Source organism: Marinobacterium sp. MBR-109 (assembly GCF_040547565.1).
Classification (GTDB): domain Bacteria; phylum Pseudomonadota; class Gammaproteobacteria; order Pseudomonadales; family Balneatricaceae; genus Marinobacterium.
In genome coordinates this window covers 1-55,427 of the sequence record NZ_JBEPPZ010000002.1, presented here as the reverse complement: position 1 = coordinate 55,427, position 55,427 = coordinate 1, and the positions used below count along the sequence as shown (strand labels likewise).

The 55,427-nt window shown below is 57.8% G+C and carries 55 protein-coding genes and 1 pseudogene (1 of these 56 running past the window's edge); 29 read left to right on the top strand and 27 right to left on the bottom strand.

The annotated features are described in order from the left end of the window. From ABIE60_RS03225 to paaN, 3 genes are all read right to left on the bottom strand, one after another. Positions 1-733, bottom strand: the 5' portion of a protein-coding gene (locus tag ABIE60_RS03225) for an SDR family oxidoreductase (RefSeq protein ID WP_354467730.1). The gene continues 14 nt to the left of window position 1, outside the view; 733 of the gene's 747 nt are visible here — the first part of the coding sequence; its start codon is at positions 731-733; its stop codon lies off the left edge, out of view. Between the two features lie 146 nt (positions 734-879). Continuing rightward, positions 880-1,665: an enoyl-CoA hydratase-related protein gene (locus ABIE60_RS03220; RefSeq protein WP_354467729.1), complete on the bottom strand. Its 786-nt coding sequence runs from the start codon at positions 1,663-1,665 to the stop codon at positions 880-882. 11 nt (positions 1,666-1,676) lie between these two features. After that, positions 1,677-3,347 (bottom strand): phenylacetic acid degradation protein PaaN, encoded by a 1,671-nt coding sequence (gene paaN, locus ABIE60_RS03215; protein WP_354467728.1) that lies wholly within the window; start codon positions 3,345-3,347, stop codon positions 1,677-1,679. Between the two features lie 404 nt (positions 3,348-3,751). Between paaN and paaF the strand changes: the two genes are divergently transcribed. From paaF to paaK, 6 genes are read left to right on the top strand one after another with little or no spacing between them, the layout of a single operon-like run. Next, positions 3,752-4,534 (top strand): 2,3-dehydroadipyl-CoA hydratase PaaF, encoded by a 783-nt coding sequence (gene paaF, locus ABIE60_RS03210; RefSeq protein WP_354467726.1) that lies wholly within the window; start codon positions 3,752-3,754, stop codon positions 4,532-4,534. Between the two features lie 5 nt (positions 4,535-4,539). Beyond that, positions 4,540-5,331 (top strand): 2-(1,2-epoxy-1,2-dihydrophenyl)acetyl-CoA isomerase PaaG, encoded by a 792-nt coding sequence (gene paaG / locus ABIE60_RS03205; protein ID WP_354467725.1) that lies wholly within the window; start codon positions 4,540-4,542, stop codon positions 5,329-5,331. Positions 5,332-5,334: 3 nt separating this feature from the next. After that, complete coding sequence (gene paaH, locus ABIE60_RS03200) at positions 5,335-6,840, top strand: 3-hydroxyacyl-CoA dehydrogenase PaaH (RefSeq protein ID WP_354467724.1); 1,506 nt, start codon at positions 5,335-5,337, stop codon at positions 6,838-6,840. Beyond that, a complete protein-coding gene (paaI, locus tag ABIE60_RS03195) occupies positions 6,837-7,292 on the top strand; it encodes a hydroxyphenylacetyl-CoA thioesterase PaaI (protein ID WP_354467722.1) in 456 nt (151 codons plus the stop codon). The genes paaH and paaI overlap by 4 nt, the downstream gene beginning before the upstream one ends. Positions 7,293-7,303: 11 nt before the next feature. After that, complete coding sequence (gene pcaF / locus ABIE60_RS03190; protein WP_354467720.1) at positions 7,304-8,512, top strand: 3-oxoadipyl-CoA thiolase; 1,209 nt, start codon at positions 7,304-7,306, stop codon at positions 8,510-8,512. A 58-nt stretch (positions 8,513-8,570) separates the two neighbouring features. After that, complete coding sequence (gene paaK, locus ABIE60_RS03185; RefSeq protein WP_354467718.1) at positions 8,571-9,881, top strand: phenylacetate--CoA ligase PaaK; 1,311 nt, start codon at positions 8,571-8,573, stop codon at positions 9,879-9,881. A gap of 98 nt (positions 9,882-9,979) precedes the next feature. On the opposite strand, the gene rnk is transcribed toward paaK, so the two are convergent. Next, positions 9,980-10,366, bottom strand: a complete 387-nt coding sequence (rnk, locus tag ABIE60_RS03180; RefSeq protein ID WP_354467716.1) for a nucleoside diphosphate kinase regulator — start codon at positions 10,364-10,366, stop codon at positions 9,980-9,982. A gap of 384 nt (positions 10,367-10,750) precedes the next feature. Between rnk and ABIE60_RS03175 the strand changes: the two genes are divergently transcribed. Then, positions 10,751-11,182: an RrF2 family transcriptional regulator gene (locus ABIE60_RS03175; RefSeq protein ID WP_354467714.1), complete on the top strand. Its 432-nt coding sequence runs from the start codon at positions 10,751-10,753 to the stop codon at positions 11,180-11,182. A gap of 98 nt (positions 11,183-11,280) precedes the next feature. After that, positions 11,281-12,183, top strand: coding sequence for a DMT family transporter (locus ABIE60_RS03170; protein WP_354467713.1), 903 nt, complete (start codon positions 11,281-11,283; stop codon positions 12,181-12,183). Here ABIE60_RS03170 and ABIE60_RS03165 read toward each other — a convergent pair. Then, positions 12,158-12,769, bottom strand: a complete 612-nt coding sequence (locus ABIE60_RS03165; protein WP_354467711.1) for a hypothetical protein — start codon at positions 12,767-12,769, stop codon at positions 12,158-12,160. The two genes, ABIE60_RS03170 and ABIE60_RS03165, sit on opposite strands and share 26 nt — an antisense overlap. 61 nt (positions 12,770-12,830) lie before the next feature. Here ABIE60_RS03165 and ABIE60_RS03160 point away from each other — a divergent pair, with 61 nt between their 5' ends. Next, positions 12,831-14,570, top strand: coding sequence for an ABC transporter transmembrane domain-containing protein (locus ABIE60_RS03160; RefSeq protein WP_354467710.1), 1,740 nt, complete (start codon positions 12,831-12,833; stop codon positions 14,568-14,570). Then, complete coding sequence (locus tag ABIE60_RS03155; protein WP_354467708.1) at positions 14,557-16,380, top strand: ABC transporter ATP-binding protein; 1,824 nt, start codon at positions 14,557-14,559, stop codon at positions 16,378-16,380. Before ABIE60_RS03160 ends, ABIE60_RS03155 begins: the two co-directional genes overlap by 14 nt. On the opposite strand, the gene ABIE60_RS03150 is transcribed toward ABIE60_RS03155, so the two are convergent. Beyond that, positions 16,336-16,683: a PilZ domain-containing protein gene (locus ABIE60_RS03150; RefSeq protein ID WP_354467706.1), complete on the bottom strand. Its 348-nt coding sequence runs from the start codon at positions 16,681-16,683 to the stop codon at positions 16,336-16,338. The genes ABIE60_RS03155 and ABIE60_RS03150 overlap by 45 nt on opposite strands. A 183-nt stretch (positions 16,684-16,866) precedes the next feature. Between ABIE60_RS03150 and ABIE60_RS03145 the strand changes: the two genes are divergently transcribed. Together ABIE60_RS03145 and ABIE60_RS03140 are read left to right on the top strand one after the other, a co-directional pair. Then, the gene (locus ABIE60_RS03145; protein ID WP_354467704.1) at positions 16,867-17,436 is read left to right on the top strand and encodes a rhodanese-like domain-containing protein; all 570 of its coding nucleotides are present in this window, start codon (positions 16,867-16,869) and stop codon (positions 17,434-17,436) included. A 61-nt stretch (positions 17,437-17,497) separates the two neighbouring features. Then, positions 17,498-18,169, top strand: a complete 672-nt coding sequence (locus tag ABIE60_RS03140) for a response regulator (protein WP_091823919.1) — start codon at positions 17,498-17,500, stop codon at positions 18,167-18,169. 17 nt (positions 18,170-18,186) lie between these two features. Here the strand turns inward: ABIE60_RS03140 and ABIE60_RS03135 are convergent, their stop codons facing one another. The 8 genes from ABIE60_RS03135 to pedF form a co-directional block, all read right to left on the bottom strand. Beyond that, a complete protein-coding gene (locus ABIE60_RS03135; protein ID WP_354467702.1) occupies positions 18,187-20,787 on the bottom strand; it encodes a NahK/ErcS family hybrid sensor histidine kinase/response regulator in 2,601 nt (866 codons plus the stop codon). Continuing rightward, on the bottom strand, positions 20,777-21,898 hold the full coding sequence (gene nosP, locus ABIE60_RS03130) for a nitric oxide-sensing protein NosP (RefSeq protein ID WP_354467701.1): 1,122 nt from the start codon (positions 21,896-21,898) through the stop codon (positions 20,777-20,779). The genes ABIE60_RS03135 and nosP overlap by 11 nt, the downstream gene beginning before the upstream one ends. 293 nt (positions 21,899-22,191) lie before the next feature. After that, positions 22,192-23,331 carry a porin gene (locus tag ABIE60_RS03125; RefSeq protein ID WP_354467700.1) on the bottom strand — a complete coding sequence of 380 codons (1,140 nt, stop codon included), beginning with the start codon at positions 23,329-23,331 and terminating at the stop codon, positions 22,192-22,194. Positions 23,332-23,643: 312 nt separating this feature from the next. Then, positions 23,644-25,416, bottom strand: a complete 1,773-nt coding sequence (locus ABIE60_RS03120) for a PQQ-dependent methanol/ethanol family dehydrogenase (RefSeq protein ID WP_354467698.1) — start codon at positions 25,414-25,416, stop codon at positions 23,644-23,646. A 179-nt stretch (positions 25,417-25,595) separates the two neighbouring features. Next, positions 25,596-26,519, bottom strand: a complete 924-nt coding sequence (locus tag ABIE60_RS03115; protein WP_354467697.1) for a quinoprotein relay system zinc metallohydrolase 1 — start codon at positions 26,517-26,519, stop codon at positions 25,596-25,598. 10 nt (positions 26,520-26,529) lie between these two features. Then, complete coding sequence (locus tag ABIE60_RS03110) at positions 26,530-27,297, bottom strand: quinoprotein dehydrogenase-associated SoxYZ-like carrier (RefSeq protein ID WP_354467695.1); 768 nt, start codon at positions 27,295-27,297, stop codon at positions 26,530-26,532. Between the two features lie 41 nt (positions 27,298-27,338). After that, positions 27,339-28,277 carry a substrate-binding periplasmic protein gene (locus ABIE60_RS03105; RefSeq protein ID WP_354467693.1) on the bottom strand — a complete coding sequence of 313 codons (939 nt, stop codon included), beginning with the start codon at positions 28,275-28,277 and terminating at the stop codon, positions 27,339-27,341. Next, a complete protein-coding gene (gene pedF / locus ABIE60_RS03100) occupies positions 28,264-28,707 on the bottom strand; it encodes a cytochrome c-550 PedF (RefSeq protein WP_354467691.1) in 444 nt (147 codons plus the stop codon). The genes ABIE60_RS03105 and pedF overlap by 14 nt, the downstream gene beginning before the upstream one ends. Positions 28,708-29,250: 543 nt before the next feature. Here pedF and ABIE60_RS03095 point away from each other — a divergent pair. Then, positions 29,251-30,315: pseudogene (locus ABIE60_RS03095) on the top strand (outer membrane protein assembly factor BamB family protein); the annotation flags it as partial. Positions 30,316-30,362: 47 nt separating this feature from the next. Next, positions 30,363-30,998, top strand: a complete 636-nt coding sequence (locus ABIE60_RS03090; RefSeq protein ID WP_354467690.1) for a pentapeptide repeat-containing protein — start codon at positions 30,363-30,365, stop codon at positions 30,996-30,998. 78 nt (positions 30,999-31,076) lie between these two features. Here the strand turns inward: ABIE60_RS03090 and ABIE60_RS03085 are convergent, their stop codons facing one another. Genes ABIE60_RS03085 through ABIE60_RS03075 form a run of 3 tightly spaced genes read right to left on the bottom strand, consistent with a single transcriptional unit; the run spans position 31,077 to position 33,445 of the window. Next, positions 31,077-31,724, bottom strand: coding sequence for a response regulator transcription factor (locus ABIE60_RS03085; RefSeq protein ID WP_354467688.1), 648 nt, complete (start codon positions 31,722-31,724; stop codon positions 31,077-31,079). Then, positions 31,721-33,001, bottom strand: a complete 1,281-nt coding sequence (locus ABIE60_RS03080) for an ATP-binding protein (protein ID WP_354467686.1) — start codon at positions 32,999-33,001, stop codon at positions 31,721-31,723. The genes ABIE60_RS03085 and ABIE60_RS03080 overlap by 4 nt, the downstream gene beginning before the upstream one ends. 15 nt (positions 33,002-33,016) lie before the next feature. Further along, complete coding sequence (locus ABIE60_RS03075; protein ID WP_354467684.1) at positions 33,017-33,445, bottom strand: cupredoxin domain-containing protein; 429 nt, start codon at positions 33,443-33,445, stop codon at positions 33,017-33,019. A gap of 142 nt (positions 33,446-33,587) precedes the next feature. On the opposite strand from ABIE60_RS03075, the gene ABIE60_RS03070 reads away from it, so the two are divergent. Genes ABIE60_RS03070 through ABIE60_RS03055 form a run of 4 tightly spaced genes read left to right on the top strand, consistent with a single transcriptional unit; the run spans position 33,588 to position 37,316 of the window. Then, complete coding sequence (locus tag ABIE60_RS03070; protein ID WP_354467683.1) at positions 33,588-34,784, top strand: lanthanide ABC transporter ABC transporter substrate-binding protein PedA1; 1,197 nt, start codon at positions 33,588-33,590, stop codon at positions 34,782-34,784. Between the two features lie 21 nt (positions 34,785-34,805). Then, the gene (locus tag ABIE60_RS03065; RefSeq protein ID WP_354467682.1) at positions 34,806-35,774 is read left to right on the top strand and encodes a YVTN family beta-propeller repeat protein; all 969 of its coding nucleotides are present in this window, start codon (positions 34,806-34,808) and stop codon (positions 35,772-35,774) included. A 7-nt stretch (positions 35,775-35,781) separates the two neighbouring features. Further along, the gene (locus ABIE60_RS03060) at positions 35,782-36,522 is read left to right on the top strand and encodes a lanthanide ABC transporter ATP-binding protein PedB/LutE (RefSeq protein ID WP_354467681.1); all 741 of its coding nucleotides are present in this window, start codon (positions 35,782-35,784) and stop codon (positions 36,520-36,522) included. Next, positions 36,513-37,316, top strand: a complete 804-nt coding sequence (locus ABIE60_RS03055) for a lanthanide ABC transporter permease protein PedC (protein ID WP_354467679.1) — start codon at positions 36,513-36,515, stop codon at positions 37,314-37,316. Before ABIE60_RS03060 ends, ABIE60_RS03055 begins: the two co-directional genes overlap by 10 nt. A 3-nt stretch (positions 37,317-37,319) precedes the next feature. Here the strand turns inward: ABIE60_RS03055 and ABIE60_RS03050 are convergent, their stop codons facing one another. Further along, a complete protein-coding gene (locus ABIE60_RS03050) occupies positions 37,320-39,056 on the bottom strand; it encodes a PAS domain-containing hybrid sensor histidine kinase/response regulator (protein ID WP_354467678.1) in 1,737 nt (578 codons plus the stop codon). After that, positions 39,040-40,200 carry an alcohol dehydrogenase-like regulatory protein ErcA gene (gene ercA / locus ABIE60_RS03045; RefSeq protein ID WP_206834285.1) on the bottom strand — a complete coding sequence of 387 codons (1,161 nt, stop codon included), beginning with the start codon at positions 40,198-40,200 and terminating at the stop codon, positions 39,040-39,042. Before ercA ends, ABIE60_RS03050 begins: the two co-directional genes overlap by 17 nt. Positions 40,201-40,430: 230 nt before the next feature. Between ercA and ABIE60_RS03040 the strand changes: the two genes are divergently transcribed. From ABIE60_RS03040 to ABIE60_RS03030, 3 genes are all read left to right on the top strand, one after another. Further along, on the top strand, positions 40,431-41,738 hold the full coding sequence (locus tag ABIE60_RS03040) for an NAD(P)/FAD-dependent oxidoreductase (protein ID WP_354467677.1): 1,308 nt from the start codon (positions 40,431-40,433) through the stop codon (positions 41,736-41,738). Between the two features lie 119 nt (positions 41,739-41,857). Continuing rightward, complete coding sequence (locus ABIE60_RS03035) at positions 41,858-42,724, top strand: ADP-ribosylglycohydrolase family protein (protein ID WP_354467675.1); 867 nt, start codon at positions 41,858-41,860, stop codon at positions 42,722-42,724. A 292-nt stretch (positions 42,725-43,016) separates the two neighbouring features. Further along, a complete protein-coding gene (locus ABIE60_RS03030; RefSeq protein ID WP_354467673.1) occupies positions 43,017-44,567 on the top strand; it encodes a methyl-accepting chemotaxis protein in 1,551 nt (516 codons plus the stop codon). Here ABIE60_RS03030 and ABIE60_RS03025 read toward each other — a convergent pair. Beyond that, the gene (locus tag ABIE60_RS03025) at positions 44,564-45,181 is read right to left on the bottom strand and encodes a LysE family translocator (RefSeq protein ID WP_354467672.1); all 618 of its coding nucleotides are present in this window, start codon (positions 45,179-45,181) and stop codon (positions 44,564-44,566) included. The genes ABIE60_RS03030 and ABIE60_RS03025 overlap by 4 nt on opposite strands. Before the next feature lie 156 nt (positions 45,182-45,337). Between ABIE60_RS03025 and ABIE60_RS03020 the strand changes: the two genes are divergently transcribed. From ABIE60_RS03020 to mnmH, 4 genes are all read left to right on the top strand, one after another. After that, the gene (locus tag ABIE60_RS03020; protein WP_354467670.1) at positions 45,338-46,759 is read left to right on the top strand and encodes an aminotransferase-like domain-containing protein; all 1,422 of its coding nucleotides are present in this window, start codon (positions 45,338-45,340) and stop codon (positions 46,757-46,759) included. 59 nt (positions 46,760-46,818) lie between these two features. After that, positions 46,819-46,998 carry a PLDc N-terminal domain-containing protein gene (locus ABIE60_RS03015; protein WP_354467668.1) on the top strand — a complete coding sequence of 60 codons (180 nt, stop codon included), beginning with the start codon at positions 46,819-46,821 and terminating at the stop codon, positions 46,996-46,998. Between the two features lie 119 nt (positions 46,999-47,117). Next, positions 47,118-48,152: a selenide, water dikinase SelD gene (gene selD / locus ABIE60_RS03010; RefSeq protein WP_354467666.1), complete on the top strand. Its 1,035-nt coding sequence runs from the start codon at positions 47,118-47,120 to the stop codon at positions 48,150-48,152. Further along, a complete protein-coding gene (gene mnmH / locus ABIE60_RS03005) occupies positions 48,152-49,255 on the top strand; it encodes a tRNA 2-selenouridine(34) synthase MnmH (RefSeq protein WP_354467664.1) in 1,104 nt (367 codons plus the stop codon). Before selD ends, mnmH begins: the two co-directional genes overlap by 1 nt. On the opposite strand, the gene ABIE60_RS03000 is transcribed toward mnmH, so the two are convergent. The 3 genes from ABIE60_RS03000 to leuE all read right to left on the bottom strand — a co-directional run bounded on the left by ABIE60_RS03000 (position 49,236) and on the right by leuE (position 51,667). Next, a complete protein-coding gene (locus tag ABIE60_RS03000; RefSeq protein ID WP_354467663.1) occupies positions 49,236-49,880 on the bottom strand; it encodes a DUF47 domain-containing protein in 645 nt (214 codons plus the stop codon). The two genes, mnmH and ABIE60_RS03000, sit on opposite strands and share 20 nt — an antisense overlap. A 24-nt stretch (positions 49,881-49,904) precedes the next feature. After that, on the bottom strand, positions 49,905-50,945 hold the full coding sequence (locus tag ABIE60_RS02995; protein ID WP_354467661.1) for an inorganic phosphate transporter: 1,041 nt from the start codon (positions 50,943-50,945) through the stop codon (positions 49,905-49,907). An 83-nt stretch (positions 50,946-51,028) separates the two neighbouring features. Then, positions 51,029-51,667 carry a leucine efflux protein LeuE gene (gene leuE, locus ABIE60_RS02990; protein ID WP_354467659.1) on the bottom strand — a complete coding sequence of 213 codons (639 nt, stop codon included), beginning with the start codon at positions 51,665-51,667 and terminating at the stop codon, positions 51,029-51,031. Between the two features lie 147 nt (positions 51,668-51,814). Between leuE and ABIE60_RS02985 the strand changes: the two genes are divergently transcribed. Next, positions 51,815-52,819 carry an MsnO8 family LLM class oxidoreductase gene (locus ABIE60_RS02985; RefSeq protein ID WP_354467658.1) on the top strand — a complete coding sequence of 335 codons (1,005 nt, stop codon included), beginning with the start codon at positions 51,815-51,817 and terminating at the stop codon, positions 52,817-52,819. A gap of 51 nt (positions 52,820-52,870) precedes the next feature. Here ABIE60_RS02985 and ABIE60_RS02980 read toward each other — a convergent pair whose 3' ends face one another. After that, positions 52,871-53,212, bottom strand: coding sequence for a gamma-glutamylcyclotransferase family protein (locus ABIE60_RS02980; protein WP_354467656.1), 342 nt, complete (start codon positions 53,210-53,212; stop codon positions 52,871-52,873). A gap of 102 nt (positions 53,213-53,314) precedes the next feature. On the opposite strand from ABIE60_RS02980, the gene ABIE60_RS02975 reads away from it, so the two are divergent. Together ABIE60_RS02975 and ABIE60_RS02970 are read left to right on the top strand one after the other, a co-directional pair. Beyond that, the gene (locus ABIE60_RS02975; RefSeq protein ID WP_354467654.1) at positions 53,315-53,566 is read left to right on the top strand and encodes a type II toxin-antitoxin system CcdA family antitoxin; all 252 of its coding nucleotides are present in this window, start codon (positions 53,315-53,317) and stop codon (positions 53,564-53,566) included. A 17-nt stretch (positions 53,567-53,583) separates the two neighbouring features. After that, positions 53,584-53,679, top strand: a complete 96-nt coding sequence (locus tag ABIE60_RS02970; RefSeq protein ID WP_206834325.1) for a putative type II toxin-antitoxin system PemK/MazF family toxin — start codon at positions 53,584-53,586, stop codon at positions 53,677-53,679. Between the two features lie 30 nt (positions 53,680-53,709). Here ABIE60_RS02970 and ABIE60_RS02965 read toward each other — a convergent pair whose 3' ends face one another. Both ABIE60_RS02965 and ABIE60_RS02960 read right to left on the bottom strand, forming a co-directional pair. Next, entirely contained in the window at positions 53,710-54,219 is a 510-nt protein-coding gene (locus ABIE60_RS02965; RefSeq protein WP_354467652.1) for a GNAT family N-acetyltransferase, read from the bottom strand. After that, positions 54,210-54,653 carry a hypothetical protein gene (locus ABIE60_RS02960; protein WP_354467650.1) on the bottom strand — a complete coding sequence of 148 codons (444 nt, stop codon included), beginning with the start codon at positions 54,651-54,653 and terminating at the stop codon, positions 54,210-54,212. The genes ABIE60_RS02965 and ABIE60_RS02960 overlap by 10 nt, the downstream gene beginning before the upstream one ends. A 97-nt stretch (positions 54,654-54,750) precedes the next feature. Here ABIE60_RS02960 and ABIE60_RS02955 point away from each other — a divergent pair, with 97 nt between their 5' ends. Then, positions 54,751-55,194, top strand: a complete 444-nt coding sequence (locus ABIE60_RS02955) for a MarR family winged helix-turn-helix transcriptional regulator (protein WP_354467648.1) — start codon at positions 54,751-54,753, stop codon at positions 55,192-55,194. A gap of 9 nt (positions 55,195-55,203) precedes the next feature. Here ABIE60_RS02955 and ABIE60_RS02950 read toward each other — a convergent pair. Beyond that, a partial coding sequence (locus ABIE60_RS02950) for an integrase core domain-containing protein (RefSeq protein ID WP_502914936.1) occupies positions 55,204-55,427 on the bottom strand: 224 nt, incomplete at its 5' end.

Genomic DNA, 55,427 nt, shown 5'->3' with positions numbered 1-55,427 from the left:
GCGTTGGCCAGATCAGCAGCTCACCCACATCAACATGCTCGGGCTGCGACAGCGCATACATTATGCCGTTGGCGATATCCTCGGGCCTGAGCATGGCCGAGTCATTACCGTACATGTTGCTTTTGACGATGCCGCGAATCTTGTCATGGCCGATGCTGTCCGGCAGCTCGGTATCAACCGAGCCCGGCTGTATATCGGTCACACGCACACCAAATCGGATCGACTCCTTGCGCAGGGTTTCGGAAATCGCCCTGACCGCATGCTTGGTGCCGGCATAGACACCTGCACTGGGGTAGGTAGTACGTGCCGCTATTGAGCTGACATTGACAATATGGCCCTGCTTGCGTTCCGCCATGCCTGAATAGACAGCGTTGATGGCATAGAGTACGCCCTTGATGTTCACATCGATCATCTGCTCCCACTCATCAACACGACCGTTAATGATCGGACTGATCGGCATGGTGCCGGCGTTATTGATCAGGATATCGACACCACCCAACGCCACCAGACGCTCACCCAGCGCCTCCATACCGGCACGATCAGATACGTCGACCGGCTCGACATGTACCACTGCCCCCTTCTCTCTCAGCTCCTGCGCCAGTGACTGCAATCGATCGGCACGACGGGCCGATAGCACAACCTCGGCCCCTTCGGCAGCCATCGAGCGAGCAACAGCCTGACCAATCCCCGAGCTTGCACCGGTCACCCAGGCGCGTTTTCCTTTTAACTTCATCAAGATACCCAATTAATTCAAACAGAGTTGCAACATCCAGGCAGGCCTATTCTGACCCATGGCCCAAACAGCGTCCACCGTCAGCCCTGAACAAAAAAACCGCTGGCGCAGGCGACAGCGGTTTTTTGACAAGCTTCGATCAGGAGTCAGCGATGCTTGAACTCAGGTTTGCGCTTCTCGGCGAAAGCATTCATACCCTCGGCGCAGTCCTCAAAAGCAAAGGTCGACTGGAAGGCATGACGCTCATGGCGCAGGCCATCCGCCAGGTGCGCATCTACTGCCATATTCACTGCCTGCTTGATCATGCTGACAGCTGGAGCCGAGTTGGATGCAACCTTGCGCGCAGTCTTGAATGCCGTTTCGAGCAGCTCTTCAGCCGGTACGATGCGCGATACCAGACCACTGCGCTCCGCCTCTTCCGCATCCATCATGCGGCCAGTCAGACACATCTCCATCGCCTTGGCCTTGCCCACCGCCTTGGTCAGACGCTGAGTACCGCCGGCACCCGGCATGGTGCCGATACCGATCTCCGGCTGACCAAATCGGGCTGTTTCAGCGGCAATGATGAAGTCGCATGCCATCGCCATTTCACACCCGCCACCGAGTGCAAAACCCGCCACGGCAGCGATGATCGGCTTGCGCGCCTCATCGATGGCACGCCAGCAGTCACGCGTCACGTAGGGGAAGTTCAACGCATACAGGGAGGCGAAGTTGTGCTCCTTCATCTCCTTGATGTCGGCACCGGCCGCAAACACCTGCTCACCACCGGTCAGCATGATGCAACGAACACGTTCATCCGCCTCAAGCGCATCAACCGCCTGACCCAGCTCGGAAGTCAGCTGCAGATTCAGGGCATTCATCGCCTTGGGGCGATTCAGCGTGACGATACCCACACCGTCACGCACCTCCACCAGAACAGTTTCAAATTCCATGATCACTCCTTTCACTTCGGGTGACGACGGCTCTGCACGAAGCGGAAACGGTTGGAGACGAATGCATAGTCGGTCAGACTGGCATTGGCCGCCGGGTTGCCACCGGTAGCGTGGAAATCACTAAACGCCGCGCTCTGGTTAACGAATACACCGCCGGTCAGATTGACGCTCAACGCCACACAGGCATCCAGCGCCGCCTCTTCGATCTTCTCCAGCTGAGCATCGTCGCTGCTGTAGCAGCCCATGGTGATGGCACCGTGCTTTTTAACGATATTGCGCGCCAGCTCAATGCTGTGGTCACGACTGTCACTGCGCACGATAAAGCTGATCGGACCAAACAGCTCCTGACCCCATACATCCTCTTTTGCAGCATCGATGGTCATGATCAACGGGCTGCGTACACGCGCATTCTCGAACTGCGGATGCGTCAGACGCTCGGAATCACGCACGACGGTACCCAGCGCCTTGCTGTCATCGATACGCTTGTCGGTGGCTTCGGACTGGATCGCACCCAGCACCATGGCGGCACGGTCAGGATCAGACAGGAACTTGGTGACACCCGTTGAGATCGCTTCAGCGACCTCATCAAAGCTCTTATGGCCCAGGTCGGTCTCGATACCGTCTTTCGGTACGAAGATATCCTGAGTCGTGGTGCACATCTGACCGGAATACAGGCTCAGGGTGAACGCCAGGTTGCGCACCATGCCCTTGAAGTCATCGGTGGAGTCGATGACGATGGTGTTGGCACCCGCCTTTTCGGTATACACCAGTGCCTGAGGGCAGTTCTGCTCCAGCCAGTCACCGAACGCGGTGTTGCCGGTAAAGTCGATCAGCTTCACTTCCGGACGCTGAGCCAGCGTCATGGTTTCCGGCTTGGCGGCATCGGCATCCACGAACAGGGAGACAATATGCGGCGGCAGACCCTGCTCTTTCAGCACTTCCTGCGCAACCTTGACGCTGATCGCCGCCGGCAGCACGGCAGCCGGATGAGCCTTGACCACAACAGGGTTACCCGTCACGAGAGACGCAAACAGGCCCGGGTAGGTGTTCCAGGTCGGGAAGGTAGAGCAGCCGATTACAAGTGCAACACCACGACCGCACACCGTGAATTTCTTCTCCATGACCAGCGGGTCATGTTTGCCCTGCGGCTTGGTCCAGGTTGCCTGAGACGGCACGCTGGCCATGGTTTCATAGCCGTAGGCAACGGCTTCAAGACCACGATCCTGCGCATGCGGACCACCGGCCTGAAACGCCATCATGAAACCCTGACCTGAGGTATGCATCACGGCATGGGCAATTTCAAAGCTGCGCTTGTTCAGACGATCCAGAATTTCCATGCAGATGCCGGTACGACCTTCCACGCCGGCATCGCGCCAGGCCTTGCGGGCCTCTTCCATCGCCGGCAGCAGCTTGTCCATATCCACGGTCGGGTACTGAATATTCATCTCGATACCGTAGGGAGACACCTCGGCACCGGTGCGACCACTGACACCCGGCATGTCGAGTTCAAATGGCTGATTCAGATGAGCCTTGAATGCGGCCTCGCCATCTGCGGCAGCCGTTTCGCCATAGGCACGGGGGCTCGGGTTCTCAGACCAGGGGCTGAAGTAATCACGGCTGTGGATCGCTTTCAGTGCGCCATCCAGAGTCGCTTTATGCTTGGCAAAAAGATTCTCGCTCATCAGGGTCTCCCATTGTGCTGAACGCCGGATCTGTTACGGCGCAGGCTTATTCTGGTTATGTATTCTGCATACGTTAACAGCATGGCTGCATACGCAATGATCAGAAGCATTACTGCCGGTGATGGCAGCATCTGCGCGCGATCATGACTATAGTAGTCGTTATGATCCAACACGATACAACAAAGATTGTGATACGAAAAGAACAATATAGGTGCTAAATATTGTATCTCTTTTCGATTTTAGGTTAACCTTGCGCCACTGTCGGGCTGCCTTGCCGGATTACTACAACTTATATATGCGCAAGCTGCAGGCCCCATGATTGTTGCCACTATGGCAGACGCACCCTCAAGCTTAGCCGGTTTGCCCGGTGCGTAAAATAACAAAACACAGATGACGGTAATTCTATGCAACACGAGTATCAGGACATTCTTGTTTCTGAGGTCGTTGATGGTGTTCTGACCATCACCCTCAACCGTCCGGAAGCCTACAATGCGCTGCGCACCCAGTTGCTCAGCGAGCTGGCGGACGTACTCCAGCAGTGCAGCGACAATGACAGTGTCCGCGCTGTTGTCATCACTGGCAATGAAAAAGTCTTTGCCGCCGGCGCCGACATCAAGGAGATGGCGGCACTGGATGCGGTAGGCGTTCTGAATGACCCCCGTGTACTGCACTGGCGTCGCATCGCCCAGTTCCCGAAACCACTGATCGCTGCAGTAAACGGTTTTGCCTTGGGTGGCGGCTGTGAACTGGTGATGCATGCCGATATTGTGGTTGCCGGTGACAACGCTCAGTTCGGCCAGCCTGAAATCAATCTCGGCATTATCCCCGGTGCAGGTGGCACCCAGCGACTGATTCGCACCGTCGGCAAATCGATGGCGATGCAGCTGGTGCTGTCCGGCGAATTCATATCCGCTGCTCAGGCCCGCGACTTCGGCCTGATCAGTGAAGTCACCATCCCTGAACGCTCTCTCGAGCGTGCGACCGAACTGGCGCGCAAGATCGCGACCAAACCGCCGATCGCCGTGCGTCAGGCCAAAGAAGTTCTGCTCAAGGCCTATGATACAACGCTCGACAGCGGCCTAAGCCTTGAGCGCAAGGCCTTCACATTGCTGGCCGCCACTGAAGACCGCAATGAAGGCATCGCCGCGTTCATGGAAAAACGTAAACCGAACTTCACAGGAAAATAATCGCCATGGCATACGAAACCATCGAATTTGAAATTACCGAAGGGGTTGCAGTACTGACCCTGAATCGTCCCGATCGGATGAACAGTTTCAACACTCAGATGCATGGCGAAGTTCGCGATGCACTGAAACAGGTGAAAAAAGATGACAGTGTCCGCTGTCTGCTGATCACCGGTAACGGCCGTGGCTTCTGTGCCGGTCAGGATCTGAGTGACCGCAACGTGGATCCGAATGCTGACATGCCCAACCTGGGCGAGTCGATTGAAAAGAACTACAACCCGCTGATCCGTACCCTGCAGGGTCTGGAAATGCCGGTTATCTGTGGCGTGAACGGCGTTGCGGCGGGTGCAGGCGCCAACATCGCCTTTGCCTGTGACATCGTACTGGCGGCGCGCTCTGCCTCTTTCATTCAGGCATTCTGCAAGATCGGCCTGGTACCGGATTCCGGTGGCACCTGGACACTGCCGCGTCTGGTCGGTCACGCCCGCGCCATGGCTCTGTCCATGTTGGGTGACAAGATCAGCGCCGAGCAGGCTCAGAGCTGGGGCATGATCTGGCAGGTTGTCGATGACGAGCAATTGAAGGATGAGGCGCTCAGCCTTGCCAAACGTCTGGCTACCCAGCCGACCAAGGGGCTGGCCCTGATCAAGCGCGCCATTCAGTCCAGCTGGAATAACAGCTTCGATGAACAGCTGGACCTGGAGCGTGACCTGCAGACTCTGGCAGGCCGCACCGAAGACTACCGTGAAGGCGTGAAGGCTTTCATGGAAAAACGTCAGCCCGAATTCAAAGGCAAGTAAACGATGTTTGATACTCAATCCGTTATTGGTGTAATCGGTGCCGGCACGATGGGTGCCGGTATCGCTCAGGTGGCTGCCAAGGCCGGCCATCAGGTGTTGCTGTTTGACGCCGCCGAAGGCGCGGCCGAACGCGGTCGCGATGGCGTGGCCAAGGGACTGCAGAAACTGGTGGCACGTGGCAAGATGCAGGCCGAAGAGGTTGACGCGCTGGTGGGGCGTATCACGCCCATCACCTCCCTGCAGGAGATGGCCTCTGCCGCCCTCGTCATCGAAGCCATTGTCGAGCGTCTGGACGTCAAGCAGAGCGTGTTCGGTCAGCTCGAAGAGATCTGCTCCGACAGCACGGTACTGGCCACCAACACCTCATCCATCTCCGTGACCGCCATTGGCAGCACACTGAAGCGCCCGCAGAATCTGGTCGGCATGCACTTTTTCAACCCGGCACCGATCATGAAGCTGGTCGAAGTGATCAGTGGACTGGATACCGACCCGAACGTGGCCGATGCAATCTATGCACTGTCTGCCAGCTGGGGCAAGAAGCCGGTCCATGCCAAGTCCACTCCGGGCTTCATCGTCAACCGCGTTGCCCGCCCCTTCTATGCCGAAGGCTTCCGCATTTCCCAGGAAGGCGGAGCGGATAACGCGACCATCGACGCGGTCATTCGCGAGGCCGGCGGTTTCCGCATGGGGCCGTTCGAGCTGACCGATCTGATTGGTCATGACGTAAACTACGCGGTGACCTCCTCCGTATTCGCGGCCTACTACAACGATCAGCGTTTCCTGCCCTCTCTGATTCAGCTCGAACTGGTCAATGCCGGCCACTTCGGTCGCAAGAGCGGCAAGGGCTTCTATGATTACAGTGAAGGTGCCGAGAAACCCCAGCCGCAAACTGCCGAGCCCGCAGACAAACCCGCCAGCGTTACCTTCGAGGGTGATCTGGGTGTGGCTGAGCCTCTGGCAGCACTGTTTGAAGACGCCGGTGTTGAAGTGATCCGCACCGAAGGTGACGGCCGCATCCGTGTGGGTGATGCCACGCTGATGCTGACCAATGGTCAGTTCAGTACCGCACGCGCTTCCGAGTCAGGTCATCGCAACCTGATCCAGTTCGATCTGGCACTGGATTATACCGCTGCCACGCGAATTGCACTGGCACCAGCCGATCAGGCTGAAGACAGCGCAATTCGTCAAACCATCGGCCTGTTCCAGGCTGCCGGCAAGGCCGTCAGCATCATTGATGACGTACCGGGCATGATCGTGATGCGTACACTGGCGATGCTGGCTAACGAAGGCTTTGACGCCGTAAACCAGCAGGTCTGTAACGCAGAAGCGGTCGATATTGCCATGCAGGGTGGTGTCAACTACCCGCGCGGCCCCATCAGCTGGGCCAGCGAAGTCGGACTTGGCCGCATCCTGAATGTATTGCGCAACCTGGGTGCCAGCTATGGTGAAGACCGTTACCGCCCCTCTCCGCTGCTGCTGCGCAAGGTTGCGGGAGGTCGCAAGGCATGAGCGCCCACGAAATGACACCGGAACAGCTGGCAATCGCCTGCAGCGAAGCGATGCATACCACCGATTATGCGGCTCAGGGTCTTGAAATCAGCATTGACGAGACTCGCCCCGGTTATGCGCGTCTGAGCATGACGGTACGCAAGGACATGCTGAACGGTCACGGCATGTGCCACGGCGGGTTTATTTTCGCACTGTCAGACACGGCCTTTGCCCACTCCTGCAACAGTTACAATAAAGTAACGGTTGCCAGTGGCTGCAGCATTGAATATGTCGCACCGGGCTTCCTCGGTGATCGCCTCACCGCGGTTGCACAGGAGCGTCAACGCAAGGGACGCACCGGCGTGTATGACATCACTGTCTATAACCAGAATAATGATGAGCTTGCTTTCTTCCGCGGCAAGTCCTACCAGATCAAGGGTAGTGTCATTCCGGAAGACGAGACCACGGCCTGAGGAGAAACCCAATGAAAGATGCATTTATCTGTGATGCGATCCGTACCCCGATCGGTCGCTATGCCGGTGCTCTCGCCAGCGTTCGCGCCGACGACCTGGGCGCCATTCCGATGCAGGCGCTGATGCAGCGCAACCCGGATGTTGACTGGAGCCAGGTGGATGACGTGATCTACGGCTGCGCCAACCAGGCCGGTGAAGACAACCGCAACGTGGCCCGCATGTCCTCGCTGCTGGCCGGCCTGCCGGTCAGTGTACCGGGCACCACCGTGAACCGTCTGTGCGGCTCCGGCATGGACGCAGTCGGCCTCGCTGCGCGTTCCATCAAATCCGGCGACTGCGAGTTGATGATTGCCGGTGGCGTCGAGTCCATGTCGCGTGCACCTTTCGTGATGGGCAAGGCCGAGTCCGCCTTTACCCGTAACCCCAACGGCCTGTATGACACCACCATCGGCTGGCGTTTCGTCAACCCGTTGATGAAATCCCAGTACGGCGTGGACTCCATGCCGGAAACCGCTGAAAACGTGGCCGCAGACTTCAATGTCAGCCGTGAAGATCAGGATGCCTTTGCCTTCCGCAGCCAGCAGCGTACCGCCACCGCACAGCAGAACGGCAAGCTGTCTCAGGAGATCGTCCCGGTTACCATCCCGCAGCGTAAAGGCGAGCCTAAGGTCGTCGACACCGATGAGCATCCCCGCGCCGATACTACCATGGAGATTCTGTCTGGTCTGAAAGCCCCGTTCCGTGCTGGTGGCTCCGTAACGGCGGGTAACGCCTCCGGCGTCAACGATGGTGCCTGCGCCCTGCTGATCGCGTCTGCTGAAGCCGCCAAGGCCCACGGCCTGACACCGAAGGCCCGCATAGTCGCCATGGCCACCGCAGGTGTTGAACCGCGCATCATGGGCTTCGGCCCGGCACCGGCCGCGCGCAAGGTTCTGGCCAAGGCCGGTCTCAAAATTGAAGATATGGACGTCATTGAGCTGAACGAGGCGTTTGCTGCTCAGGCGCTGGCCGTCACCCGCGATCTCGGTCTGCCGGATGATGCGGCTCATGTAAACCCGAATGGTGGTGCCATCTCTCTGGGCCACCCACTGGGCATGAGCGGTGCTCGCCTGATTACCACGGCCATGTACGAACTGCACCGCACCGGCGGCCGCTATGCACTGTGCATGATGTGCATCGGCGTGGGCCAGGGTATTGCAACAATTATCGAACGAGTCTGATGCTGCGGCTTCAGGAATCTATAATTATTAACCTACAAGCAACGGGATAATAATAAGCATGAACTACCAACAGCCAATGATGCGCGGTTCCCTGGAAGAAATCGAAACAGCCAGCATCGACGAACTGCGTTCGCTGCAGTTGCGCCGTATGCGCTGGAGCCTGGCGCACGCCTATAACAACGTGCCCCACTTCAAGCAGAAATGCGACGAGAAAGGTGTACATCCGCATGAACTGAAGTCACTTGATGATCTCAAGCACTTCCCGTTCACCACCAAGCAGGACCTGCGCGATAACTATCCGTACGGCATGTTTGCCATCCCGATGGAAGATGTAGTGCGTATCCACGCCTCTTCCGGTACGACCGGCAAACCGACCGTCGTGGGCTACTCCCAGAATGACATCGACACCTGGGCCAACGTGGTTGCGCGCTCTATCCGTGCCGCCGGCGGCCACCGCGGTGACAAGGTGCATGTCGCTTATGGCTATGGCCTGTTCACCGGTGGTCTGGGTGCACATTACGGTGCCGAACGTCTGGGTTGTACCGTCATCCCGATGTCCGGTGGCCAGACCGAGAAGCAGGTTCAGCTGATTCAGGATTTCGAACCAGACCTGATCATGGTGACCCCGTCCTACTTCCTGAACATTCTGGATGAGATGGAGCGCCAGGGTGTCGATCCGCACAAGATCCCGCTGCGCACCGGCATCTTCGGTGCCGAGCCCTGGACCGGCGAGATGCGCAAGAGCATCGAAGAACGCGCCGGCATTGATGCGGTTGACATCTATGGCCTGTCCGAGGTGATGGGACCGGGTGTGGCGATGGAATGTATCGAAACCAAAGACGGCCCCACCATCTGGGAAGACCACTTCTACCCGGAAATCATCGACCCGAACACCGGTGAAGTTCTGCCGGATGGCGAATACGGTGAACTGGTGTTCACGTCACTGACCAAGGAAGCGATGCCGGTTGTACGTTACCGCACCCGCGACCTGACGCGCCTGCTGCCGGGCACCGCTCGCTCCATGCGCCGTATCGACAAGATCACCGGTCGTTCCGATGACATGCTGATCATCCGTGGCGTCAACGTGTTCCCGACTCAGATCGAGGAACAGATTCTCAAGGTGGAAGCACTGGCGCCTCACTACGAGATCATCGTGACCAAGAACGGCAACCTGGACATGGTTGAAGTGAAGGTGGAACTGACTCCGGCAGCGACTGCAGCCAACAGGGATGCCGTCACCAAGGAGCTGTCACACCACATCAAGTCCTACATCGGCATCAGCACTCGCATCACCATCGGTGAGCCGGGTACCATTACCCGCTCCGAAGGCAAGGCCCAGCGCGTCAGCGATCTGCGCAGCAAGGGCTAACCTCGGGCTTGTCCCATTACGCAAAAGGCCGGTCATGATGACCGGCCTTTTTTGTTGCGTCTTGCGCCTGCCTGCTCCGGGCAGGCGCATGTCAGTGATCAGGCATGGCTGACTTCAATAATACGCACATGGCTGTGTTTGCCATCCGGCAGGCGCCAGTCGATGGTTTGCCCCACTTCCAGCCCAAGCAGTGCCGACCCGATCGGTGCCACAATCGAGATACCGTCTTCACGCGCGGCCATCTGATGGGGGTAGCACAGGGTGCGCTGGAATGTTTTGTCGCTCTCTTCCACTTTGAAGGTTACGGTGGAGTTCATCCGCACCACGTCATCCGGCAGCTGCTCAAGCGGCACAATGTCGGCACGCTCCAGCTCCGTCCGCAAGCCATCCAGTGCTGGATTGTCCCGGTGCTCTTTCCGTTCCAGCATGGCTTCCAGTTGGTCAACGTCCTTTTCGGACACCTTGATTCCGGGCATATCAGCCATTTTCAACTCCATCATTGTGACAACAGGTTGTACCTGGCTTGAGGTACAACGAAAAAGGGATCAGTGGGAAAAGCGAAGTGCACCCGGCGACCTGTACCGTGCTGATACAGGTCTATCAGCGTCAGCGGCAGGTTGACGGGGCCTGAACAAGACAGGCCGCAGGTTTCTGAGTACTGATCGGGTGATGCATGATAACGTTCAAAACCGAGAAGGCGCCCCCGAGAGGCGCCTTCTGAATATTAGGTATGTTGGAAGCTATTGTTAACGTTTTACCGACCTGAACGCAAGCCCCGTCAGAGGTTGATGATTCATATATAGTTAAAAGTTTTCGATCCGACCCGTTATCTTGTATCATCATGTTCTTATATTAAGCCGGGTATCACGATGCAACTCAGCCGTTTCAGCGATTATACGCTCCGAGTCCTGTTCTATGCCGCCACCCATACCGATCGCCTCTCGACACTGAGCGAAATCGCGGCATTCTATGACATCTCTATCGAGCACCTGCGCAAGGTTGTGCATGCGCTCGGCAAACGCGGTTACCTGAATACCTACCGCGGCAAAAAAGGCGGCGTATGCCTGGCACGCCCACCCGCAGAGATCAATATCGGTGAAGTGGTTGCCCATTCTGAAGGCACATCTCCGCTGGTGGACTGCAACAGCCAGCCCTGCCGACTTGCCGGACAATGCACCCTTCAAACCGCCCTTGCCCGTGCCCAGCAGGCCTTTTTCGATACCCTCAAGGAATACACACTTGCAGACCTGCTGCGCAGTGACTCCATGCAGGCCAGCCTGATCACGCATACCAGCAGCTAGTTATACTGCACCGCTTCTCGACGCCTGCAGTTGCAGATTCCGGATAGACGGCACTCAACACAGTTGAGAAAATGTCGTTTTGATATTCAGGAGCTGTCATGTTGAAGGATCGTCACCCCGCATTTCTGTCCGCCCTCTGGATGACCGGCGCCCTGTTTTCATTCATGGCGATGGCAATTTCCGGGCGTGAGCTGACAGCCGACTATTCCACCTACCAGATTCTGTTCTTCCGCAGCGTCATTGGCGTTGTTCTGATCGGTGCGCTGGTGGCCAAAACCGGCATTGAACAACTGCGCACCACCCGACCCGGCGCGCATCTGGTACGTAACATCGCCCATTTCGGTGGTCAGTATGGCTGGTTCTACGGCCTGGCCTGGATCTCGCTGGCAGAAGTGATCGCCATTGAGTTCACCACTCCTGTTTGGACAGCCCTGCTGGCCTGGCTATTGCTTGGCGAGCGGCTCACACTGCCCAGAATGCTTGCGGTGGCGCTGGGTATCGCCGGCCTGCTGCTGATACTGCGTCCCGGCATGGGTGTTCTGCACCCGGCATCACTGGCGGTTTTGGCCGGTGCCTTCGGTTACGCCCTGTCCTATATCCAGACCAAGTCACTGACCCGAACCGACACCCCACTGTGCATTCTGTTCTACATGACACTGATGCAGCTGCCCTTTGGCATGGTGCCCTCGCTGCTGGACTGGAAAAGCCCGACACTGGAGGCCCTGCCCTGGATACTGATCGTTGGTGTCACGGCCATGAGTGCACACTACTGTATGGCACGCGCATTCAAGCTGGCAGACGCTACAGTTGTTGTGCCAATGGATTTCATGCGCCTGCCCTTGATCGCACTGGTGGGTTATCTGTTCTATCAGGAGTTGATCGACTGGTATGTACTGGCGGGGGCTGCGCTGATGTTCAGCGGCAACCTGATCAATATCCGTGCCGAGCAGCGCAAGGCGCCGTTGCGGCAGGAGATCAGAGCACCTCTGTCACCAGAATGAGTTCGCAGGCGCCATCGCCGGTATCTTCCCGCGACATGGAACTGCGCCAGCGCCAGCCGTCTTCGCCGCGGGCCTCAACCAGAAACCCGCGCAGACGCACCATACTGCCGGAAGTGACACGGTCCAGCGCCTGTCTGACCTGATCGTTGGCCGGAATCAGGTGCATGTTGGCACTGCTGATCTCAACCTCGCGCTGGGGAATCGGCAACTGTTCGGTGCGCCAGTAATACCAGCGACCCGACTGGCGTATGGTAAACTGACGCGCAATATCCGGCTCGGCCATACGGCCCCAGCCCAGCGCGAAGTCCCACGGGGATAGCTCTGCCTCGCGACCAAGGCGATAGCGCTCGCGTGCCAGCACCCGTGCTTCCAGTGCAAATTCGGCTAACAGGCGCAGCGAATACTGCCCGAATGGAAGCTCTGCCACCGGGCTTACATTCTGTTGCAGTGGCGCCGCAACCACAGGCAAGAGTGACACCTGTGGCAGCTCGGTCTGCTCTGGTACAGGTGAAGGGGAACGTCCCATCCACAACAGAACAGCGATCAGGGCAAGCAACACCAGATGCCAGCGCCGAATCAGACTCATGCGGTATTCTCCTGACTGAAACCGCCGTCCATCATATCACTTTGAAATTCGACAGGATGCCATGCAACTGTTTCAACAATTGAGCTGGTTCTTTCGTGAACACTGGCGCACCTATTCAGTAGCCCTGTTACTGCTGTCACTGGTCGCCATGCTCAACCTCAGCATTCCCTGGCTGGTAGGACAAAGCGTTGACCATCTCGCTGCCGGTGACAACCAGAGCCACAGCCGCATCCTCTGGCTGCTGCTTGGCTGCGCCCTGGCGATCTACGCGCTGCGCTTCACCTGGCGTCAAATACTGTTCGGAACCGCCTATCGGCTGGGCAATCTGCTGCGCAGCCGCTTTTACCAACGCCTGACCCGTCAGGGTGACGCCTTTTACGCGACACACAATACCGGCGATCTGATGGCACGGGCCACCAACGATATTGATGCCATCGAAATGGCGGCGGGCGAAGGTATTCTGTCCGGCTTTGATGGACTCCTCACCTTTGTACTGGTGATGCTCATGATGGCCGCCGTGATCGACTGGCGCCTGACCCTGATCGCATTATTGCCCTTTCCCGTAATGGCGTTCGGTTTCCACCGCCTGTCCAACCGTATCCACCACCAGTTCAATGAAGCACTGGAACAGTTCTCCGCACTGAATGACCGCACTCAGGAAGCACTGTCGGGTATTCGCATGATTCGCGCGCTGGGACGTGAACAGCAGGAGTTCGATGATTATGCGGCCATCACCCGTCGCGCCGCGAAAGCCAACTATGATGTGGCCCGCAGCGAAGCTCTGTTCGACCCACTGATTTTTCTGTGCATGAGTACCTCCCTGCTGCTGACGCTGGCCGGTGGCAGCTGGCTGATCAGCACCGAACAGCTCAGCATCGGCGAACTGACCGGTTTTACCCTCTATCTGGGTCAATTGATCTGGCCCATGTGGGCGTTCGGCTGGTTGCTCAACATCATCGAACGCGGCAGTGCCGCCTGGAAACGGGTAGACGCAACCTTGCAAACACCCGACTCCATCCAGGACCAGGGGCAACAGCCTGTCAGTGAAACATCCCTGAAGGCGCAGGCGCTCAAGTTCACCTACCCCGGCAGTGAAACGCCTGCATTGCAGGACGTCAGTTTTGATCTGCCGCCGGGCAGTCGTCTTGGTATAGCAGGGCCTACCGGTGCCGGAAAAAGCACCTTGATCCAGTTGCTGATGCGCTACCGTGAAGTCGATGACCCGCTACAGCTGCGGCTGGGTTCCCATGCCGTAGCGGATTACCCCTTGCAGGCCTTGCGCAGCTGCTTCGCCTGGGTGCCACAGGATCCGTTCCTGTTCAGCCTGACGGTGGCGGAAAACATCGCCTTGAGCCAGCCCGATGCAAGCCCTGAAGCGATACGCCACGCAGCATGGCTTGCATCCGTCGATGAGGATATCGAACGTTTGCCAAAGGGCTATGACACCCCGGTCGGTGAGCGTGGTGTCACCCTGTCCGGTGGCCAGCGCCAGCGTGTTGCGCTGGCCCGTGCGCTGCTGGCTCCGGCCCCGATTCTGGTGCTGGACGATTCCCTTTCGGCGGTTGACCTTGATACCGAAAAACGCATTCTGCAGCGCCTGCAACAGGCCAGTGTGCAGCGCAGCCTGATTGTAATCAGCCATCGCCTGAGCGCACTGCGAGACTGCGACAGCATTCTGGTACTGCAACACGGCCACCCCGACGAGATCGGGACCCATGAGCAGCTTCTGGCCACAGATGGCTGGTACAGCCGCATGTGGACCTACCAGCAGATGGAGGAAGAAACCGATGTCAGCCACTGAACGCAACCAGGCTCGACGCGCCTTCAGCCTGCTGTTCGACTATATCCGCCGTGACCGCCCGCTGCTGGTCAAGGCGCTGATTCTGCTGATACTGGCCACCGCCGCTGACGTGGCAGGTCCGCTGCTGGCCAAGGTTTACATAGATGACTACCTGATGCCGGGCAAGCTGCAATGGCAGCCGGTTGGACTGCTGCTGGGTTGTTATCTGCTGGTGCAGATACTGGCCGCATGGCTGCGCTTTCATCAGACCATGAAATTTACCGACATGGCACTGGTGGCGGTGCAGGATATCCGCGAACGGGCTTTCAGACGTGCCTTGCGTCTGCCGCTTGGCTGGTTTGACCATGCCATTACAGGCCAGGTTATCAGCCGCATCACCAACGACACCGAATCGATAAAGGATCTGTACGTGCAGTTCCTGTCCGTGGTGCTGACCAACACCGTGCTGCTGGTGGGCATTCTGATCGCAATGGCGGTGCTTGATACGTTCCTGATGATGATTGCGCTGCTGATGATACCCGCTGTGGTCGGTCTGATCTGGCTGTACCAGCGCGCCAGCGGTGCCGCGGTATCACGGCAGCGACAGCTGCGCTCGGAAATCAACGGGCTGGTCAGCGAATCGATCAGTGGCATGGGCGTGATTCAGGCGTCCGGGCAGCAGGATCGGTTTATCAACCGGTTTGAAGCACTTAACCAGCCCTACTACCAGTCACGCCTGCGCACCATCCGTATCAGCGCAGCCCTGTTGCGACCGGCCATTGACCTGATGAGCGTGCTGGTGCTTGTGGCCGTGATCTGGGGTTTTGGTTTGCAACCTGCCGAGCAGACCCTCGAGATCGGTGTGCTGTACGCTTTCATCAACCTGCTGGGGCGTTTCACCGAACCCTTGGCTGAAATCACCCAGCGTTTCAACCTGTACCAACAGGCGATGATTGCCGGCCGCCGTGTGCAGGAGCTGCTGGACGAAACGGAAGACAACGCTCTGAGTCAGCCCGGCAGTGGTACTGTCAGCCATGGGCACATCCAGGTACAGCAGCTGAGCTTTGGCTATCAAGCGGACAAGCCGGTTCTGCGCGGACTCGATTTTGACCTTCCGCCCGGCCAGTTTCTGGGCATTGCCGGCCCCACCGGCAGCGGCAAGAGCACGCTGCTGAGCCTGCTGCTGCGCTACTACGCTCCCGACAGTGGTGCGATCAGAATCGATGGGCAGCCCCTGCAGTCGCTGAGTAATACTGCGCTGCGTGACGGCATCGGACTGATTCCGCAGGAGCCGTTCATCGTTGCAGGCAGCATTCGTGACAACATCGACATGGGGCGCGACCTTGGAGATGCTGCCATCGAACAGGCCGCCGCGCAGGCGCACCTGTTACCGATGATCCAACAGCTGCCACAGGGAATGTATACATTGCTCGGGGAACGGGGGACTCGACTCTCGACCGGTCAGCGTCAGCAGCTGGTCATCGCCCGAGCACTGGCAGGCTCGCCGCGCGTTCTGCTGCTGGATGAGGCCACGGCGAGCGTCGACAGCGAAACTGAACAGGTGGTGCAGCGCGCATTGCACGAACTGCATGGCAAGGTCAGCCTGATCGTGATTGCGCACCGCCTGTCCACCATTCGTGAGGCGGACAACATCCTGCTGCTGGTCAATGGCGAGATCGTTGAGTCCGGTGCACACCGCGACCTGATGCAGATTGACCAGGGACGCTATGCGAGGTTATACCGCCTGCAGCAGCAGGCGGCGCGGGTACAGGACGCCGAGCAACACTCAGTTGAGGCGGTCGAGCACAAAACGTTCAATCAGCGTCAGTGAGTCCGGGTCAGTTGACACAATATGCAGACCCAAGCCGATACTGTCATGTGAGTTGCGCCGCTTGTACACAATACGACAGTGACAATGCAACGGGCTTTGTCCCAGTCCGAAATGCAACCAAATCTCGGTGGCACCCAGACCCTGCGGCGGCTGTAAGCCGGCCAGCGCATCATTGCCCTCGACATAGAAACCGCTGCGGCTGATGTTCACCAGATCCACATCGATCATCTCCCCTGCCGAGGTTTCAATTTCAGCCGGCAGGCTACAGTGCACGCGGGGAGATATTCGTCTTTCCTGAAACATCTTGCTTCTCTGTCAGTTGGATGCGGGTATGATAGTGCCGCCGCGTGGCAGTAACAATGTTCGGGATCAGGTCAGCCTTACGAAAAAAACGGTTTTTACTACTTAAGTACCGGTTTGGCGCCCCCAAGGTCGAATTCATAGTACCCGGCAGCAGGAGTCTAATGGTCGTAACGGAGTTATGCCATGCATCTGCTTGCAAGACTATCAGCCATAACTGCCCTGTTTGCGGGGCTGACTGCGACCGTCGCTGCCGATATCGACCGTGACGACCGGCTCTATTTTTCATGGGACGGCTATCGCATCGCCCACTATCGCAGTCCGCCTGCGGCATCGGTTGAGGGCGGCAGGCGGGTTGATACCATCGGTGTACGCAGCTTGCTGGAACAGCCGCTGAAACCGGTTCTGATCGATGTGCAACCGGTAGGCTGGCAGGACGGTATTTTCCTGATCACCAAGCCTCGCCTGCACCTGCCCGGCAGTATCTGGCTGCCCAATGTGGGACTGGGCGAGCCCGGTGAGCGACTGGAACGCTACTTCAGCACTCAGCTGGAACAGGCAACCGGTGGCAACCTGCAGGCCCCGGTCGTACTCTACTGTACGGCTGACTGCTGGATGTCCTGGAATGCGGTCAAGCGTGCCCACAGCTGGGGCTACCGAAACCTGTACTGGTATGCAGAAGGGACTGATGGCTGGCGCGAAGCCGAACTCGAGCTGGTCACCGGAACCCCCGTGCCATTGCCGGCCGACTATTGAAAGGTTTGACACGGAAGGTCTCTGAAGTTCTTAATAATAAAGATAAAAGGGGAACACACCCGTGTACAAGATTCTTATCGCTGACGATCACCCACTGTTCCGGGAAGCGATCACCAATGTGATCGAGTCGGGCTTCCCCGATACCGAAACACTGGAAACCGAAAACCTTGAGACCGCCCTCGCCCTGGCGCAAGAGCACGATGATCTGGACCTGGTACTGCTGGATCTCAACATGCCCGGCATGAATGGTCTCAACGGGCTCATTTCACTGCGCAACGAGGCACCCACTGTACCCGTGGTGATTGTTTCAGCCGAGGATGACAAGCAGATCGTGCTGCAGGCGATCACCTGTGGTGCCGTCGGCTTCATCTCGAAATCATCACCGCGCAATCAGATGACCGAAGCCCTGCAACAGATTCTGGACGGCAACGTCTACCTGCCCTCCGACATCATCCGCCAGAGCGGACAGGAAGGACGCCGCAACCGACGCGGCAACGACAACCCCCAGATTGCACCCGAGCTTCTCTCCTCTTTGACACGTCGCCAGTTGCTGGTACTTGAGCGGATGGCCAAAGGGGAGTCCAACAAGCAGATCGCCTACAACCTCCATATTGCCGAAACCACCGTCAAGGCTCACGTTTCGGCCATTCTGCGCAAACTCGGTGTACACAACCGAGTGCAGGCGATCCTTTCGGCCAGCGATATCGATTTCGCCCAGTATCTGCGCCGTTGAGTTGATCTACTCTCTGCCTACGCCGGCTGTTGCCGGCGTTGCAGCAGATGGGCCAGTGTAGCCTTCAGCTTCAGTGGCTTGACCGGCTTGTTCATCAGCAGATACCCCTGAGCCTTCACTTCCTGTTTCAGCTCGTTGCTGTAGTTGGCCGTGATCATCAACACCGGCGGCTGGTCCGTACGCAGACTCAGCACCTCACGTACCAGTTCATCACCGGTCGCGCCGTCATCCAGGTGGTAATCGGCAATCAGAATATCCAGCCCGGCACTGCCAATGGATACCTGCTGCTGCAGATCTTCCAGTCCCAGCGCCGTTACCACCTCACAGCCCCAACCTGCCAGCAGCGTGGCCATGCCGGCACAGATGGCGGGATCGTTGTCGATCATCCATATACGCGCACCTTCCAGCCGGGCATGTATGCTCGGGTCAGAGAACGGCGCCTGAAAGGACTGCGGCAGCAGCCGGCCAACCGGCACCTCTACCGAGAACACCGAGCCCCTGCCCTCGACTGATCTCACCCTGATCGGGTGATCCAGCATGCGGCCGATCTTGTCGACGATGGCGAGCCCCAACCCAAGCCCCTTGTCCTGATGCTGACTGCCGTTGCGGATACGGCGAAACTCCTGGAATATTTCCGTCAGCTTGTCCTCGGGAATGCCGGAACCGGTATCCCAAACCTCAATCAACACCCGCTCTCCTCTACGGCGACAGCCCAGCAGGATTTTCCCGCCCTTATCGGTATAGCGCAGTGCGTTGGTTAGAAAGTTGCGCAGGATACGGGCCAGCAGCGTGGCGTCACTGAGCACGACCCGGTCACTGCCTGCAAAACGGAATGACAACCCTTCGGCAGCGGCCATCTGGTGATATTCCGCTGCCAATGTGTCCAGCAGCTCATTGAGCCTGAAGGCGGATACATCAGGCTTGATGACACCCGCGTCGAGGCGGGAAATATCCACCAGCGTACCCAGCAGGGTTTCCACATCCTGCAGGGAGTTGCTGACAGAGCTGATCAGGCTGCGAATACGCTCCGGCATGGGCTGTTCCAGCAAGGCACCGGTAAACAGGCGCGCCGCATTGAGCGGCTGCAACAGATCGTGACTGACCGCAGCAAGAAACTTGGTTTTGGACAGGTTCGCCTGTTCGGCGTCCTGCTTGGCTTCCAGCAACCGTGCCTCGATCGACATCCGCTCCTCGATCTCCTGTCGCAGCTGCAGGTTAACCCCAGTTAGTTCCGAGGTGCGTTCGCGTACGCGCTGCTCAAGGTTCTGATAGGCCTGCTGCAGTGCCAGCGCGGTTCGTTTGCGTTCGGTGATATCACGGATCAAGACAAAGAACCCGACCGTGTTACCCGCTGCATCAATATTGGCCACATAGGATTTGAGCATGTGGCGGTTTTCACCTGCCGCATTCTGTTCATCAATTTCGAAGGTGGCATTCTGACCGCTCATGGTCTGGCGGATATACGGCTCCAGCCGGGCATACTGCTGCTCACCGTGTACCTGACGAATGCTCTGCCCGATCAGACTTCCCCGGGGCCAGCCGTACCAGTCGTCATAGACCTGATTAGTGAACTGGAAGTGCCCTTCGCCGCCCACATAGGCGATCAGTGCCGGCACATGGTCGGTAATCAGGCGCAGCCAGTTCTCGTTTTCGCGCAGGGTTTCTGCATAACGATGACGCTCGGTGATATCCGTATAGGTATTCACAAAGCCACCAGATGGCATCGGGTGGGTGCGAATTTCCAGTACTCGACCATCCGCCAGGTGCTGTTCGGTTTCCAGCAGCGGTCTGCCGTGGGCACTGAGCGTGTCGGGTGTCAGCAGTTGCACTTCACTGGCACCCATCAAAGACTCAAACGGGACGCTGCTGACAGGGCTGAGTCCGGTCAGCTCGGCAAAGCGGTCGTTCCAGACTTCCAGCTCACCCTCAGGGTTAACCAGCGCCACCCCCTGGGACAGGTTATCAACGGTACGCTGCAGCAACCGGCTTTTTTGTGCCAGCGCCTGCTCGCGCCGAGCGGTCTCACTCGCCTTCAGATCGGTGATGTCGGTATACAGAATCACCAGACCGCCATCATTGGTATGACGCTCGTTCATCTGCACCCAGCGGCCATCAGACAGGTGATAGACAGTCGCTTCATCCCCCTGCCCCACATGCTCCTCGGCGATCACACCGCGCTCCAGTGCGAGGCGACGCACGTCATGGATGGTGATGCCCCGTTCAATACGGGTTTTCGTGCCCTGCCAATAGTCACGAAAGCGGCTGTTGAACAACACAATGCGCCGCTCAGCATCAAACAGTACAAAGGCATCCGAGATGCTTTCGATGGCATCGATCAGCCGCTGGTGCGCCGTAGCTGCCTCCTGATTGGCCTGCTTCAGCGCCATGTTGCTGTGTTTTAGCTCTGCCAATGCCGCATTCAATGCTTCGGTACGCTCACGCACCTGCTCCGCCAGCACCACCGAATGTTCAAACGCGGCATACGGCGCCGTACGTACGGTACTGCTGGACTCAACCCGCTCGATCAACGCCTGCTTCATGCGACGCAGCTTGGCATTTTCCTGTTCAAGCTCTGCAATGCGCGCTTCCAGCTGTGCCTTTTCGCTATCAGTAGCCATGCTGCGTCCTGCCGATCACGACCCCGGTAAAGGTCTGATTGATATGCATGCCATCAAACTGCTCGCCATAGGTGTTGAAGCCGATCACCTGATGCCGGGTCAGCAGTTCTGAGGTTTTCTGCGCCTGCCCGGTATACTCCGCCTCCAGCCGGCGCAGAAAGCAGTCACAGCCGATCGTGATCAGCGGCTCACCCAGTATGCTTTCGATCTGCTCAAGGCGGTGTGACAGGTCCTGCAGCATTTCGCCGGGCTGCATGGCGGTCAACACGATGCCGTTTTCGACGGCGCAGTAGAAGGTCAGACTCAGGTCAGGATTGACCTTTTGAATGGAGCGCACGTAATACTCCTGCCCGATACGCACGGCCAGAGGGTTGAGTGCAAAGGTCTTGAAATCGAGCTGTTCAGGGTTCAGCCCCAGCAGGCGAGCATATTCCAGCGCCGCCGGTTCGGCATTCAGCTCGTATACGGTACGACTGGCGGCATCCGCACGGGTCACGATCAGCTTCTGCTCCAGGCTATGCATGTGATGCGTACTGAAGACCTCAAAGTCCAGCGGCGTATTGATCATCACCACCACTGCTGCACGGGTCCGAAACTCACCGTCGACAAATACATGGGTACCGGTCAGATGGATGTCATCACCCGCCGAGCCACCAAAATTGGGGATGCTGCCCAGTGCCGAATCCAGTGTCAGCAGCACCAGCTCTTCCTGACTGGACAGTCCATCCAGCAACGTCAGGGCAAAGGTATGTCCCTTGATCGGCGCAACCTGTCGCTCACGACAGCGTCCGATCAGCCGTTCCACCTGAGACTGGGCATCGGTCAGACTGAACTGCTCCAGCTCTTCAATCAGCCCGACTTCAACGGCAAACAGATGACGATCAAAGCCGATGGCGGTGATGGTCCCCTGATCGTAGCCGCGCGGTGTCAGCTCACCTGCAGTGGTACAGCCTGCCAGCTGGACATCGCCAAAAACATGATTGAGGCTACGGGCCAGTGCATTCAGGTCATATTCCGCCGAGCAGAAAAACAGAACGAAACCAAGTTCAGGATGATCAAGTGCCGTGGCCAATTCCCGAGCCGCTGTTTCAGGATCGCGTGCCGATGACATGGCAGAACGGACGGGACTGTGTAGTACAGGCGCGTTCATAGGGGGTACACTCGCGCAGATATGGGTATACCCACATTGTAGCCAGCACCACAGGGGCGGGTAATGCTACTTGAGTACTTCAAACAGCAGTAAAAGCAGCATGAAAGTAGTGGTTTTGGGCTGAACAGGCCCATGTTGCGGGAGTCTGATACCGACTGATCATCTACTCCCAAAGTACTGCTTCAAATTGCAGACAAAAAAACGCGCAGACGGCGAAGGGGAGCCGGCTGCGCGCCAGGAGTAGTACTGCAGGTTTACCAGGTCAGGACAGCACCGAAGGCCATGGTATCGTTCTTCTCGGTACCCAGAGTCGAGCCACTGATTTCGGTCTGATCGTATTCGGCAATCAGTTTCAGGTTGCTGTTCACGGTATAGAACCAGGCAACCGCTGTATTTTCGTAGGTGAAGTCGGCGCCATTGTCACCTTCGTTTTCACCGTATGAGAGGGCTATACGGTTGGGGCCAAAGCTGTAGGAGCCCTGTACCAGATACCCATCAAGCTCAACACTTTCATCCGCTACAAAGTTGTCGATTGCTGCCGGGTGGATACCTTCGCTCTGGAAGCCGGATGCCGTCAGTGACAGACCACCAAACTTGACGTTGGCACCATAGGAAACGCCTGTCGAATCCACACTTGTATCGGCTACTGGGTCATCAGAGCTCTGATACAAACCACCCAGCCATGCCTTGAAGTCCATGGAGTCGGTATTCACCGCATAGGTCAACTCACCTTCAAAGCGCGGCGCTTCTTCGGAAGAGTCGGCAGACGATTTGCTTGGATCAAAGATACCAACCGCCAGCTGGAGGCCATTGCGGGTAGGTGAGCGGTACGTGATCTGCGCTTTCGGGAACGGATAGGTGTAGCCACTGCCGATGTTGCCGAAGGAAACGTTGCCGCCATCAATCAGACCCAGTGCATCAGAGGTCTGGCCATAACCGAGCAGCAACTCGTCTGACATGATGTTGGTACGGTTGAACAGACCAAAGTCCTTACCGATCAACACCTGACCCCAGTCACCATCGACCGTGCCGTAGAACTGACGTACATCGATGCCGGTGTCAGTACCCAGAGACTCGCCCCGCCCCTGATTGTTGGCACGCACCACATCAGAATCATTGATGCTGACCCAGAACGATGAACGTGCACCCAGTTTCAGGTCACCCGTTTCCTTGCCGAAATTGAAACCGATCCAGTTGGGCAGGAAGCCCATTTTGACACGAGACTGCTCACGGCCATCATTGTCACTGTGTACGTAGAAAGCGTTGATCAGGCCATCGGTCGAGAACGTTGTACCTTCCTGATCATACAGCTTGATCTCGGCCTGAGCCTGGGCAGCCATACCCAGTGCGATCATTGCAGGCAGAAGTCTGGTGGTGAATTTTTTATTGTTCATGGTTTCCCCCAAATAGAAACATCGGTCATGACATCGTGATTACGATGAGGTGATGTTCGCCCAAGGGAAGGCCGTGAGGTATGCAACAACGGAAGGTTTTATACCCTTCTTCAGAGGCGCTACCGAGGCAGACAGGACCGGATCAATGCCAGAGTATTACGACTCTGCCTGAAGGTCGCAGAAGCAGGTGCAACATAAGATATGCTTTATATCCTGTTGATAGTAATGGACTAAAGCAACAGAAAAAAGTTCAACAAAAAAGCCCTGACGGCATAGCCGGCAGGGCTTTTTCAGACAGCTGGTGTCAGTCGATCAGCTTTTTTTCGGCAGCTTGAAGGTCCAGACAGAACCACCCTGGTTCAGGTGTTTGACACGCTTGGCCACTTCACCACCCCAAAGCGGTACTGCACCACCCCAGCCCGATACAACGGAGACGTACTGCTCACCATCCATCTCCCAAGTGATCGGCGAACCGACAATGCCTGAACCGGTATTGAACTTGTACAGCATCTCGCCGGTCTTGGCATCGAATGCCATCAGGTAGCCTTCAGGATTGCCGGTGAACACAAGGTTGCCCTTGGTGGTCAGCACACCACCCCAAAGCGGCGCGTAGTTCTTGTAGCGCCATACTTCCTTGCCGTTGACCGGATCGATCGCACGCAGCACACCGATATACTCTTCATTCATCGGCTTGATGGTGAAACCGGCACCCAGATAGGCAGCCCCTTTCTTGTAGGAGATCGGCTCGTTCCAGATGTCCATCTCCCACTCATTGGAGGGCACGTAGAACAGCCCGGTATCCTGGCTGTACGCCATCGGCATCCAGTTCTTGCCACCCAGGAAAGAAGGCGCAGACACAACGGATTCACCCTGTTTGCCATCTTTGGCATCGAGCGGGTTACCCGGACGACCACCATCTTTGTAGATCGGACGGCCTTTCTCATCCAGACCTTCAGCCCAGGTGATCTTGTCAACAAACGGGAAACCACGGATGAAGTCACCGTTTTCACGATTCAGGACATAGAAGAAGCCGTTACGGTCGGCAGTGGCCGCCGCCTTCACCTTTTTTCCACCCTGGGTGTAATCGAACGAGATAACCTCGTTCACGCCATCGAAGTCCCAGCCGTCATGCGGAGTGGTCTGGAAGTGCCATACAATCTTGCCGTCATCCGGGTTGATTGCCAGACGCGATGAGGAGAACAGGTTGTCACCCGGACGCAGGTGCGAGTTCCAGGGAGCGGGGTTACCGGTACCGAAAAACAGCAGGTTGGTATCCGGATCGTAGGTACCGCCGAGCCAAGTGGCAGCACCGCCCGTTTTCCAGAGATCACCCGGCCAGGTCTGGCCCGGCTTGCCACCGGAGATGCCATTTTCAACCTTTTTGCCATCTTTCCAGACATACCCCATGTGGCCTTCCACGGTGGGGCGGGTCCAGAGGAGATCACCGGTTTTGGCATCATAGGCTTCAACCTTGCCTACCACACCGAACTCGCCACCGGACACACCGGTAATGATCTTGCCGTTCACGATCAGAGGCGCAGCCGTGATCGAGTAGCCTTCCTTGTAGTCAGCCACTTTCTTGATCCAGACCACCTTGCCGGTATCCTTGTTCAGGGCTACCAGCTTGGCATCCAGTGTGCCGAAGATCACCAGGTCATCATACAGACCCACACCTCGGTTGATTACGTCACAGCAGGGCATGATGCCATCGGGTAGTCGAGCGTTGTATTCCCACAGCTCGTCACCGGTACGGGCATCAACGGCAAACACACGTGAATAGGAGGCCGTGACGTACATGACGCCATCCTTGACCATCGGCTGAGATTCCTGTCCGCGCTGCTTCTCACCACCGAAAGACAGCGACCAGACCGGACGCAGTTCCTGAACGTTTTCAGTATTGAGTGCATCAAGCGGACTGTAGCGTTGCCCCTGCAGCCCAAGGCCGTTGGTCACAATCGCGTCCGTTGTCATATGATCGGCGAGAATATCCTTGTCGGTCACACCTGCCTGCGCCAGTGTTGCAACCGACATGGCTGCAACCAGCGTGGATAGAGCGAAGCCATTACGGCAGCCAAATTTCTTCATCGCTGTCCCCTTTGAGGATTTTTGTTGTTCGGGAGAGAGCCGGGAAAATTTCCCGACCCGTACAGGCATTCTTGAATTTGACCCCGTTTGGAACAATTGAACGGGCGAAGCAGTTTTCTCCTCACTTGGTAGTAATACCCGGCTGGAGAGCCTGCATTGACTGGCCTTTGCGGCAGCCATCAGCGTCCAAAGGCTGCCTCTTCATAGGCGGGAAAGAGATGAACAACGCTGCGCTGGAACTCGACTTCACGCAGGGCGATGTTGTCAAATTCGGAAGGGATCGGCAGCTGCATCACTTCGGTCATACTCAACCCCTGCTCTGCCGCATCAGTTAAGGTTTTATCCAGCCAGACCAGATAGGCATCCATCTGGTCAAGCGCGCGCTGATCACCCACCATCGGCCCATGCCCCGGCAGCATCAGCTTGAATGGATACTGCCGCAGCTGTGCAATTTCCTCTCGCCACTGCTGCAGGCCAGGGGTATGCGGCGTGGTCAGGGCTCGCTGGTAGAACACCATATCAAAGGGAAAGAGCACCCCGGTGCTGTGATCAAACAGCACCAGATCGGCACCACTGTGCCCACCCATGCGGATCCATTCCAGTCGATGGTTGCCCATCTGCTGCACGCCAGGCTCAAGTGTCTCGGTCGGCACCACCACTTCCGTACCCCGCATCCAGTCCCCTACCAGCCGATACATGTTTTCGGCAAAACTGTCGCCGTGGTTTCTGATCTGCTGTTGAGTTTCTGCCAGAGCCACAATGGGGACGTCCTCAAACGCCTGATTGCCAAGGAAATGATCAGGATGCTGATGGGTGTTGATCACCCTGCGAATGGGCTCATTCGTGACCGACCGAATCGCTTCAAGCAGCGCTTCACCATAGCGACGCGAGACACCCGTATCCAGCACCAGGACGCCTTCACCGGTTGCGATGAAGGCGGTATTGACGATGTTGCCACCATTTTCGACACTGAAATCTTCGGTGCGCCCCTCAATAAACCAGGTGTTTTCGGCCACTTCGACCGGCTTAAGCCGATAATCGAACGACGCTGCGCTGGCTGAAAGCGAGACCAGCAGGCCCAATAAAGCGGTTATCCGTTTCATCTGAACCTCCTCAAAGTGGCCGTGTGAATTCATTACCACCGTTATCCCTCAGCCAAAGGGTATAACCGGTGGTATCTTCATCAAGATCAAAGCTGATCACCGGGTTCTCAGACACCGGCTGAGACAATTCCATACGGATCTGAACCTCACCCTCCCCATTACGCAGCTCAAGCTGTTGCAGATAAAACTCCGGGATGGCATCCACCAGCCCGGTGTCCATCGGGTGGATCACACGCAGCTTAAGCCGAGAGCCCTCGCCTTCTGCGTTACTGAAGCGGCGCGCCTGAACTTCGCCGAGGTGGCTTTGCCAGTAAGGATCCGCATTGCCCATACTGGGGGTGGTGCAACCACCGCCGGCCGCTTCGAGCTGAGCATAGCCGATATGCCAGTCGCCGCTTTTGGTCAGCACGGCAGCCCGCACTGCCGTACTCTGTTGCACCTTGATGCGCAGTGAAACGCGACCGTTGGCGTTCTGCAGCGGGTAGTAATCGAAGATATGCTGGATCGGGTTGAGGTCGGCCCAGACCACAATGCGCTCGATCTCACCGGCAAAGGTACTGGCATCAATACTGATGGGCACCTGGGCCGGATCTTCGGCAAATGCCGGCACTTCAACCTTGATGCGAGGCTCAAAGCGGTAGTCTGCATCCCCCAGAAAAATTTTCCGCGTGTAGTCCCACATCACTGAATTGAGGGGATCATCGGGCGTGCCCGCCTGCAACACGCCCGTAACCAACAGAGCCAGCAGACCGACAAGGCCTGAGCGCAACATCTGCATGTGTCATTCCTCTTGTTTTTATTGTGTGAATCCTGACCGGGTTATTGCGCCTCGGTCTGGGCTGCCCGCTCCACCTGATAGAAAGACGGCGCACTGAAACGGACACCGTAACGTTCAAAGATCCGCTTCATCTGACCGCCCCTGATCATGTCATCCAGCACCGCCTCAACGGCATACCCCAGCTGTCGATCGGTTTCGCGCACAGCGATACCCACATCCCACATCTGCCTGCCCATGGTCGGGAAGCTGTTTTCCGCTAGCCTGAAGCGCGGATTGCCCCCCTGCTCCAGCAACCAGTCGATCTCTGATCGCATCGCCATCACGGCTGCAACCTCACCCTTCTCCATGGCCTCGAACGCAGCACGCGGGTTGACGTAATGCCGGGTCTTGTCACGCAGCCGACCATTCAGAGCGGATGTGAAGTAAAAAGCGGGCACGGTATCAACCTCGACCCCCACCGGCTCATACTGAAACACAGCAACGGTTTTGACTGAGTCCAGCCGTTGCGAGTCATAGGCGACCTGCCAGCGCTCTTCATGATAGGGCGCCATCATCACAACAAATTCGTTGATCAAATACCCCAGTGAATCCTGTTTGTAGGCGTAGGCCTTGTCATAGGGCACTCGCAGCATTACGTCAGCCACGTTTTTCAGTGCAAGCGGATTGTCTTCATCCTTGTCCAGGTAGTGGCCCCGCCAGACATTGTTGCGCAGGTCATCTTCCAGACCTTCGTCGGGCGTGATCCAGTGCAGCTGCAGATCAAGTTCCAGCTCATCCGCAATGTGGCGGGCGATATCCACATCCAGCCCGGCGGGCTTGCCCTGCTCTTCCCATGAATACGGCGGAAAGTCCTTGTACACACCGATACGGATATATCCCGAGGCGATCACGTCATCATACAAACGCGCAAAAGCCTGCTCGTTTCCGAGCAGGCCTGCCATCAAGGATATAAGCAGTGTAAGCAGCTTATTCCTCAACATATTTACTCTCCAACCAGGTTCTGATCGCCCAGAGCGCTTCCTGACTCAGGGTGTCAGCCATTTTCGGCATATAGACCGCTCCATCGCGCACCGCGCCATTGATAACGCGATACTTGTACCAGTCATCGCCTTCAAAATCCGGGCTCAGGTAACGCAGGTCCGGTGCGATCCCGCCTGAAATACCGTCCAGTCCATGACAGCGGGCACAGTTCTGGTTATAGGCTGAAGCACCAATTTTCACCGCCAGATCGTGGTCATCAGAAGGCGCGCGATAGGGGTTCGTATCTGCCCAGTCTTCACCCAGACTGGACAGCCCTTCGGTATCCACCGCCTGGGGCGTGACATCGCCGTGCGCCAGTACCTGGCCGGAAAGCGCAGAAGCCATCAAAGCGGCAGCCAACAGGCCAGTGAGTTTGTTATGCTTGGACATGGTTGTTCACCCGTTTCTTGTTTTATCTGACAGAACGCAGCCGGGAGATAAGACCCGACCTTGATGAGCTCATGATGAACCAGCCGTCACAACCTCAGAATTCAACCTTGGCACCCAAAACATTGGCCTTTGGTAGTAAATTTCGCCTCTAACCAATACCAGGGGTTGATCCGGCCACACCAAGGTAGTAAAACCAAAGCATAACTTTTTGATTGAATGGGACTTTTTCCCACAATCCCTGCAAAACCCCCACTCATTCCCGCATCCATTCCCGATCTTTCAGGGTCGGCTTCCGTCGCCTGAACCCCCTCTTGCTGAACACAATGCTCTGGCAATGGCCACTCTCGAACGAGGCTGGCTGAACACCACTCAACAAGGTATTGAACTGATGAAAACAAATATAAAAGCGCCACGCCGTGCCCTGCTGGCGGGGTCTGTCCAGACCGCTGTACTGGGCATCGCCATCAGCCTTGGCAGTGCCGGGGTACAGGCTGCCTCTTCCAATGTCAGCTGGGACGACATACTCAACGATCAGGCCACCCCAACTCCGAGACCGGCAAGGTGGAAGCCTGGAGCCACGGTGGCGGCGCGCCCTGGCAGAGCGCCAGCTTTGATGTCGAAACCAATACCATCATCATCGGCGCCGGCAACCCAGCCCCCTGGAACACCTGGGAGCGTACTTCACCTGGCGGCAATCCGCTGGACTATGACAACCTCTACACATCGGGACAGGTTGGCGTCGACCCCAGTACCGGCGAGGTGAAATGGTTCTATCAGCACACCCCCAACGATGCCTGGGACTTCTCTGGCAACAACGAGCTGGTGCTGTTTGAATATGATGACGAGGGCAAGACCGTCAAGGCCACGGCTCATGCCGACCGTAACGGCTTCTTCTATGTGGTCAACCGTGAGAACGGCAAGTTCCTGCATGCCTTCCCGTTCGTAGACAACATCACCTGGGCCACCCATATCGATCCTGACACCGGGCGTCCGGCAGAAGTGGAAGGCCAGCGTCCGCCACCGCCCAAACCCGGTGAGAAAAAAGGCGAATCCATCGAAGTATCTCCCCCATTCCTCGGTGGCAAGAACTGGAACCCGATGGCCTACAGCCAGGATACCGGCCTGTTCTACATTCCAGCCAACCACTGGAAAGAGGACTACTGGACTGAAGAGGTGACCTACCAGAAGGGCGCAGCCTATCTTGGCCAGGGCTTCCGCATTCGCAAGATGTATGACGACCATGTCGGCATCCTGCGCGCCATGGACCCGGTCACCGGCGAAACCGCCTGGGAGCACAAGGAGAAGCTGCCGCTGTGGGCCGGGGTACTCACCACCAAGGGCGGACTGGTCTTCACCGGTACCGGCGATGGCTACCTGAAAGCCTTTGATGCCAAAAACGGCAAGGAACTGTGGAAGTTCCAGACCGGTTCCGGAATCATCTCCAGCCCCATCACCTGGGAGATGGATGGTGAGCAGTACATTGGTGTCGCCTCCGGCTACGGTGGCGCGGTTCCACTCTGGGGCGGCGACATGGCCGACCTGACCAAGCCCGTACCACAGGGCGGTTCATTCTGGGCCTTCAAGCTGCCGAAGTGGGCCAACAAGTAAACCCATGGGGCCCAAGTGGCCCCATTTTTCATGGCAGGAGATCTTCCATGCTTAAATTGATTATTCCCACGTTGGTCCTGTCATTGCCACTGACAGCCCTGGCATGTGAACCCGCGCAAAAAGCCGAATGTCAGGGCGCCAACCTGCAGGGACACAGCCTTGCCGGCATGCAGCTCGATGGTATCAACCTGAGTAAAGCCAATCTGCGTTATGCCGATTTGCGCCATGCAGATCTGCGCGGGGCAAACCTTGAAGGCGCCGATCTTAGCCACGCCCTGCTCACACGGGCCAATCTGGAGAAGGCCAACCTGCGCGGTGCCAAACTGAATGAAACCAATATGGTGGCCATTCGCGGCTGGGCCCTGTTTGCACAGGGGGCTCAATTCAAACAGACCCGTCTGGATGGGGCGGATCTGTCATTTGCCCGCCTGAGCAATGCCCGATTCGAACAGGCCACCCTCTATGCCGCCAATCTTGAAATGGCATGGATGACCAAGACCAGGCTGAGCGGCAGCAACCTGCGCGATGCTGATCTGCAGGAAGCCAAGCTCAATAACGCCAACCTTGAAAACGCTGACCTGCGTGGCGCCAAACTCCGCTTTGCAACCTTTCAGAACACTTGGATGGAAGGCTGCAACGGCTGCCCCCACGACTGGATGACCCCCAAACACCCCGTGGAGTGAGGCTGCCCCAGAGCTGAAAGGCCGCTGCAACCCTCATCAGGCGCAGCGGCCTTTCAGTCAGGGAAAGCGCCTTGAGGCTCAGGCAAGTTCGGAGCAGCCCGGCTTGATCAAGCCACAACGGATGGCCAGATGCACCAGCTCCGCAGTCGATCCGACCTCCAGCTTACTCTTCAACAGGGCACTGTGATTGGACACCGTCTTGGCACTGATACAGAGCTGATCCGCAATGTGCTTCGGGGTAAGGCCGCGTGCCAGCATGACAAAAATCTCAAACTCACGCTGTGTCATATTCGCCAGCCGCGGATCGCTGCCGCCCTTGCCCTGCATCGCCAGCCGCGTTGCCAGCTCATGCTCCACGTAGGGTAACCCCTGCACCACACGCTTGACCGCATCGAGCAGAATTTCGGGCGAACTGCTCTTGGTGATATACCCCAGCGCGCCGGCATCCAGAGCCTGCTTAACCATCGGCAGCTCATCATACATGCTGAAAAACAGTACTTTTGCCGATGCGTCCCGCTCCAGAATACGTTTGGCCGTTTCGATACCGCTGATATCGGGCAGGTTGATATCCAGAATCACCAGGTCGGGCCGCTGCTGCTGCCAGAGCGCAAAGCCATCGTGGCCACAGCCGGCTTCAATGATTTCACATCGTTCCAGCATTGTTTCCAGCAGACTGGCATAGCCCTGACGCACAACAGCATGATCATCGGTCAACAGAATCTTCATTTATGCACCCCCTCGGGTAACGGCAGGTCAAGTTTCAGCAACAGGCCCTGCCCCACCGGTGAAGTCAGTTCCAGGCTGGCATTCATGTAACGGGCTCGCTCCTGCATCGAACGCAGACCCACACCGGGGCGCAGCTCGGCGGGCAGGCCCTGACCATTGTCCTGCACACGTAAACTCAGGTGATCACCGCAGCGGAGCAAACTGATACAGACCCGTGTTGCCTGTGCATGCCGCGCCACGTTGTTGAGCGCTTCCTGCAGCAAACGGTACAGATGGGTCGCTGACTCTTCATCCGGCAAATCCGGCAGGGTTCTGAGCAGCAGCTGGCACTCAATCCCGCTGCTGCGTTGCCACTGTTCCGCCAGACTGCGCAGCGACTCTTCCAGCCCCAGCGACTCCAGTATCACCGGATGGAGACTGCGAATCAGACGCCGAAAGCCCTGCTGAATCTGCTCGCAATCGCGCACGATCAAGGGTGCCGTTTTCGCCACGATATCTGCCCGGTCCGAGGCTTTGCTCAGCAGGTAGGCCTGGGCGTGAATACCGGTCAGGTACTGGCCAAGATCGTCATGCAACTCACGGGCAAGGTAGCTGCGTTCCTTCTCCTGCAGCGCCATCAACTCACGGGTCAGACGTCGATTATCCGACTGCTCACGCTCCAGCACCTCGGCCATGCGATTGAAGTGGTCGGCAAGACGCCGCACCTCCGGCACGGAGTAGTTGCCAAGACGGGCATTGAACTGACCATGCTGAATTCGGTCCAGTGCCTGCAGTATCTGAGCCACCGGGCGCATGCCGCGGCTCACGCCCCAGCTGATCGCGGCAGACGACAGCAGCGCCGCACCGAAAAACAGCCAGAAAATCTGCAACGCTGACTCCCAGACCTCTTCCAGCTCATCGGCCGGGTCTGCGATCAGAATCAGCACCTCCTGCTCATTGAGTGGAATACGCCGCTCAAACAGTGGCTGGTGAGACGGCCAGACCAGCGCTGCAAACCAGTTCGGCGTATCACCTCCACCCCAGCTTTCGGGGGTGGGTGACACACCGGCAGGCAGTACCTGCAAACTCAGGTGCCTCAGCTCCACCTGCAACAGAGACTCCAGCTGCTCCGGGTAGCGCACCGCCTGCGTCAGCAGCTGTTCTGCCATCCGCATGCCGGACGACAGCTCGCGGCGTATGTCAGAGCGCGCCTGGTGCATCAGGGCGTAGAGACTCAGCAGCAGGGCCAGTAAAAAGGCCGCTGCCACCAGCAGGTTCAGTCTGACGACGGCTCGCATGGGAATCAATCAGCCTCAGCGAACGCTGAAGACCCCTTCCATGCCCTTGCCTTCAAGCCCTTTCATGAAGAAGCGGTAATCACCGGGCTTGATCGGGACGAAATAGATCTCGGCTTCGCCTGCCTGCTCGAACTCAAGCTCGGTCAGAGTCGTGGCCTTGATCTCAATATCACCCGCTTCCACCTTGCGCAAGAAGATCGAAGTGAAAAATTCAGGTGCCTGCATGGCGTATTCCTTGAGGCCGCTGGACACCACTTTCAGGCGATAGGCCTGGCCCGTTTCCAGCTCGTAGCGTGTCTGGGACATGGCGTAGTCGGTCACCTCGCTCCCCAGTACCAGATCGGGCAGGGCTTCAGGGCGAGTTGTGAGGTCGCCGGCGGCATGGGCTGTCATGGCGGACAACGAAATTAGTGAGCCAACGAGGCAGGTTTTCAGTCTGGACATGGGTGTTTCCTGTGTTTGGCGTAATGGTTTACACCATGTTAGGCCCCACGCTCAGGCGCAACATACTACTTCGGTACTGAATGTTTCGTACTTTCTGAATATTTCACCTGCCTCGCCGGCCCCCTAAGCTGGATCCATAACAATGATAAAGACCCGAGCGTACATCATGAAATCGTTGAACCGCCTGACATTGACCGCCTGCATGGCCCTGCTGCCCATCAGCCAGACAGCCAGCGCGAACGCACTTGAGATCCAGATCGCCTATCTGGGCTTTGAAGCCGATCATGGCCCGGTGCTGTCCAATATTCTGCCAGAGCCTGTTGATGCCGGCCTGCGTGGAGCCGAGCTGGGCATCAGCGACAGCAATTCAACCGGCCGTTTCCTGAAACATCAGTACCGTCTGCACAGCCTCAGCAGTCCGGACTCAGCCAGCCTGATCGCCCATGCCCAAACGCTGTACGATCAGGGCCTGAGACTGTTTGTACTCAACCTTAATGCGGATCAGTTGCGCCAGATTGCAACACAGTTGCCCGATGATACCGTCCTGATCAATGCCGGCAGCTCAGACAATGAGCTGCGCAGCAATGCCTGCATACCCGGCATGCTGCATACCCTTCCCTCGCGCGCCATGCTGACCGATGCACTTGGCCAGTTGTTGGCCTCACGCCGCTGGAGTCGATGGCTGCTGCTGGAAGGCAACCAGGCCGAAGACAAGGCCTATGCCGACTCATTGCAGCGCAGCGCAGATCGCTTCGGTGCCAAAATCATCGAACGCAAGAGCTGGGATTACGACACTGATCTACGCCGGACCGCACAGAAAGAACTTCCGCCGTTCACTCAGACCCGTGAATATGACGTTGTTCTGGTCGCCGATGAACGCGGCGACTTTGGCGAGTATGTACCCTACAACACCTGGTATCCAAGGCCGGTGGCAGGCACCCAAGGCATGAGCCCGGTCGCCTGGCACCGGGTGGTTGAAGCCTGGGGCGCAGCCCAGTTACACAGCCGCTTCGAGAAACAGGCCGGTCGCTGGATGAACAGCCTGGACTACGCCAGCTGGGCCGGTGTACGCACCTTCGCCGAAGCGGTTACCCAGACCCGCAGCACAGACCCTTCCACGCTTAAGGCTTTCATCCTGTCGCCCGAATTTCAGCTCGGGGCATTCAAGGGCCGCAAGCTGTCCTATCGCCCCTGGAGCGGTCAGCTGCGCCAGCCCATTCCACTGATTCACCCCCGTGCACTGGTTTCACAATCACCGCAGGAAGGGTTTCTGCACCCGGTCACCGATCTGGACACCCTTGGCTATGACGCCAGTGAGAGTGAGTGTCAGGTTCAATAATAACGAAGGAGTTTAACGGCCATGCGTATTCCGTTTATCAAGGCAGCACTGGTTTCAGCCATGCTGGCAACCCCGTTGGCACACGCGGCAACAGCGATTGTCTCCAATGAAAAGGATGACACACTGTCATTCATTGACTTGGAAACCCTGGAAGTGACCGACACGGTATCGGTGGGGCAACGTCCACGGGGCATTATTCTGTCAAAGGACAAGTCCCGTCTTTACATCTGCGCCAGCGACTCCGATACCGTGCAGGTGATGGATCTGGCCAGCCGTACAATTATCGCCACCCTGCCCTCGGGTGAAGACCCGGAACAGTTCTCGCTGCACCCCGATGATCGCCGTCTGTACATCGCCAATGAAGACGACGCTCTGGTGACCGTGGTCGACACCGTAAGCCATGAAGTGCTGGCACAGATTGAGGTTGGGGTCGAACCCGAAGGCATGGCGGTCAGCCCTGATGGGCGCTGGGCGGTCAATACCAGTGAAACCACCAGCATGCTGCACTGGATCGATACCGAAACCCATGAACTGATCGACAATACGCTGGTGGACCAGCGCCCTCGCCATGTGGAGTTCACACAAGATGGCAGTGTGCTGTGGGCCTCGTCAGAGATCGGCGGTACCGTTTCGGTCATTGATGTGGCAAGCCGTGAGATCATCAAGAAGCTCAACTTCCAGATACGTGGTATCCATCCCGACAAGATTCAGCCTGTCGGCGTCAAGCTGTCAGCGGATTGCCGTTTTGCCTTTGTCGCTCTGGGTCCGGCCAACCATGTTGCGGTCGTGGATGCATCCAGCTACGAGGTGCTGGACTACCTGCTGGTCGGTCGCCGGGTCTGGCACATGGAGTTCACACCTGATCAGAAATACTTGCTGACCACCAACGGTGTCAGTGGTGATGTATCGGTGATTGATGTCGATAAGATGAAAGTGATCAAGTCGATCAAGGTAGGCCGTTACCCCTGGGGCGTGGTCACACTGGAGTGATGAGCCGATGAGTATCGAGGCACAGGGTATCAGCTTTCGCTACGGCCACCGCCTGGCGCTGGACAATATCAGCTTCAGGCTTGAGCCGGGGCGCTTCAACGCCCTGCTTGGCCCCAACGGTGCCGGCAAGAGTACGCTCTATGCCCTGCTGACTCGATTGTTTGCCCTGCAGCAGGGTGAGATTCGCATCGATGGGCTGGCGCTGAGGCAACAGCCTCGGGCCCTCATGCAGCGAATCGGGGTTGTGTTTCAGCACAGTACGCTGGATCAGGACCTGAGTGTATTGCAGAACCTGGAGTACCACGGCGCCCTGCACGGCCTGTCGCCGCGCCAGGTGCGTACCGCTGCAGGCCCACTGCTGGAGCGCCTGCGGCTGAGTGATCGCCTGCATGACAGCATTCGCAGCCTCAACGGCGGTCATCGGCGCCGGGTTGAGATCGCCCGTGCCCTGTTGCATGAGCCCTCGGTACTGCTGCTGGATGAAGCGTCAGTCGGTCTCGACACCGCGTCTCGGCAGGCGATCAATCGCCATGTGCGCGAGCTGTGCGCAGGCAAGAACCTGACCGTACTCTGGGCCACTCACCTGATTGAAGAGATCGAGCGGGACGATCCGGTACTGATTCTGCATAAGGGACAGATACTCGCCGACAACATTGCCTCTGCAATCTGCTCCGAACATCATTGCCCCTCACTGGCACAGGCGTTCGAGCGGATCACCGGGCTTGAGGAGCCAACGGCATGCCACTGAAAGCCTACCTGATCTGCTTTAACGGCGTGTTGAAGCGGGAGTTCTTGCGCTTTGTGCATCAACGCACCCGTTTTCTCAGTGCCTTGATCCGCCCCCTGCTGTGGCTGGTGGTCTTTGCTGCCGGTTTCAGGGCGGCACTCGGAGTATCGATCATCCCCCCCTACCAGACCTATATCACCTACGAGACCTTCATTCTGCCGGGGCTGTGCTGCATGATTTTGCTGTTCAACGGCATGCAGGGATCACTGTCGATGGTCTATGACCGTGAGATGGGCAGCATGAAGGTGCTGCTGATGAGCCCGTTGCCGCGCGCCTGGCTCCTGTTCTGCAAACTGGTGTCCATTGCCCTGCTGTCGCTGGCACAGGTCTATGCCTTCATCGCACTTGGCTGGCTGGTGGGGGTGGAGCCGCCGCTTTGGGGGCTGGTCGCTGTGCTACCGGCGTTGTTGCTGACTGCCTTTCTGCTGGGGGCCATCGGCCTGTTTCTGTCCTCGCGGATTCGTCAGCTGGAAAACTTTGCCGGGGTGATGAACTTCGTGATTTTCCCGATGTTCTTCATGTCATCGGCACTGTATCCGTTGTGGAAGATGCGGGAGTCCAGTGAGTGGCTGTATTGGGTCTGCAGTTTCAACCCCTTTACTCACGCCGTCGAACTGGTTCGGTTTGCACTCTATCTGGAGCTGAATCAAACAGCCCTGCTGATAACACTGGCAACGACTGCCGTATTCACGCTGCTGGCCCTGCTGGGCTTCAATCCTGAACGCATGGCCTCGAACACCAGGGGCAAAGGCTGACGCTCAGCTGTCGGTGTCCAGCAGGTGACTCATCAGTGCCCGCAGCTTGCCGGGTTTGATCGGTTTGTTCAGCACCCGCACACCGGCATCACGAAACGCCTTGCGGGTCGGGTCACTGCGGTCGGCAGTCAGCATGACAACCGGCACACGGGGCATCCCCTGAGCCTGCATCAGTGACAGCAGTTCGAGCCCGGTAGCCCCCTCTTCAAGGTGGTAATCCGCCAGAATCAGCTCCACCTGGCAGGCCTGTAACCGTTCCATTGCCGCTTCAAGGTCGGGTGCCAATACAACATCACAACCCCAGCCACCCAACAGCGCCTCCATACTGGCGAGAATGGAATGGTCATTATCCAGTACCAGAATCTGGCGTCCGTTGAGAACATCCGAGGGGATCGCTGCAGGCCCACTGGCAGACACGCCCAGCATCCCGCTGCTGCCACAGACCAGCGGCACCGAAAGCTCGAAGCACGAGCCCGCCCCCGGTCTTGAGTTGAGGTTAACGGGGTGCGCCAGCATGCGGGCGATGCGGTCTACAATCGCCAGCCCCAGGCCGACACCGGCCTTGCGGCTGCGGTGCTGACTCAAGCGGCAGAACTCATCGAAGATCGCTTGTTGCTGGTCCTGCGGTATCCCGCCACCGGTATCCCATACCTGAATCAGCAGCCGATCACCCCGTCGCCTGAACCCCAGCAGCACGCCACCTTCATCGGTGTAACGAAAGGCATTGCTGAGCAGGTTGCGCAGAATACGGGTCAGCAGTCTCAGGTCGCTGCTGATCCAGTAGCGTGAAGGACGTGCGCGGAAGCTTAGCCCGGCCTGTTGCGCAACGGGCTCAAATTCGGCCTGCAAGCCCTGCAACAGTCGCTCGACGGGAAAGCTCTGCAACTCCGGCTGTACCGCGTTCTGATCCAGTCGGGAGATGTCCAGCAGATCGGTCAGCAGGTGTTCGGCACCATCAAGCGCCAGGTGTACCCGGTCTACCAGGTCCGATTCGCTCGGCGGCAGGCTGCGCTCCTGCAAGGCCGCGACCAGCAATCGGGCGGCATTCAGTGGCTGCAGCAGGTCGTGGCTGGCAGCGGCCAGGTATTTGTCCTTGCTGAGGTTGGCCGCCTCTGCAGCCTCTTTGGCCAGCTGCATTTCGTGCTCGGCCTGCTGGCGGATACTGACTTCATGCCAGAGCCGGTCATTGAGACTGACCAGCTCACGGGTGCGCTCACCGACGCGTTGTTCCAGCTCCTCGTTGAGGGTTCTCATCCGCTGCTGCACGCGCTTGCGTTCGGTAATGTCAGCCACGAAGGCTTCAATAATGGCGCTATCCGCTTCCTGTCGCAGCAGGATATTCATCGACACTTCTACCGGGGTGCCATCATTCCGGCGCAAACGGGTTTCATACAGAAACAGCTGGCCGGTCTGCGCCAGCTGCTCACGGATGCGGTCAAGCTCTTGCGGGTCAAACAGCAGATCATCTGCCAGATTGACCTTATGCTCCATCTGCACAGGGTCAGGATAGCCACAGATTCGCGCCAGCGCGCGATTGGAACGTGTCAGGCTGCCATCAAGCTCGGCCTGAAAGATGCCATGCAGGGCATTCTCGAACAGCCACTTGTAGCGGTTGCGCTCCGCTTCCAGCTCTTCGACCTTGTTCAACAGCTCGGGATAGTAACTTTTCCGCGCTGAATGGCCACCAAGACCAATCAGGTCTTCAAACGTAAGACCGCTCTCGTCAGAGGGCTTCTTCATACACGGCCTCAACGTCACGCCGGTTGGATTTGCGCGGGTTGGTCAGAATACAGGGGTCCTTGAGGGCGTTCTCGCTCAACCAGGGGATATCGGTCAGGTGCACCCCCTGCTCGGCCAGCTTCTGATACAGGCCGACTTCACGCTTGAGTGATATCACATGCTGCATCAGGCGGCGCTTGACCTGAGACTGACTCAAGCCACGCGTGTCGATCCCCATGGTCTCTGCGACGATGCGGAAACGATCCGTGGCGGCATCGTAGTTAAAGTCGATCACGTGCTCCAGCAACATGGCGTTGCACAGGCCATGGGGCAGATCCAGATAGCCGCCCAGGCTATGTGACATGGCGTGCACGGCGCCCAGTATCGCATTGGAGAACGCCAGCCCTGCCTTCATTGATCCCAGCATCACCTGTTCACGCAGGTGGCTGTCATCAGGCTGCTCTACCAGCAGCGCCAGATGACCGTTGATCAGGCGGATGGCATCCAGTGCATGCATATCGGTCAGTGCACCGCTGCCGGTGGATACAAACGCTTCAATGGCATGTACCAGTGCATCCACGCCGGTGCAGGCGGTCAGAAAGGCATCCATGGTACGGGTGGTATCCGGGTCGATCAGCGCCACATCCGGCACCACGGACTTGCTGACGATTGAGAACTTGAACCGTTCCTGTTGATTGGAAATGATCGCGAACTGTGACACATCCGCTGAAGTACCGGCGGTGGTGGGAATGAAAATCAGCGGCGGGATCGGGCTCTGAATGCGGTCGATCCCCTCAAATTCAAGAATGCTGCGGCCATGGGCACTGACAATGCCGATTCCCTTGGCACAGTCCATCGGGCTGCCGCCGCCAACAGCGACTATCACGTTACAGCCCTGCTCGGCATAGATTTCGGCCCCGCGCATCACCTGCTCAACCCGCGGGTTGGGTGATACTTCCGTGAAACGCACACAGCCGATACCCTGTTCAAGCAACAGAGACTCGATTTCGGCCACCCAACCCGCCTGCTCAACACCGGGGTCAGACACCAGCAGTACCTTGCGTGCACCAAAGGTGACCGCGTAGTTGGCAACGGTTTTGCGGGCACCACTGCCAAAAATGATTTCAGGCGAAACAAACTTGCGAAGGCGGGAGATTTCACTCATGAGCATGACCTGCTGCCGCACCGGTCATGCCGGTGTCTGATAATTATTATGTTATCGGGCCATTATACCCACCTGAGCCGGCACAGGTAGTGTACAAACGGCTACAAAAAACCCACAAAGTTGCACAAACTGTCATGTCCCTACAACTTTCGCATTAAGTACCATAGTGGCCAATAATTCTCGCCAAGGCAGCAGATCAAGGCTGCCGCAACTGCAGGATAATTGTTGCCATGGAACAGTCATCTCCTCTTTATCAACATGTCGTAATTGTCGGCGGCGGCGCCGGCGGGCTTGAGCTTGCAACCCGCCTGGCCCGCAAGTACAGCCGCAAGGGCCTCAAGGTCACACTGGTTGACCGTGAGCCAACGCATATCTGGAAGCCTCTGCTGCATGAAGTGGCGACAGGCTCGCTTGATGCCGGCCTCGATGAGCTGAGCTACAACGCCCAGGGCCGCAGCGCCGGTTTCAAATTTCAGATCGGCCAGATGCAATCTCTGGACCGAGAACAGCGCTGCATACACCTTGCCCCGGTGTACGGGCAGGACGGCCAGATGATTCTGCCCGGTCGTGAGCTGTTCTACGATTATCTGGTCATGGCGGTGGGCAGCGTCACAAACGATTTTGGCGTCGAAGGCGTGGCCGAGCACTGTACCTTTCTCGACAGCCGCGAACAGGCCGAGCAGTTTCGCCACACACTGCTTGAGTCATGGCTCAAGACCAGCAACACACCGGAGGCGCGACTACGCATCGCCATTGTCGGCGCCGGTGCCACCGGTGTTGAGCTGTCGGCCGAACTGTTCAATACCGCACGCGAACTCAGCGCCTATGGTCTGTCAAAACTGGACCGGCAGCGGCTGGAAGTGATTCTGGTTGAAGCGGGCCCGAGCATACTCCCGGCCCTGCCGCCCCGAATATCTTCAGCAGCACGTCATGAACTGGAAAAACTGGGAGTCAGTGTCCGTGAAAACACCAAGGTTGCGTCTGTAAACGCGGAAGGACTGGTCACCGACACCGGTGAGGTGATCGAGGCGGAACTGAAAGTCTGGGCCGCCGGTATCCGCGCACCGGACTTCATACAATCACTGGATGGACTGGAGTGCAATCGCCTCAATCAGCTGGTGGTGCAGCCGGATCTTCGTACCACCGAGGACAAGCGCATTTTTGCCCTCGGCGACTGCGCCGCCTGTGCCCGCACGGACGGCAACGGCAATGTGCCGCCCCGTGCCCAGGCAGCGCACCAGATGGCCAGTTTTCTGTATCGCCATTTCCGTAAAATCCTGCGCGAAGAGGCTCTGCCGGCCTATGAGTACAAGGACTACGGTTCGTTGGTATCACTCAGCCGATTCAGTACCGTCGGCAGCCTGATGGGCAACCTGTCCAAGGGCAGTCTGATGGTTGAAGGACGCCTGGCACGGCTGGTCTATGTCTCACTCTATAGACTGCATCAGCTGGCAATACACGGTTACATCAAAACGTTTCTGATCACGCTGGTTGATCGCATCAACCGGGTGATCCGTCCCAGACTCAAGCTGCACTGAGCGAGAGGGAGCCATCAGCACTGAGCCTTGCCGACCATTGGTCGGCTTTTTTTATCTCGGGCCAGACGGAATCTCTGCTACGCTTATACAACGGTTAACGGACTCGGATCACAACGCTCATGCTGACACCCTCCTTGACCCGCCCTTTGGTGATGGCTGTTTTCATTGCTGATGCCTACTCGCTGGCACTGCACTGGATCTACGACCACGACCTGTTGGACCGTGAGCCGGTGGACCTGGATCAGCTGCACGCACCCCTGAGCCACTGGCACGGTAACAAACAGGCGGGTGACCTGACCCATTATGGTGATCAGGCCTGGCACCTTTATCAGTTTCTGCAGCAGCACAACCAGTTCAATGCTGTGGCCTATCGCAATAGCTGGGCTCGCTTCATCCGGCATTATACCGGCTATATCGACAAGGCCAGTGCCATGACACTGCAAAATATCAGCCAGGGAATTGAGCCCGCCGGCTCAGAATCAACGGAGCTGTCCGTTACAGGCCGGGTTGTATGCCTGCTGCCTTTTGTCAGTAACAAGCAAGCCTTTCTGGAGCAGGCCCAGGCCTTGGCTGCCATCACCCACAACTCACCCTCAACACTGGCGACAACCGATTACCTGGCACGTGTTCTGCTGGATTGCCTGGGTGGCATTCCTGCCGATGAAGCACTGGAGCGTGAACTGCACCACCTGCCCCAAAATCTGCAGCAGCTGGTGGAAACCGGCCGCGATTCAGCCTCTGACGACACACGTCAGGCACTGCGTCGGTTTGGTATCGCCTGTGATCTGCAGCATGGATTGCCCGGTGTTGCCCACCTGCTGTGCCGTTACCGTTCTGTACCCGAGATGCTGCAGCAAAACGCCCTGGCCGGAGGTGACTCCAGTGCCCGTGCGATGATTACAGCCGCCATCATGACTGCACAGGCCGAATCACCAGAGCTGCCGCCACACTGGCTGCCCAGCTGCTGGACAGATACCGCCGCCTGATTATTCGGAAAATCCGAAAAATTTTCAGAATAATGTCAACAAATTACAACAGTATTACAGTGGATTGGTTGAAACCCTGCCCCCAGGTGTTTATGATCCACGCCTTTGTTTTATCCGTACCAAACCATTCCCATGATTTTTGTCACAGGTTGACTACTTTTAAGTAAGCGGCCTGTTGATCTGAGGCAGACCGGCTTTTGGCCAAGGTTGCAACTGGCAACTCGGGCAGGCAGGTACAGATACCATCCGGAGTGATTGGTCGACCCTGTAAAACACCGGGAGCTTCACAGCCATGAGAAAAAATCTTCCTGTCACGCAAAAAGAGCGGCGTTTCGGCAGCGACGAAAAACTGGTTTCCACAACCGACCTCGATGGCAACATCACCCACTGCAATGATGTGTTCGTGAAAATCAGTGGGTACTCGCGTGAAGAGCTGATCGGCCAGCCGCACAACCTGGTGCGCCACCCCGACATGCCCGAAGCCGCTTTCAAGATTCTGTGGGACACCATCCGAGCAGGCAAACCCTGGATGGGCCTGGTCAAGAACCGCAGCAAGAATGGCGATCATTACTGGGTGAACGCCTATGTCACTCCCATCACAGAGCACGGCAAGGTAGTCGGCTACGAATCCGTTCGCGTTTGTCCTTCACGTGCTGATGTGGCCCGCGCTGAAAAGATCTACGGCCTGATCAACCGCGGCAAGTCGATCAGCAACTTCAGTATCCCCTGGGACTGGGTCATCTTTGTTGTGGCACTGGTTTTAGCCGGCGTACTCGGCAATCAGGTTTCCCCCCTGCTGGGCGGAGCACTTTTTGCCGTGGTCGCCGCAGCACTGCTGGCCAATCAACAGATACAGCGCCAGCGCCGCCTGGATCGATTGCTCAACATGATGCCATCTGCCTTCAAACACCCGGTCGCGACGGCAACCTACACCGACAGCGGAGGCCGCCTGGGTGATCTTGAGGTGGCAATCAAGAGCGAACAGTCGCACCTGGACACCGTACTGACCCGCATCGATGACGCAGCCCTGAGTGTAGCCGACAAGGCACGCAGCGGACTGGAAATGTCGCAGGAATCCTGTGCCGCCATGCGCCGCCAGCAGGAAGAGACCGAAAAAGTGGCCGCCGCCATGCACCAGATGGCCTCAACCATTGCCGAGGTCTCAGGCCATGTACAGGAAACCGCATCGCAGGCGGAGCGCTCCAATACCACTGCCGTGAAGGGGCGTGAGCTGGCGACCACAACGAGCAAATCCATCGCTCACCTGAGCCAGACCGTCAACCATATCGCCTCCTCGGTGCAGGACCTGGTTGAACAGACCGGCAAAATTGCCGATGCCGCTCACATCATTGAAGAGATTGCCGACCAGACCAACCTGCTGGCACTCAACGCCGCCATCGAAGCGGCCCGTGCCGGCGAGCACGGTCGCGGTTTTGCCGTGGTAGCCGATGAAGTCCGCCAACTGGCCATGCGAACTCAGGCTTCCACCCGCGACATTCATCAGATTGTCGACGGGCTTGGCTCTCGTGCCGACCATGCCATCAAGGCCGCACTCGAAGGGCAGGAAGAAGCCGATGCTGGCCTGGCACAGGTGCAAGAGGCCGAACAGATGCTGAACGAAATTTCCGGCATGATGAGCACCATTGCCAACATGTCGATGCAGATGGCCGCCGCTGTCGAAGAGCAGGCCCAGGTCTCTGAAGGCGTCAACGCTCAGGTTGCCAGCATTTCGGCACTTTCAAGCGAAAGTCTGTTCAAGGCCGACGAGGCAGCTGGCACCACCCGCGAACTGCAGTCGGTGTCCGCCGACATGCATGAATTGGTCAGCGGCTTCAAGCGTTAAACCAGAATCATCACCACACAGGCAGCGGTCAACAGCCCCATCACCCCGTTGAACCGCTGCCAATGGCGGGGTGTGCTCAGCAGCCGCCCCAGCGCAACACCGAACCCGGCCCAGAGTGAAATCGCCGGGATGTTCACCAGCGCCATGACCGCAATCAGAACCAAAGCCGATGCCACGAAGGCATCCCCCGCCAGCGTGAACGAAGCCACTCCCGAGATCGACATGATCCACGCCTTGGGGTTGGCGAACTGAAAAGCCGCCGCCTGCCACAGTCTCAGAGGCCTGCGCTCTGCGGCACACCCCATCTCGGGCGCAGGTGCTGTCGCGATGCGCCAGGCCAGCCAGAGCAGATACAGGCTGCCAACCACCTTCAATGCCAGCTGCATCACCGGCCAGCGCTCAAACATCGCTCCCAGCCCCATGGCCACCGCCGCCATCAGACCGATACACCCCAGTGTGACCCCCATGATGTGTGGCAAGGTACGGCGAAAGCCGAAGTTCGCACCGGATGCCGTCAGCATCATGTTGTTCGGCCCCGGTGTCACTGACATGCTGAACGCAAACAGCATGGCGGGTCCCAGCAGTGCTGTCAGCTCTGCGGCTTCCTGTGTCATGACTAACGCCTCTGATTGTATGGGTACAATTTAAAATATTCGATTCAATTGCTCTCATCGAATCCATACAATAGACGTTAGACGCTTGCATTTATGCGAGCAATGTTTACTTTGTCACCTATACAATCAATTGTACCCCTGACAAATGGAGCCCTTATGGACCTGCACGAGCGCGCCCGTGCCCGCTGTCACTGGCTGCCTGACCTGACTGACAGGCCCGGCGCCCGCTATAAGGCACTGGTCGACCAACTTGCGGCCGATATTGCCAGCGGCAAGCTCAAGCCCGGCGATCGCCTGCCGCCACAACGCCTGTTGGCCGATGCACTTGAGGTCACCATCGGCACCATCACCCGCGCCTATCGCGAAGCCGAGCGGCGTGGGCTGGTTGAGGCGCGTGTGGGCAGCGGCACGCGGGTGAAAGGGTCGACTGAGCAACCACCCGACTTTCACCACCTGTCGCGTGCCAGTGATGACAGTATCGATCTGTCATTGAGTATCCCGATCCCCAACCCGCTGCGCCAGCAGCAGCTGGCTACGATTCTGCAGCAACTGGCCGGCCTGCCGGGTGCCATTGAATCGGCGCTCACCTATCAGCCGGAACAGGGCAGTCCGCTACAGCGCGAACAGCTGTGCCAATGGCTGAATGCACAGGGCCTGATGCTGCAGCCGGATGAGATCATTCTGACCGAGGGCGGGCAGCATGCGGACTTTCTCGCCCTGCAGGCACTGATCAAACCGGGCGAAGCGGTGGCCTCTGCCGCTCTTACCTATCCCGGCATGATCGCAGCGGCGCGTCAGCTCGGGCTGAAACATATTCCGGTCCCTATGGATCGCGAAGGGATCAGACCCGATGCGCTGGATCGGCTGTGTCAACAACAGCGCATCCGTCTGCTCTACCTGATGCCCGAGTACAACAACCCTACCGGTCTGAGCATGGGCCAGGAGCGGCGCGAGGCGATTGTCGAAGTCGCACGGCGTCATGACATGCTGCTGCTTGAAGATGGAGTGCAGTTTGTCACGGCTGACCTGAGGGGGACGCCGCTGTTCGAGCTGGCGCCGGAACGGGCTCTCTACATTTTCAGTGCGTCGAAGCTGCTGGCGGGAGGGCTTCGGTTCGGGGCATTACGCGCTCCTTCCAACCTGATGCCCCAGTTGCGAGTGGCATTGCGAGCACAGTGCTGGTCATCACCGGGGCTGATGGGAGCCGTAACCTGCCAATGGCTGGCAGATGGCCATGCCGATCCGCTGCTGCAATGGCACTGGGACGAAGTACGCGCGCGCCAGCAACTGCTGCATGACATACTGGGGCAGTACAGTCTAACCTCGCATCCCTGTGGTTTTCATGGTTGGCTGCGACTGCCAGAACCCTGGCGGGCAGCTGACTTTGTCAAACTTGCAGATGCCAGAGGTGTTACCCTGATTGCGGCAGAGCCCTTTTGTGTCGGTACTCAGCCCGCCCCTCAGGCGGTGCGCATCTGCGTAACGCCTCCGGCCAGTCGTGAGCGGCTGCAGGAAGGGCTTGAGCGGCTTGCACAACTGTTGCGCGACGAACCGCCGTTGATGCCGCCCCTGCTGTAAGCGCATGTGTCGATATCGGCTGATATACTGAACCTGTTCCGACAAGGAGGGAAACAATGATGAGTGTTGAAGTGAGCGGCCTGTTTGGCCTTATTTTGCTGGTACTGAATGTACTGGCCATCGTGAAAATCATTCAGAGCCACGCGACCACAATGGCCAAGGTGATCTGGATTGTCGTGATTCTGCTACTGCCTGTACTTGGCCTGATTCTGTGGTTCCTGCTTGGGCCCAAGGGCTGACCCCTACCCACTCCTCTCTCACCGATTGACTCCAGCGCCGGCGGCGGCTACGTTTGCTGCCTGCGCTGAAGCGCTTGCGTTATCTTCTTAATCACTGCCTTCGTTGACACAGGTTGCCCATGTCTACACCCATTCGTCTTACCCAGTATAGTCACGGCGCCGGTTGTGGCTGCAAGATCTCCCCTGCCGTGCTCGACACCATTCTCTCCGGCAGTGGCAGCCAAACGCTGGACCCGAAGCTTTGGGTCGGCAACGCATCACGCGATGATGCCGCCGTATACGCTATTGATGACGACACCGGGATTGTTTCCACCACCGACTTTTTCATGCCGATCGTGGATGACCCGTTCGATTTTGGCCGCATTGCCGCCACCAACGCGATCAGCGACATCTACGCCATGGGTGGATCACCGTTGATGGCCATTGCGATTTTGGGCTGGCCGGTCAACCTGATCCTCGCCGAAGTGGCGGGTGACGTGATCCGTGGCGCACGTGCGGTGTGTGATCTGGCGGGCATTCCGCTGGCGGGTGGGCACTCCATCGACGCGCCGGAGCCGATCTTCGGGCTGGCCGTCACCGGTCGCGTCGACAAGGCGCAGCTCAAGCGCAATGACACCGCCCGAGCCGGTGACCAGCTTTACCTCACCAAGCCATTGGGGATCGGTATTCTTACCACCGCCGAAAAACAGGGCAAGCTGCGCGCCGAAGATCAGGGGGTCGCCACCGAGCTGATGTGTACCCTCAACCGTGCCGGACAGCGTTTTGCAGCCTTGGCCGGGGTATCCGCCATGACCGATGTAACCGGCTTTGGCCTGCTCGGTCACCTGGTGGAAATGGCCGATGGCAGCAAGTTGACTGCCGAGCTGGACTACAGCGCGGTGCCTCGCATCGCGTCGGTGGAGCACTACCTGTCACAGGGTTGTGTACCGGGCGGCACCGGGCGCAACTTTGACAGCTACGGCCACCGCGTCAGCGCCCTGTCGGATGAACAGAAGCAGTTGCTGTGTGATCCGCAAACCAGCGGCGGCCTGCTGGTGGCTGTTTCACCTGAGTCCAGCCATGAGTTCCTGGCCGCCGCGGCCGAACTGGGGCTGTCGCTTGAGCCGATCGGTCACCTGACCGATGCACGTGAACACGCGGTCGAGCTTCGCTGATGCGCCCCGACAGCCAGGATTATCGCGCCATTCTGCTCAGCGGCGTGGCGCTGATGGATACTCGCGCCCCGGTGGAGTTTGCCAAGGGTGCCTTCCCCACCAGCGTTAACCTGCCACTGATGAGTGATGAGGAACGTCACAAGGTCGGTACCTGCTACAAGCGCCATGGGCAGGAGGCTGCCATTACGCTGGGGCACCGCTTGGTCAGTGGCGAGATCAAGGCTGAGCGGGTGCAGGCCTGGGTCGATTTTGCCAGAGCCAATCCCGAGGGATATCTGTACTGCTTTCGTGGCGGCCTGCGTTCGCGCACGACTCAGCAGTGGCTGAAGGAGGTCGGCGTTGACTACCCGCTCATCAAGGGTGGCTACAAGGCGCTGCGCGGGTTTCTGATCGACACACTGGAGCAGGCCGCACAGCAGTGCCGGTTTGTCCGCTTGGGCGGGTTGACCGGCTGCGGCAAGACCGAGCTGCTGCATCAGCTCGATCACACGCTGGATCTGGAAGGTCATGCCAACCATCGCGGCTCCAGCTTTGGCCGTCATGCCAGCCCGCAGCCCACCCAGATCAACTTTGAAAACGCACTGGCGCTGGAGATTCTGCGCAGGCGCGATGCCGGTTTTGACACCCTGGTGGTGGAGGATGAAAACCGCGCCATCGGCAGCTGCGCCACACCCCTGTCGCTGCATCTGCGTTTCAAGGCCGCCCCGCTGGTCTGGCTGGAAGAGCCCGTCGAGCAGCGAATCGAGCGCATTCTGAAAGACTATGTGATCGACCTGTCAGCCGAGTTTATCCAGCAACAGGGCGAAACTGAAGGGTTCGAGGCCTTTGCCCAGCGCTTGCGCACGAGCCTTGGCAACATCGTCAAGCGACTGGGCAGCGAGCGTCATCAGCGTATGGCTGCGGTCATGGATCAGGCGCTTGAAACCCAGCGGCACAGTGGCGAGACCAACCTGCACCGTGACTGGATCAGCGCCCTGTTGAACGAATACTACGACCCGATGTATGCCTACCAGAGCGAGCGCAACGCGCAGCCGATCCTGTTCAAAGGCAACCGCTCGGAGGTGATCGCGTTTCTGCAGTCGCTCACACCAGCTTCACGATAATGTCGTGCAGAACATTGGCGGCCGCATGCAGGCGGCGCGAGCCGTCCATCAGGTGATGGTAAATCTCGCGCTTTTTCAGCATTTCGGTCGTCACCTCGCCCTGAAACAGATCCGCCAGACTGCGGCGGTACAGGCGTTCGATATGTCGGTGTGCCCGACGCGCATCATGAGCGCCCTGTACCGCCCCGGCGGGGTCGGTACTGAGGGTACGAAAACCCTGCTCCAGCGCCTCACAGCCCTGCATCAGCTCTTCAACAATCGCCTGCATGTGCGAGTCCGGGTCGATACCGAAATCCAGCAGCTCGTTGATGGTGCTCTTGCAGTGGGTGATGATCCAGTCCAGTGATTCGATGGCGCGGTAGATATCCTCACGGTCGATCGGGGTGGAAAAGGCCCGATTGAGCTGATGGATGTTGCGCACCTTGAGCGTATCGGCCGCGTGCTCATCCTGACGCAGCAGCTCTTCCAGCTCTGCCGACGGCCCATGCATGTAACGATGCAGGTTGCTGATGGTTTCCGTCACCATCACACTCTGCTCGGCCAGCAGGCCAAAGAAGTCCGCCGGGCGGGGAATGATCCGATCCAGCAGGCGCTGCAACACGCCCTCTTTTTCCGTTTCAGCCATAAGTGGCTCCGTTTCAATAGCGATTCAGGGCGCCAGCCCAATCAGGCGCAGCAACAGGTAACACAGCACCGCCAGCAGGCCCGCACCGGGAATGGTCACCAGCCAGGTGACGCCGATCTCGCGTGCCTTGGCCCAGCGCACCGCCCGAGGACGCTCCGCCGCGCCGATGCCCATAATGGATGACGAAACCACATGGGTGGTCGAAACCGGTGCCCCCACCAGCGAGGCCATGAACACCACCCCCGCCGATGTCAGCTGTGAATTAAGCGCATGCAGCGGGCGAATCTTGTAGATCGAGAACGCCAGCGTGCGCACGATCTTCCAGCCGCCCAGCACCGTTCCCAGCGTAATGGCGCTGGCGCACAGCAGGATCACCCAGAACGGCACCTGAAACTCATCCAACTGACCACCCAGCAGCAGACACAGGGTGAGAATCCCCATGCTTTTCTGCGCATCGTTGGCCCCATGTGAAAACGCAAGACCGGCCGTGGTCAGCCACTGGGCACCGCGCAGCTCGCGATTGACCAGCGGGCTGGCCGAACGCAGCAGCACCAGCATAACCCGCTGCAGCACAAAGCCGAACCAGAACCCGATCAGGGGCGACAGCACCAGCGCCAGCAGCACTTTGGTCACGCCGGTCACGCGTCCTTCCGCCAGCTCCTGCACACCCCAGACCACCTGATCCGGCCCGGCAGACACCATCACCACACCACACAGGCCACCCACCAGCGCATGGGACGAGGAAGACGGCAGCCCGCGCCACCAAGTGATCAGGTTCCAGGCCGTGGCCGCAAACAGACCGCACAGCACCACCGTCAGCGACAGCGTGGCCGGCAGGTCGTCCAGCGTCACAAAGTTGCCGATGGTGTTGGCCACCGCCGTACCACCCAGCACCGGCCCAAGAAAGGTAAAAGTGCCCACTACCAGCACCGATTGCACCGGCGACATGGCACGCGAAGCGATGACCGACGCCACCATGTTGGAGGCGTCATGAAACCCGTTGGTGAAGTCGAACAGCACCACCATGGCACTGGCCAGCAGGATAAACAGCCAGACTGTATCCATACGTAATCAAAATCCTCGCGGCATGTCCTGCAAGCATAGCAAAGCCACAGACGATGAAGGCATTTAATAGGTGCGCAGGCGCATTAGTTGCTGCTGAGCGCCAGCTTCAAGCCATAACCGATGAACCCGGCGCCGACACCGGTCTTGGCGATGACGCCAATGCCTCGGCGGGCCTGAAAGCGCCCTTTCAGGAACACCATGCCAAGAATCAGGCTCGCCAGATAGGTCTGACTGATGATCTGTACCATCACGCCCAGCAGGGCGAAGGTCAGCAAGGGGGTATGATAGTTCGGGTCAACAAACTGAATGAAAAACGACATGAAGAACAGGATCGCCTTGGGGTTCAGCAGGCTGATGGTCAACGCCACCTTAAACGGACTGCGGCCACTGCCGGATGGAATATCGGCCAGCACCTGTTGATCACGGTCACGCTTGAGTGCCGAGCGCAACAAACCCAGCCCCAGCCAGACCAGATACAGGGCACCGGCATACTTTAGCAGGTTGAACAGCCAGGGCGTTGTCTGAACCAGCGAGGCCACCCCGGCCACCGACAGCGTCATCAGCACGAGATCGCCGCAGAACACACCCGCGGCGCCCTTGAAGCCGGCCCCGACCCCGTTGCGGGCAGCGGTGGTCATCACATACATCGAATTGGGCCCCGGCAGCAGCACGATCACGATTGTCCCGATGATAAAGGTCGCAAGGTCTGTGATACCGAACATGTCAGGGGCTCCAGATGCAGAAAACTGCATATTACGCCTAACCCGCCAGCCTGCCTACTGCCTGCGTGGCTCTGCGATGACACCGAGATCCGGATTGAATCCTGCGGCGAATTTAATTAACATATTAAGTTAATCAAGGAGATCCACATGAGCATCAAACTGTCTGTTGTTGACCAGTCACCGGTACACGGTTCACACCCGAAAATTGACGCCCCGCGCCTCACCATCGAACTGGCCCAGCTGTGCGACACACTGGGATACCACCGCTACTGGGTGGCCGAACACCACGACAGCATTCACTTTGCCAACCCCTGCCCCGAGATTCTGGTGGCCACCATCGCCAGCCTGACCCAGAATATCCGCGTGGGCAGCGGTGGCGTCATGCTGTCGCACTACAGCCCGCTGAAAGTGGCTGAGAGCTTCAGCATGATGGCAACTCTCAACAACGGTCGCATCGACCTGGGCATTGGCCGCGCCCCCGGCGGCACCGGCCTTACCTCGCAGGCACTGGCTTACCCGCACCAGCCTCACCACGGCGACCTGTATGCACAACAGGCCCAAATGCTGGCAGGCTTCGTCAACGCCAACCTGCCCGCCGAACACCGCTTCAGCCGCATCAACGTACTACCCGACAGCATCAAGCCCGAGCTTTGGATGCTGGGCTCCAGCGGCGGCAGTGCAGGTCTGGCCGGCCACTTGGGCTACAACATCGCCCTGGCTCGCTTCATCGACCCGGACAACTGCCACCCCTCCATCTTCGATAGCTACAGCGAAGAGTGGAAACAGGCCGGCCATGAAGGCACACCGAACAAGATGCTCGCCATCGCCTGCATCTGTGCCGACACCGAAGAAGAAGCCAAACTGCGCGCCGGTACCGCCGTGTACCGCAAACTGGCGGCACAGATGGGGCAGCGCGAAGACTTCCTGACCCCGTCACAGGTACAGGACCGCTACCGCGAACTGCCCGCTTCATATCAGGCCGAATACGACCACATCTTGAACGGCTACACCGTCGGCACCCCCGACCAGTGCTGGCAGGAGATGGAACAGCTTGCCAGCCAGTTCGGCTGCGACGAGATCGGCACCGTATGCGTCACCTACAGCCACCATGACCGCATGGACAGCTACCGACTGCTGGCCAAGCACCTGTAACACCGATGGGGCTGTGAACCGGCACACAATCGGCCGAATCGCAGCCCCGCATCACACCTCATCCGCTGCCGCGTAAATCCAGCACTGTGTTCCAGACTTGAGTCGTGCCGCAACCCGCACGTAATCGTCAACCTCGTAATCATCCGCCTGTGCCAGCTCCGCATCCGTCAGCTCGAATACCGTGCCGTGCACCTCATCCGCCGCATTGCCCGTGTAGCGCAGAATGGGATGAAACGCCTTGCCACTCTCGCGCAGCACCCGCTCATCCGTGATCTCGACCTCACCGATGACATAGCCCTGCAAGGTATCAGGCTGACCGCTCAACTCGCGTCCAAAGTTGGCGACCTGCACCGATGGCTGTTGCAGGGTGCCGTAGGAGAACAGTGATGGCATGTTGTGACTCCGATAGTGCTATTGAGTTGTTTGAATGCTTGAATGCGCATCACCCTGCGCATAGACTGAATCAGTGTACCGGATAGCCAATTGGGAGGCCCCATGACCGAACTCTACAATACTGCCGCGCCCAAGAAGGCAACCAACCTGTCGATCAACAGCGACCTGCTGCGCAAAACACGCGAGCTGAATATAAACCTGTCGGCCACCCTGGAACAGGCACTCAGGGAAGAGCTATCAAAACGCAAAGCCACGCAATGGGTCGAGGAAAATCGCACCGCGATTCAACGCTACAATGACTTTGTCGGACAACATGGATGCTTTGGTGACGAATTCAGGGAGTTTTACTGTTAATCCCGCAAATCTCTTCTATGCCCGAGAAACAACTGAAAAACCCGGTCGGCACCCTCGCGCATTTCAGAGATCAGATTATCGCGGCATTGGATCTTGCCGTTACAGGGATTTGAGCACAGGGACCGCCCAACAGTTATGTACTCCTACTCTTTCTTGCAAATACGATACAGGCGGACATCCCAGCCAGCATAATGAGTTTCGATGAAGTCGCTGAATCCAAGTTTCTCCAGTATGTGTACTGATGCAGCGTGATCCGGCGCGACGATTGCGACAACAGACTCAAGGTTACAGCCTTCAAAGCCATAGCCGAGAACCGCACGGGCTGCCTCGGTCGCCAACCCCATTCCCCACCGATCTTTGGCAAGCCGATAGCCGATTTCAACCTCATCACATCCATCAACCGTCGTTCGGCTCAACCCACAGTAGCCAATCAGCTTGCCGGACGGCTTCTCGATAACAGCCCATTGGCCATAACCAAGTTCGTCGTATGAGTGGATACACCAATCAATAAATTCAGCTGTTTGCGCTTCGCTCAATGGGCCTTTACTGGAGTACTCCATGACATCCGGGTCAGACAGTATCGGCATGAGGGACTTAACATCTGAAGATTCAAACGTTCTGATTTCAAGCCTGTTAGTTGCCGTTACATGCATGCGCGAAACCTGCCACGTATTCTGAAACCGTCTCTCATGTTCAACCCCATTAATGTCAAATTGACAGCGCCAGCAATCAATTCAATGGTCTGTACCATATAAAAGCGGCTATCCAAAACACCTGCAGATGCCCATAGGTTCAGTAATACGGCACACGGGATCAGTATCAGGATTCCGTTCATACCTATAAAGGGCATTCTCTTTCTTTTCCGAGAAACAAGCACGCCGCTTCTACCCTTGGCCAAGGCGAAGCCACTCGCCCCCGTGAATGCAATTGATGGTACAAGAATCAACAGACCTGGCCATACAATTAAGCGTTTCACCGTTGATATGGACTCAACCGAGCCAAAGAGCTCAACCAAAACCGTTGCCGAGAAAAACGTCGCCATGCAGGCTGTGGCAATAGCGGCTGCGAAACGATGGACGATGAGCATCAGGGTTTCCTCCCAGAAACACGATTGGTAACATGTTGTCATTGTGCAAAGAGCACCTTTTAATGTCAACATGTTGTCAATTCCGCAGGAATCACCAATGAACGAGTCTCATAAAGGCCCAATCTTCACCGATATTGTGCTGGAAGTGTTTAAACTGGGGGGATTGCTTGTCAGCGAAGGCGACCAAATGGGCTCAGAGTTCGGCATTACAAGTGCCCGCTGGAAAGTACTGGGGGCCCTTGCACTGTCGGACGAACCGCAAACCGTACCTCAAATTGCAAGGAGCATGGGGTTGACGCGACAAGCGGTACAAAGACTTGTGGATGCCATGCATGACGATGCACTGTTAATGTTCAGCGAAAACCCAGGCCATAAGCGCGCCAAATGGATTAGCCTATCGGAACGTGGGAAAACGGTTTTTTCGAAACTGAGTGAAAAACAGTCGGGTTGGGCCATCCAGTGCTCAGAAGGCATCAGCACGACCGAGCTGGAAACTGCACTGTCTGTACTGAAGCGTATCGCTCACGCCATTGACCACTAGGTGTGAATGCTAAACACGTTGTTCACGCAGTTTCGGTATTCGAGACACCGGCGGCAGGTTTCCGATACTGCCATGAGGGCGCTGATTATTGTAGTGGTTGATCCAGTCGGTCAGTGCCCAACTGCGTGATATGTTGTTCGCATAGGGAACCGCGTACGCCCACTCCCGAATCATGGTCTGGATGAAGCGCTCGGCCTTGCCGTTGGTTCTCGGCGTATAGGGGCGCGTATATA

What these genes read in the sequence shown, in the direction of transcription:
- ABIE60_RS03220 (WP_354467729.1), bottom strand. Translation starts at nt 1,665, where the DNA reads ATGGAATTTGAAACTGTTCTGGTGGAGGTGCGTGACGGTGTGGGTATC.
- paaN (WP_354467728.1), bottom strand. Translation starts at nt 3,347, where the DNA reads ATGAGCGAGAATCTTTTTGCCAAGCATAAAGCGACTCTGGATGGCGCA.
- paaF (WP_354467726.1), top strand. Translation starts at nt 3,752, where the DNA reads ATGCAACACGAGTATCAGGACATTCTTGTTTCTGAGGTCGTTGATGGT.
- paaG (WP_354467725.1), top strand. Translation starts at nt 4,540, where the DNA reads ATGGCATACGAAACCATCGAATTTGAAATTACCGAAGGGGTTGCAGTA.
- paaH (WP_354467724.1), top strand. Translation starts at nt 5,335, where the DNA reads ATGTTTGATACTCAATCCGTTATTGGTGTAATCGGTGCCGGCACGATG.
- paaI (WP_354467722.1), top strand. Translation starts at nt 6,837, where the DNA reads ATGAGCGCCCACGAAATGACACCGGAACAGCTGGCAATCGCCTGCAGC.
- pcaF (WP_354467720.1), top strand. Translation starts at nt 7,304, where the DNA reads ATGAAAGATGCATTTATCTGTGATGCGATCCGTACCCCGATCGGTCGC.
- paaK (WP_354467718.1), top strand. Translation starts at nt 8,571, where the DNA reads ATGAACTACCAACAGCCAATGATGCGCGGTTCCCTGGAAGAAATCGAA.
- rnk (WP_354467716.1), bottom strand. Translation starts at nt 10,366, where the DNA reads ATGGCTGATATGCCCGGAATCAAGGTGTCCGAAAAGGACGTTGACCAA.
- ABIE60_RS03175 (WP_354467714.1), top strand. Translation starts at nt 10,751, where the DNA reads ATGCAACTCAGCCGTTTCAGCGATTATACGCTCCGAGTCCTGTTCTAT.
- ABIE60_RS03170 (WP_354467713.1), top strand. Translation starts at nt 11,281, where the DNA reads ATGTTGAAGGATCGTCACCCCGCATTTCTGTCCGCCCTCTGGATGACC.
- ABIE60_RS03165 (WP_354467711.1), bottom strand. Translation starts at nt 12,769, where the DNA reads ATGAGTCTGATTCGGCGCTGGCATCTGGTGTTGCTTGCCCTGATCGCT.
- ABIE60_RS03160 (WP_354467710.1), top strand. Translation starts at nt 12,831, where the DNA reads ATGCAACTGTTTCAACAATTGAGCTGGTTCTTTCGTGAACACTGGCGC.
- ABIE60_RS03155 (WP_354467708.1), top strand. Translation starts at nt 14,557, where the DNA reads ATGTCAGCCACTGAACGCAACCAGGCTCGACGCGCCTTCAGCCTGCTG.
- ABIE60_RS03150 (WP_354467706.1), bottom strand. Translation starts at nt 16,683, where the DNA reads ATGTTTCAGGAAAGACGAATATCTCCCCGCGTGCACTGTAGCCTGCCG.
- ABIE60_RS03145 (WP_354467704.1), top strand. Translation starts at nt 16,867, where the DNA reads ATGCATCTGCTTGCAAGACTATCAGCCATAACTGCCCTGTTTGCGGGG.
- ABIE60_RS03135 (WP_354467702.1), bottom strand. Translation starts at nt 20,787, where the DNA reads ATGGCTACTGATAGCGAAAAGGCACAGCTGGAAGCGCGCATTGCAGAG.
- nosP (WP_354467701.1), bottom strand. Translation starts at nt 21,898, where the DNA reads ATGTCATCGGCACGCGATCCTGAAACAGCGGCTCGGGAATTGGCCACG.
- ABIE60_RS03125 (WP_354467700.1), bottom strand. Translation starts at nt 23,331, where the DNA reads ATGAACAATAAAAAATTCACCACCAGACTTCTGCCTGCAATGATCGCA.
- ABIE60_RS03120 (WP_354467698.1), bottom strand. Translation starts at nt 25,416, where the DNA reads ATGAAGAAATTTGGCTGCCGTAATGGCTTCGCTCTATCCACGCTGGTT.
- ABIE60_RS03115 (WP_354467697.1), bottom strand. Translation starts at nt 26,519, where the DNA reads ATGAAACGGATAACCGCTTTATTGGGCCTGCTGGTCTCGCTTTCAGCC.
- ABIE60_RS03110 (WP_354467695.1), bottom strand. Translation starts at nt 27,297, where the DNA reads ATGCAGATGTTGCGCTCAGGCCTTGTCGGTCTGCTGGCTCTGTTGGTT.
- ABIE60_RS03105 (WP_354467693.1), bottom strand. Translation starts at nt 28,277, where the DNA reads ATGTTGAGGAATAAGCTGCTTACACTGCTTATATCCTTGATGGCAGGC.
- pedF (WP_354467691.1), bottom strand. Translation starts at nt 28,707, where the DNA reads ATGTCCAAGCATAACAAACTCACTGGCCTGTTGGCTGCCGCTTTGATG.
- ABIE60_RS03090 (WP_354467690.1), top strand. Translation starts at nt 30,363, where the DNA reads ATGCTTAAATTGATTATTCCCACGTTGGTCCTGTCATTGCCACTGACA.
- ABIE60_RS03085 (WP_354467688.1), bottom strand. Translation starts at nt 31,724, where the DNA reads ATGAAGATTCTGTTGACCGATGATCATGCTGTTGTGCGTCAGGGCTAT.
- ABIE60_RS03080 (WP_354467686.1), bottom strand. Translation starts at nt 33,001, where the DNA reads ATGCGAGCCGTCGTCAGACTGAACCTGCTGGTGGCAGCGGCCTTTTTA.
- ABIE60_RS03075 (WP_354467684.1), bottom strand. Translation starts at nt 33,445, where the DNA reads ATGTCCAGACTGAAAACCTGCCTCGTTGGCTCACTAATTTCGTTGTCC.
- ABIE60_RS03070 (WP_354467683.1), top strand. Translation starts at nt 33,588, where the DNA reads ATGATAAAGACCCGAGCGTACATCATGAAATCGTTGAACCGCCTGACA.
- ABIE60_RS03065 (WP_354467682.1), top strand. Translation starts at nt 34,806, where the DNA reads ATGCGTATTCCGTTTATCAAGGCAGCACTGGTTTCAGCCATGCTGGCA.
- ABIE60_RS03060 (WP_354467681.1), top strand. Translation starts at nt 35,782, where the DNA reads ATGAGTATCGAGGCACAGGGTATCAGCTTTCGCTACGGCCACCGCCTG.
- ABIE60_RS03055 (WP_354467679.1), top strand. Translation starts at nt 36,513, where the DNA reads ATGCCACTGAAAGCCTACCTGATCTGCTTTAACGGCGTGTTGAAGCGG.
- ABIE60_RS03050 (WP_354467678.1), bottom strand. Translation starts at nt 39,056, where the DNA reads ATGAAGAAGCCCTCTGACGAGAGCGGTCTTACGTTTGAAGACCTGATT.
- ercA (WP_206834285.1), bottom strand. Translation starts at nt 40,200, where the DNA reads ATGAGTGAAATCTCCCGCCTTCGCAAGTTTGTTTCGCCTGAAATCATT.
- ABIE60_RS03040 (WP_354467677.1), top strand. Translation starts at nt 40,431, where the DNA reads ATGGAACAGTCATCTCCTCTTTATCAACATGTCGTAATTGTCGGCGGC.
- ABIE60_RS03035 (WP_354467675.1), top strand. Translation starts at nt 41,858, where the DNA reads ATGCTGACACCCTCCTTGACCCGCCCTTTGGTGATGGCTGTTTTCATT.
- ABIE60_RS03030 (WP_354467673.1), top strand. Translation starts at nt 43,017, where the DNA reads ATGAGAAAAAATCTTCCTGTCACGCAAAAAGAGCGGCGTTTCGGCAGC.
- ABIE60_RS03025 (WP_354467672.1), bottom strand. Translation starts at nt 45,181, where the DNA reads ATGACACAGGAAGCCGCAGAGCTGACAGCACTGCTGGGACCCGCCATG.
- ABIE60_RS03020 (WP_354467670.1), top strand. Translation starts at nt 45,338, where the DNA reads ATGGACCTGCACGAGCGCGCCCGTGCCCGCTGTCACTGGCTGCCTGAC.
- ABIE60_RS03015 (WP_354467668.1), top strand. Translation starts at nt 46,819, where the DNA reads ATGAGTGTTGAAGTGAGCGGCCTGTTTGGCCTTATTTTGCTGGTACTG.
- selD (WP_354467666.1), top strand. Translation starts at nt 47,118, where the DNA reads ATGTCTACACCCATTCGTCTTACCCAGTATAGTCACGGCGCCGGTTGT.
- mnmH (WP_354467664.1), top strand. Translation starts at nt 48,152, where the DNA reads ATGCGCCCCGACAGCCAGGATTATCGCGCCATTCTGCTCAGCGGCGTG.
- ABIE60_RS03000 (WP_354467663.1), bottom strand. Translation starts at nt 49,880, where the DNA reads ATGGCTGAAACGGAAAAAGAGGGCGTGTTGCAGCGCCTGCTGGATCGG.
- ABIE60_RS02995 (WP_354467661.1), bottom strand. Translation starts at nt 50,945, where the DNA reads ATGGATACAGTCTGGCTGTTTATCCTGCTGGCCAGTGCCATGGTGGTG.
- leuE (WP_354467659.1), bottom strand. Translation starts at nt 51,667, where the DNA reads ATGTTCGGTATCACAGACCTTGCGACCTTTATCATCGGGACAATCGTG.
- ABIE60_RS02985 (WP_354467658.1), top strand. Translation starts at nt 51,815, where the DNA reads ATGAGCATCAAACTGTCTGTTGTTGACCAGTCACCGGTACACGGTTCA.
- ABIE60_RS02980 (WP_354467656.1), bottom strand. Translation starts at nt 53,212, where the DNA reads ATGCCATCACTGTTCTCCTACGGCACCCTGCAACAGCCATCGGTGCAG.
- ABIE60_RS02975 (WP_354467654.1), top strand. Translation starts at nt 53,315, where the DNA reads ATGACCGAACTCTACAATACTGCCGCGCCCAAGAAGGCAACCAACCTG.
- ABIE60_RS02970 (WP_206834325.1), top strand. Translation starts at nt 53,584, where the DNA reads ATGCCCGAGAAACAACTGAAAAACCCGGTCGGCACCCTCGCGCATTTC.
- ABIE60_RS02965 (WP_354467652.1), bottom strand. Translation starts at nt 54,219, where the DNA reads ATGCATGTAACGGCAACTAACAGGCTTGAAATCAGAACGTTTGAATCT.
- ABIE60_RS02960 (WP_354467650.1), bottom strand. Translation starts at nt 54,653, where the DNA reads ATGCTCATCGTCCATCGTTTCGCAGCCGCTATTGCCACAGCCTGCATG.
- ABIE60_RS02955 (WP_354467648.1), top strand. Translation starts at nt 54,751, where the DNA reads ATGAACGAGTCTCATAAAGGCCCAATCTTCACCGATATTGTGCTGGAA.